General features: G+C 71.2%; 52 protein-coding genes and 1 tRNA gene (2 of these 53 running past the window's edge). 23 read left to right on the top strand and 30 right to left on the bottom strand.

Annotated elements, in window-relative coordinates:
• Positions 1–649 carry the 5' portion of a 30S ribosomal protein S1 gene (gene rpsA / locus ACH4E8_RS24355; protein ID WP_398451488.1) on the bottom strand. The gene continues 842 nt to the left of window position 1, outside the view, so 649 of the gene's 1,491 nt are visible here — the first part of the coding sequence; its start codon is at positions 647–649; its stop codon lies off the left edge, out of view.
• A 382-nt stretch (positions 650–1,031) separates the two neighbouring features.
• Here rpsA and ACH4E8_RS24350 point away from each other — a divergent pair, with 382 nt between their 5' ends.
• Both ACH4E8_RS24350 and hrpB read left to right on the top strand, forming a co-directional pair.
• Entirely contained in the window at positions 1,032–1,889 is an 858-nt protein-coding gene (locus ACH4E8_RS24350; RefSeq protein WP_398451486.1) for a class I SAM-dependent methyltransferase, read from the top strand.
• Positions 1,890–2,051: 162 nt separating this feature from the next.
• Positions 2,052–4,646 (top strand): ATP-dependent helicase HrpB, encoded by a 2,595-nt coding sequence (hrpB, locus tag ACH4E8_RS24345; RefSeq protein ID WP_398451484.1) that lies wholly within the window; start codon positions 2,052–2,054, stop codon positions 4,644–4,646.
• Between the two features lie 52 nt (positions 4,647–4,698).
• Here hrpB and ACH4E8_RS24340 read toward each other — a convergent pair whose 3' ends face one another.
• The 4 genes from ACH4E8_RS24340 to polA all read right to left on the bottom strand — a co-directional run bounded on the left by ACH4E8_RS24340 (position 4,699) and on the right by polA (position 10,669).
• Positions 4,699–5,688 (bottom strand): DUF3068 domain-containing protein, encoded by a 990-nt coding sequence (locus tag ACH4E8_RS24340; RefSeq protein ID WP_398451482.1) that lies wholly within the window; start codon positions 5,686–5,688, stop codon positions 4,699–4,701.
• 8 nt (positions 5,689–5,696) lie between these two features.
• Positions 5,697–5,834 (bottom strand): SPW_0924 family protein, encoded by a 138-nt coding sequence (locus ACH4E8_RS24335; RefSeq protein ID WP_398451480.1) that lies wholly within the window; start codon positions 5,832–5,834, stop codon positions 5,697–5,699.
• Positions 5,835–5,978: 144 nt separating this feature from the next.
• Complete coding sequence (locus ACH4E8_RS24330; protein ID WP_398451478.1) at positions 5,979–7,712, bottom strand: lytic murein transglycosylase; 1,734 nt, start codon at positions 7,710–7,712, stop codon at positions 5,979–5,981.
• Positions 7,713–7,930: 218 nt separating this feature from the next.
• Positions 7,931–10,669 carry a DNA polymerase I gene (gene polA, locus ACH4E8_RS24325; protein ID WP_398451476.1) on the bottom strand — a complete coding sequence of 913 codons (2,739 nt, stop codon included), beginning with the start codon at positions 10,667–10,669 and terminating at the stop codon, positions 7,931–7,933.
• Positions 10,670–10,889: 220 nt separating this feature from the next.
• On the opposite strand from polA, the gene ACH4E8_RS24320 reads away from it, so the two are divergent.
• From ACH4E8_RS24320 to ACH4E8_RS24290, 7 genes are all read left to right on the top strand, one after another.
• Positions 10,890–13,166, top strand: a complete 2,277-nt coding sequence (locus ACH4E8_RS24320; protein ID WP_398451897.1) for an FdhF/YdeP family oxidoreductase — start codon at positions 10,890–10,892, stop codon at positions 13,164–13,166.
• Between the two features lie 224 nt (positions 13,167–13,390).
• Complete coding sequence (locus tag ACH4E8_RS24315) at positions 13,391–13,909, top strand: PaaI family thioesterase (RefSeq protein WP_398451474.1); 519 nt, start codon at positions 13,391–13,393, stop codon at positions 13,907–13,909.
• 1,021 nt (positions 13,910–14,930) lie between these two features.
• Positions 14,931–16,163: a branched-chain amino acid ABC transporter substrate-binding protein gene (locus ACH4E8_RS24310; protein WP_398451472.1), complete on the top strand. Its 1,233-nt coding sequence runs from the start codon at positions 14,931–14,933 to the stop codon at positions 16,161–16,163.
• Positions 16,164–16,267: 104 nt separating this feature from the next.
• Positions 16,268–17,200 (top strand): branched-chain amino acid ABC transporter permease, encoded by a 933-nt coding sequence (locus ACH4E8_RS24305; protein ID WP_398451470.1) that lies wholly within the window; start codon positions 16,268–16,270, stop codon positions 17,198–17,200.
• Positions 17,201–17,205: 5 nt separating this feature from the next.
• The gene (locus tag ACH4E8_RS24300; protein ID WP_398451468.1) at positions 17,206–18,948 is read left to right on the top strand and encodes a branched-chain amino acid ABC transporter permease; all 1,743 of its coding nucleotides are present in this window, start codon (positions 17,206–17,208) and stop codon (positions 18,946–18,948) included.
• Between the two features lie 5 nt (positions 18,949–18,953).
• On the top strand, positions 18,954–19,898 hold the full coding sequence (locus ACH4E8_RS24295) for an ABC transporter ATP-binding protein (RefSeq protein ID WP_398451894.1): 945 nt from the start codon (positions 18,954–18,956) through the stop codon (positions 19,896–19,898).
• Positions 19,895–20,611 carry an ABC transporter ATP-binding protein gene (locus tag ACH4E8_RS24290; protein ID WP_398451466.1) on the top strand — a complete coding sequence of 239 codons (717 nt, stop codon included), beginning with the start codon at positions 19,895–19,897 and terminating at the stop codon, positions 20,609–20,611. The genes ACH4E8_RS24295 and ACH4E8_RS24290 overlap by 4 nt, the downstream gene beginning before the upstream one ends.
• 70 nt (positions 20,612–20,681) lie before the next feature.
• Here the strand turns inward: ACH4E8_RS24290 and ACH4E8_RS24285 are convergent, their stop codons facing one another.
• Positions 20,682–21,335: an ANTAR domain-containing response regulator gene (locus tag ACH4E8_RS24285; RefSeq protein ID WP_398451464.1), complete on the bottom strand. Its 654-nt coding sequence runs from the start codon at positions 21,333–21,335 to the stop codon at positions 20,682–20,684.
• Positions 21,336–21,434: 99 nt separating this feature from the next.
• Here ACH4E8_RS24285 and ACH4E8_RS24280 point away from each other — a divergent pair.
• Positions 21,435–21,507, top strand: a tRNA-Leu gene (locus tag ACH4E8_RS24280).
• 69 nt (positions 21,508–21,576) lie between these two features.
• Here the strand turns inward: ACH4E8_RS24280 and pyk are convergent.
• The 9 genes from pyk to ACH4E8_RS24235 all read right to left on the bottom strand — a co-directional run bounded on the left by pyk (position 21,577) and on the right by ACH4E8_RS24235 (position 35,296).
• Positions 21,577–23,010, bottom strand: coding sequence for a pyruvate kinase (gene pyk, locus ACH4E8_RS24275; protein WP_398451462.1), 1,434 nt, complete (start codon positions 23,008–23,010; stop codon positions 21,577–21,579).
• Positions 23,011–23,130: 120 nt separating this feature from the next.
• Entirely contained in the window at positions 23,131–23,859 is a 729-nt protein-coding gene (locus ACH4E8_RS24270) for an SIMPL domain-containing protein (RefSeq protein WP_398451461.1), read from the bottom strand.
• Between the two features lie 218 nt (positions 23,860–24,077).
• Positions 24,078–25,679: a lysine N(6)-hydroxylase/L-ornithine N(5)-oxygenase family protein gene (locus ACH4E8_RS24265; protein ID WP_398451459.1), complete on the bottom strand. Its 1,602-nt coding sequence runs from the start codon at positions 25,677–25,679 to the stop codon at positions 24,078–24,080.
• Positions 25,676–27,100, bottom strand: coding sequence for a pyridoxal phosphate-dependent decarboxylase family protein (locus tag ACH4E8_RS24260; RefSeq protein WP_398451457.1), 1,425 nt, complete (start codon positions 27,098–27,100; stop codon positions 25,676–25,678). The genes ACH4E8_RS24265 and ACH4E8_RS24260 overlap by 4 nt, the downstream gene beginning before the upstream one ends.
• A gap of 195 nt (positions 27,101–27,295) precedes the next feature.
• Positions 27,296–29,866, bottom strand: coding sequence for an aminopeptidase N (gene pepN, locus ACH4E8_RS24255; RefSeq protein WP_398451455.1), 2,571 nt, complete (start codon positions 29,864–29,866; stop codon positions 27,296–27,298).
• Between the two features lie 141 nt (positions 29,867–30,007).
• On the bottom strand, positions 30,008–30,598 hold the full coding sequence (locus ACH4E8_RS24250; protein WP_398451453.1) for a hypothetical protein: 591 nt from the start codon (positions 30,596–30,598) through the stop codon (positions 30,008–30,010).
• 130 nt (positions 30,599–30,728) lie between these two features.
• Positions 30,729–31,082, bottom strand: coding sequence for a chorismate mutase (locus ACH4E8_RS24245; RefSeq protein WP_398451451.1), 354 nt, complete (start codon positions 31,080–31,082; stop codon positions 30,729–30,731).
• Positions 31,083–31,146: 64 nt separating this feature from the next.
• A complete protein-coding gene (locus tag ACH4E8_RS24240) occupies positions 31,147–34,332 on the bottom strand; it encodes an endo-alpha-N-acetylgalactosaminidase family protein (protein WP_398451449.1) in 3,186 nt (1,061 codons plus the stop codon).
• 211 nt (positions 34,333–34,543) lie between these two features.
• Positions 34,544–35,296, bottom strand: coding sequence for a S1 family peptidase (locus ACH4E8_RS24235; protein WP_398451447.1), 753 nt, complete (start codon positions 35,294–35,296; stop codon positions 34,544–34,546).
• Between the two features lie 517 nt (positions 35,297–35,813).
• On the opposite strand from ACH4E8_RS24235, the gene ACH4E8_RS24230 reads away from it, so the two are divergent.
• Together ACH4E8_RS24230 and ACH4E8_RS24225 are read left to right on the top strand one after the other, a co-directional pair.
• On the top strand, positions 35,814–36,734 hold the full coding sequence (locus ACH4E8_RS24230; protein ID WP_398451891.1) for a hypothetical protein: 921 nt from the start codon (positions 35,814–35,816) through the stop codon (positions 36,732–36,734).
• Between the two features lie 23 nt (positions 36,735–36,757).
• On the top strand, positions 36,758–38,269 hold the full coding sequence (locus ACH4E8_RS24225) for an ankyrin repeat domain-containing protein (RefSeq protein WP_398451445.1): 1,512 nt from the start codon (positions 36,758–36,760) through the stop codon (positions 38,267–38,269).
• Between the two features lie 10 nt (positions 38,270–38,279).
• Here ACH4E8_RS24225 and ACH4E8_RS24220 read toward each other — a convergent pair whose 3' ends face one another.
• A complete protein-coding gene (locus tag ACH4E8_RS24220) occupies positions 38,280–38,669 on the bottom strand; it encodes a barstar family protein (RefSeq protein ID WP_398451443.1) in 390 nt (129 codons plus the stop codon).
• A gap of 34 nt (positions 38,670–38,703) precedes the next feature.
• Complete coding sequence (locus ACH4E8_RS24215) at positions 38,704–39,111, bottom strand: ribonuclease domain-containing protein (protein ID WP_398451441.1); 408 nt, start codon at positions 39,109–39,111, stop codon at positions 38,704–38,706.
• Positions 39,112–39,242: 131 nt separating this feature from the next.
• Here ACH4E8_RS24215 and ACH4E8_RS24210 point away from each other — a divergent pair, with 131 nt between their 5' ends.
• Positions 39,243–39,797: a GNAT family N-acetyltransferase gene (locus ACH4E8_RS24210; RefSeq protein WP_398451888.1), complete on the top strand. Its 555-nt coding sequence runs from the start codon at positions 39,243–39,245 to the stop codon at positions 39,795–39,797.
• A 184-nt stretch (positions 39,798–39,981) separates the two neighbouring features.
• Positions 39,982–40,368 carry a VOC family protein gene (locus ACH4E8_RS24205; protein ID WP_398451439.1) on the top strand — a complete coding sequence of 129 codons (387 nt, stop codon included), beginning with the start codon at positions 39,982–39,984 and terminating at the stop codon, positions 40,366–40,368.
• A 360-nt stretch (positions 40,369–40,728) separates the two neighbouring features.
• On the opposite strand, the gene ACH4E8_RS24200 is transcribed toward ACH4E8_RS24205, so the two are convergent.
• Together ACH4E8_RS24200 and ACH4E8_RS24195 are read right to left on the bottom strand one after the other, a co-directional pair.
• A complete protein-coding gene (locus ACH4E8_RS24200) occupies positions 40,729–41,610 on the bottom strand; it encodes an SDR family oxidoreductase (protein ID WP_398451437.1) in 882 nt (293 codons plus the stop codon).
• 1 nt (position 41,611) lies between these two features.
• Positions 41,612–42,370 carry an SDR family oxidoreductase gene (locus tag ACH4E8_RS24195; protein ID WP_398451435.1) on the bottom strand — a complete coding sequence of 253 codons (759 nt, stop codon included), beginning with the start codon at positions 42,368–42,370 and terminating at the stop codon, positions 41,612–41,614.
• A gap of 56 nt (positions 42,371–42,426) precedes the next feature.
• On the opposite strand from ACH4E8_RS24195, the gene ACH4E8_RS24190 reads away from it, so the two are divergent.
• The 4 genes from ACH4E8_RS24190 to ACH4E8_RS24175 are packed head-to-tail and all read left to right on the top strand — an operon-like array spanning position 42,427 to position 45,936.
• Positions 42,427–43,308 (top strand): enoyl-CoA hydratase family protein, encoded by an 882-nt coding sequence (locus ACH4E8_RS24190; RefSeq protein ID WP_398451433.1) that lies wholly within the window; start codon positions 42,427–42,429, stop codon positions 43,306–43,308.
• Entirely contained in the window at positions 43,308–44,147 is an 840-nt protein-coding gene (locus tag ACH4E8_RS24185) for a CoA transferase subunit A (protein ID WP_398451431.1), read from the top strand. Before ACH4E8_RS24190 ends, ACH4E8_RS24185 begins: the two co-directional genes overlap by 1 nt.
• Positions 44,144–44,890 carry a CoA-transferase subunit beta gene (locus ACH4E8_RS24180; protein ID WP_398451430.1) on the top strand — a complete coding sequence of 249 codons (747 nt, stop codon included), beginning with the start codon at positions 44,144–44,146 and terminating at the stop codon, positions 44,888–44,890. The genes ACH4E8_RS24185 and ACH4E8_RS24180 overlap by 4 nt, the downstream gene beginning before the upstream one ends.
• Positions 44,890–45,936: an NAD(P)H-dependent flavin oxidoreductase gene (locus ACH4E8_RS24175; protein WP_398451429.1), complete on the top strand. Its 1,047-nt coding sequence runs from the start codon at positions 44,890–44,892 to the stop codon at positions 45,934–45,936. The genes ACH4E8_RS24180 and ACH4E8_RS24175 overlap by 1 nt, the downstream gene beginning before the upstream one ends.
• Before the next feature lie 53 nt (positions 45,937–45,989).
• Here ACH4E8_RS24175 and ACH4E8_RS24170 read toward each other — a convergent pair whose 3' ends face one another.
• Genes ACH4E8_RS24170 through ACH4E8_RS24160 form a run of 3 tightly spaced genes read right to left on the bottom strand, consistent with a single transcriptional unit; the run spans position 45,990 to position 47,250 of the window.
• Positions 45,990–46,196, bottom strand: a complete 207-nt coding sequence (locus tag ACH4E8_RS24170) for a DUF397 domain-containing protein (protein WP_398451428.1) — start codon at positions 46,194–46,196, stop codon at positions 45,990–45,992.
• Positions 46,197–46,216: 20 nt separating this feature from the next.
• A complete protein-coding gene (locus tag ACH4E8_RS24165; protein ID WP_398451427.1) occupies positions 46,217–46,417 on the bottom strand; it encodes a DUF397 domain-containing protein in 201 nt (66 codons plus the stop codon).
• Positions 46,414–47,250: a Scr1 family TA system antitoxin-like transcriptional regulator gene (locus tag ACH4E8_RS24160; protein WP_398451425.1), complete on the bottom strand. Its 837-nt coding sequence runs from the start codon at positions 47,248–47,250 to the stop codon at positions 46,414–46,416. The genes ACH4E8_RS24165 and ACH4E8_RS24160 overlap by 4 nt, the downstream gene beginning before the upstream one ends.
• Positions 47,251–47,347: 97 nt before the next feature.
• On the opposite strand from ACH4E8_RS24160, the gene ACH4E8_RS24155 reads away from it, so the two are divergent.
• The gene (locus tag ACH4E8_RS24155) at positions 47,348–47,575 is read left to right on the top strand and encodes a hypothetical protein (RefSeq protein WP_398451423.1); all 228 of its coding nucleotides are present in this window, start codon (positions 47,348–47,350) and stop codon (positions 47,573–47,575) included.
• Between the two features lies 1 nt (position 47,576).
• Positions 47,577–47,969 carry a hypothetical protein gene (locus ACH4E8_RS24150; RefSeq protein WP_398451421.1) on the top strand — a complete coding sequence of 131 codons (393 nt, stop codon included), beginning with the start codon at positions 47,577–47,579 and terminating at the stop codon, positions 47,967–47,969.
• 175 nt (positions 47,970–48,144) lie between these two features.
• On the opposite strand, the gene ACH4E8_RS24145 is transcribed toward ACH4E8_RS24150, so the two are convergent.
• The 3 genes from ACH4E8_RS24145 to ACH4E8_RS24135 form a co-directional block, all read right to left on the bottom strand.
• On the bottom strand, positions 48,145–49,527 hold the full coding sequence (locus ACH4E8_RS24145) for an erythromycin esterase family protein (RefSeq protein WP_398451419.1): 1,383 nt from the start codon (positions 49,525–49,527) through the stop codon (positions 48,145–48,147).
• Between the two features lie 341 nt (positions 49,528–49,868).
• The gene (locus ACH4E8_RS24140; RefSeq protein ID WP_398451417.1) at positions 49,869–50,321 is read right to left on the bottom strand and encodes a hypothetical protein; all 453 of its coding nucleotides are present in this window, start codon (positions 50,319–50,321) and stop codon (positions 49,869–49,871) included.
• A gap of 180 nt (positions 50,322–50,501) precedes the next feature.
• A complete protein-coding gene (locus ACH4E8_RS24135; RefSeq protein ID WP_398451415.1) occupies positions 50,502–50,954 on the bottom strand; it encodes a hypothetical protein in 453 nt (150 codons plus the stop codon).
• Between the two features lie 229 nt (positions 50,955–51,183).
• Between ACH4E8_RS24135 and ACH4E8_RS24130 the strand changes: the two genes are divergently transcribed.
• Complete coding sequence (locus ACH4E8_RS24130) at positions 51,184–51,498, top strand: type II toxin-antitoxin system prevent-host-death family antitoxin (RefSeq protein WP_398451413.1); 315 nt, start codon at positions 51,184–51,186, stop codon at positions 51,496–51,498.
• A 102-nt stretch (positions 51,499–51,600) separates the two neighbouring features.
• Here the strand turns inward: ACH4E8_RS24130 and ACH4E8_RS24125 are convergent, their stop codons facing one another.
• Entirely contained in the window at positions 51,601–52,008 is a 408-nt protein-coding gene (locus ACH4E8_RS24125; protein ID WP_398451411.1) for a MerR family transcriptional regulator, read from the bottom strand.
• Positions 52,009–52,058: 50 nt separating this feature from the next.
• Between ACH4E8_RS24125 and ACH4E8_RS24120 the strand changes: the two genes are divergently transcribed.
• Positions 52,059–52,943, top strand: coding sequence for an NAD(P)-dependent oxidoreductase (locus tag ACH4E8_RS24120; RefSeq protein ID WP_398451409.1), 885 nt, complete (start codon positions 52,059–52,061; stop codon positions 52,941–52,943).
• A gap of 132 nt (positions 52,944–53,075) precedes the next feature.
• On the opposite strand, the gene ACH4E8_RS24115 is transcribed toward ACH4E8_RS24120, so the two are convergent.
• The 4 genes from ACH4E8_RS24115 to ACH4E8_RS24100 form a co-directional block, all read right to left on the bottom strand.
• The gene (locus ACH4E8_RS24115) at positions 53,076–54,602 is read right to left on the bottom strand and encodes a glycosyl hydrolase family 18 protein (RefSeq protein WP_398451407.1); all 1,527 of its coding nucleotides are present in this window, start codon (positions 54,600–54,602) and stop codon (positions 53,076–53,078) included.
• A gap of 171 nt (positions 54,603–54,773) precedes the next feature.
• Entirely contained in the window at positions 54,774–55,241 is a 468-nt protein-coding gene (locus ACH4E8_RS24110) for an SHOCT-like domain-containing protein (protein WP_398451405.1), read from the bottom strand.
• 28 nt (positions 55,242–55,269) lie between these two features.
• Positions 55,270–55,527: a hypothetical protein gene (locus ACH4E8_RS24105; protein ID WP_398451403.1), complete on the bottom strand. Its 258-nt coding sequence runs from the start codon at positions 55,525–55,527 to the stop codon at positions 55,270–55,272.
• On the bottom strand, positions 55,527–55,895 hold the full coding sequence (locus tag ACH4E8_RS24100) for a DUF2089 domain-containing protein (protein WP_398451401.1): 369 nt from the start codon (positions 55,893–55,895) through the stop codon (positions 55,527–55,529). The genes ACH4E8_RS24105 and ACH4E8_RS24100 overlap by 1 nt, the downstream gene beginning before the upstream one ends.
• A 339-nt stretch (positions 55,896–56,234) precedes the next feature.
• Between ACH4E8_RS24100 and ACH4E8_RS24095 the strand changes: the two genes are divergently transcribed.
• On the top strand, positions 56,235–56,244 hold the 5' end (the start) of the coding sequence (locus ACH4E8_RS24095; RefSeq protein ID WP_398451399.1) for an AAA family ATPase. Its footprint extends 2,768 nt past the window's final position; the window shows 10 of its 2,778 coding nt (coding positions 1–10); it begins with the start codon at positions 56,235–56,237; the stop codon falls past the right edge of the window.

The following is a 56,244-nucleotide window of genomic DNA, read 5'->3' as shown; positions in this document are numbered from 1 at the left end:
CACCGGACCGCACCTGGCCCTTCTGGAGGGTGGTGAGGAAGGTCTGGCGGACCTCGGACTGGGTCTGCTCCAGCCAGGCACGGCGGGACAGGACCACGTTGTTGCGGTTCTTGTCCAGCTCGATGATCTTGGCCTCGAGCTCCTTGCCGACGTACGGCTGGAGGTCGCGGACACGGCGCATCTCGACCAGGGAGGCCGGGAGGAAGCCACGGAGGCCGATGTCGAGGATGAGACCACCCTTGACGACCTCGATGACGGTACCGGTGACGATGCCGTCCTCTTCCTTGATCTTCTCGATGGTGCCCCAGGCACGCTCGTACTGGGCGCGCTTCTTCGAGAGGATCAGTCGGCCTTCCTTGTCCTCCTTCTGAAGGACGAGGGCCTCGATCTCGTCGCCGACCTTGACGACCTCGTTCGGGTCGACGTCGTGCTTGATCGAGAGCTCGCGGCTCGGGATGACACCTTCGGTCTTGTAACCGATGTCGAGCAGGACCTCGTCCCGGTCGACCTTCACGATGACGCCGTCGACGATGTCGCCGTCGTTGAAGTACTTGATCGTCTCGTCGATCGCGGCGAGGAAGGCTTCCTCGTTACCGATGTCGTTGACCGCTACCTGCGGAGTGGCGGTGGTCTCGGTGCTGCTCGTCATGTGGGAAAGGGCTCCGGTACGGACATTGAAGTCGTAGGTACTGCTACGCCGAGAGCCCGTATCGCAGCTGCAAGAAGCCGGACAGCCATGGAAGCACCGACCGGTCGATCGTCCCGGGGCCTTGAGAGCTCCGGAAACGACTCCGACTGGAGGCGCCTCGTGAACCGAGGGGACATACATCACAGATGCGAGCGCGGCCTGCTCTGTCTGAGGCACGCAGGCCCGCAGCGCAACTTGTAGCATACGGGGGCAGCCGGAGGCGGTCAATGCGCGAAGGCGCACACCGAGGGCGGATCGCCCCATACCCGGCACAACTAAGGTTTGCGGAGGCCACAATGGGCGCCATTGGTCACGCTGGACGCAAACTACAACGACGGTGAACATGAGCCAAGACGCCAATCGCCCCACCCATTCCCCTGCGGCAACGCACCTCCAGGACCGACCCGCCCCCGAACCCGAGGCCACTCGGCGTGACACCTCGGATGCGGAGAGCAGTCGGGCGAGCCGGGTCTGGTGGGACGGGAACGCCGACGAGTACCAGGGCGAGCACGGCGCGTTTCTGGGGGATGACCGTTTCCTCTGGGGCCCCGAGGGGCTCGACGAGGCCGACGCCGCACTACTGGGGCCGCGGGAGTCGCTGAAGGACCTGGACGTCCTGGAGATCGGCGCCGGCGCAGCCCAGTGCTCCCGGTGGCTCGCGACCCAGGGCGCCCGCCCCGTTGCCCTCGACATCTCGCACCGCCAGCTCCAGCACGCATTGCGGATCGGCGGCGGCCTGTCGCTGGTGGAGGCGGATGCGGGGGCGCTGCCCTTCCGGTCCGGCTCCTTCGACCTGGCGTGCTCGGCGTACGGGGCCGTCCCCTTCGTGGCCGATCCGGTCAAGGTGTTCTCCGAGGTGCGCCGGGTGCTGCGGCCGGGCGGGCGCTGGGTCTTCTCGGTCACGCACCCGATTCGTTGGGCGTTTCCGGACGAGCCGGGCCCGGAGGGCCTGAGCGTTTGCGCCTCGTACTTCGACCGGACGCCTTACGTCGAGCAGGACGAGGAGGGGCGCGCCGTGTACGTGGAGCACCACCGAACCCTCGGCGACCGGGTGCGGGACGTGGTGACGAGCGGCTTCCGGCTGGTGGACCTGGTGGAACCGGAGTGGCCCGCGTGGAACAGCCAGGAGTGGGGCGGCTGGTCTCCGCTGCGGGGGAACTTGATCCCCGGCACGGCGATCTTCGTCTGCGTCCGGGACTGAAGTAGACGAAGAGACCGCGGAAGCGGACGGTGGGCCACGACCACGACCCCAGGCGACAGCATGTCGCGAGCCAGCAGCCCATTTAGTCGCATGAACGGATGAGTCCATGGGGGCTGTGGGTAACTCTGCGCACGGCTCGCAGGGACGGATGACACTGAGCGCATGATCAGAACCGACGCACTCGACAGCCTTCCGGTGCGGCACGTGCTGCCCGCGCTGCTGGCCGCGCTCGACGAGCGCGGCACTGCGGTGCTGCACGCGCCGCCGGGTACGGGGAAGACCACGCTGGTGCCGCTGGCGTTGGCCGGGCTGGTCGGCGGCGGACCCGCGCGCAGATTGGTCGTCGCCGAGCCGCGACGGATGGCGGTGCGCGCCGCCGCCCGCCGCATGGCCTGGCTGTTGGGCCAGGACGTGGGCGAGGCGGTCGGATACACGGTGCGCGGCGACCGCCGCGTGGGCGCGCGCACCCGTGTCGAGGTGGTCACGACCGGGGTGCTGCTCCAGCGCCTCCAGCGCGACGCCGAGCTTCCGGGTGTGGACGTGGTCCTGCTGGACGAGTGCCACGAGCGCCACCTCGATGCGGACACCGCGCTCGCCTTCCTCGTGGACGTACGGGCCGCGCTGCGACCGGAGTTGCAGTTGGTCGCGGCGTCGGCGACGAGCGACGCGGAGGCGTGGGCACGGCTGCTGACCTCCGTGGACGGTTCCGTGCCGGCGCCCGTGGTCGCCAGCAGCGGCGAGGGGTTCGAGTGCCGCGTCCACTACGCCCCTGCCCCTTCGGGAATCCGTCCCGCCCATGGGACCTGGGTCGACCCCGCGCTCTTGCGGCACGTCGCGGCGACCGTACGGCAGGCGCTCGGTCGGCACGAGGGCGATGTGCTGTGCTTCCTGCCGGGTACGGGCGAGATCGCGCGGACCGCGGGCATGCTCGACGGGGTCGACGCGGAGGTGCTGCAGCTCCACGGGCGGGCGCCGGCTGCGGTGCAGGACGCGGTGTTGCGGGGTGGTGGCGAGCGGCGTCGGGTGGTGCTGGCGACGTCGGTGGCGGAGTCCAGCCTGACCGTTCCGGGTGTGCGGGTGGTGGTCGATTCGGGGCTGGCGCGTGAGCCGCGGATGGATCATGCGCGGGGGCTCGGCTCGCTGACGACGGTTCCGGTGTCGGCTGCGGGTGCCACCCAGCGGCTCGGCCGGGCGGGCCGGGAAGCGCCTGGCACGGTGTACCGGTGCTGGGCGGAGGCCGACGACACCCGGCGCCCGCGGTTCCCGTCGCCGGAGATCCGCATTGCGGACCTGGCTTCCTTCGCCCTACGGGCCTCCTCGTGGGGCGACCCGACAGCTGCGGGGCTGGCTCTGTTGGATGCGCCGCCCGGTGGGGCGATGGCGGCGGCGGGGTCCGTACTGCGGGCGATCGGCGCGGTGGACGACGAGGGGCAGGCCACGGCGCGGGGGGTGGCGATGGTCCGGCTCGGCTTGCACCCCCGGCTGGCGAGGGCCCTGCTGGACGGGGCGTCGGAGGTCGGGGCACGCAGGGCGGCCGAGGTGGTGGCGCTGCTGAGCGAGGAGCCACCTCGGGAGTACGGGGATGATCTGGCCGCGGCTTGGCGGGCCGCGCGTCGGGGTGGCGACGGGTACGCGGCGCGCTGGCGCAGGGAGGCCGGAAGGCTGGAGGCGTCGCTCTCCGCCGATGGCGGCAGAGACACCGCTGGGACTGTCGTCCCCTCCGCGGCCTTGTCTGATGACGCAGTCGCCGGTTTGGTCACTGCGCTGGCCTTTCCGGAGCGGGTGGCGCGGGCCCGTGGGGAGGGTGCGTTCTTGATGGCGTCCGGCACGGGCGCGGAGGTCACGGGCGGATCCGCACTGCGGGGCGCCGGATGGCTCGCAGTGGCGGTGGCAGACCGGCCCGCTTCGTCCGCCTCGGCTCGGGTGCGGCTCGCTGCCGTCATCGACGAGGACACCGCCCGGGCGGGTGCCGGGCATCTCTTGGAGACCGTCGAGGAGGTGCGCTGGGAGGACGGAGACGTGACGGCCCGGCAGGTGCAACGGCTGGGCGCCGTGGAGCTCTCGGCTCGGACGCTCAAGCAGCCCCTACCGCGGGTGGTGCGGGAGGCGCTTTTGGACGGGCTCCGCCGCGAGGGCCTGGGGCTGTTGGGGTGGACGCGTGATGACGAGAGGTTGCGGGAGCGGTTGGCGTTCCTGCACCGGACGGTGGGCGAGCCGTGGCCCGACGTCTCGGACGCGGCGCTGTTGGGGCGTGTGGAGGACTGGTTGGAGCCGGAGTTGTCCCGGGCCCTGCGCCGGAGCGACCTGGGGCGGATGCGGGCGGGCGAGTGCATGCAGCGGTTGCTGCCGTGGGCGAGCGGTGAGGCCGCCCGGTTGGCGGAGTTGGCGCCCGAGCGCATCGAGGTCCCCAGCGGCTCGTGCATACGTGTGGAGTACGGCGGGGAACAGCCGGTGCTGGCGGTGAAGTTGCAGGAGTTGTTCGGGTTGCAGCAGACACCGAAGGTCGCCGGGGTGCCGGTGCTGGTGCATCTGCTCTCGCCCGCGGGTAGGCCGGCGGCGGTGACGGCTGACCTGGCTTCGTTCTGGCGGGACGGGTACCGCGCGGTGCGGGCGGAGTTGCGCGGCCGTTATCCGAAGCACCCCTGGCCGGAGGATCCGGCGTCGGCGGAGGCGACCCGGCACACCAAGGCACGGCATACCAAAACCCAGGAGACCAAGGCTCAGGAGACCAAAGGTCGGGACTCCAAGACCCGATAGGGCAGGGAAGGGGGGTGAGCCGACCAGGCGGAGGTTGTGGGCACGAGGAGGGTCAGGCGGGGAGCGGTTGCGGATCGGGTTCCGGCCCGTGGTCGCGGGAGCGACGGCTGCGGGCCTCCAGCGCGAGGGACAGCACCAGGAGCCCGCCGGCCAGGACAAGGAAGCCCCAGGGCAGATGGGAGGTCAGCAGAAGGACCAGGGTTCGTTGGGACTTGACCAGTTCGACGGTGTCGGCGACGTAGTCGGGGCGCATCTTCACATGGCCTGCGAAGGCGGTGACCTTGTCGCGGCCACCGAGGAGGGTGCCGCCGCGGAGTTCCTCGGTGTGGATCTCCTCGCCGTTCACGGGGGCGCCGGTGACGGGGTCCACCCAGAACATGCGCTTGGTGGTGTACCACCGCGTGGTGCCGGTCTGCTTCTCCAGCGTGGCCGCGTCGACGCCGGGGATGGGCATCTTCTTCGGGAAGGGGACCTTGGTCCAGGGGATGGTCTGTTCGAAGTAGTAGACGTCGAGGCCCCGGTAGCTGCGGGTGCCCTTGTAGTGGATGGGGGCGGAGGTGCGGGTCTGGGCGTCGAAGTACTCGTAGTCCCGCTTCTCGGTGAGGAAGGGCCACTTGTACTCGATGCCCTCGCGTCGGACGGGGTCGCCGTCGACGGATTCGCCGGTGGCGTGAACGGGGGCCTGGCTGTGGGCGTCGAAGATGTAGCGCTCGGGGATCTGGGAGACCATCTTGCCGTCGGGCCCCTGGATGTAGGAGAGGGCGTCCCAGACGACGACGTCGCGGCCGGCGCTGCGTTCGATCTTCTCGGACTCCTCGACGTTGCCCTTGAGGGTCTGGACGATGGTGACCTTCTCGACCTCCTTCGCCTGGAGGGTGCCGTAGTCCAGGAGGGTCGCGGGCCGGGCCTCCAACACCATTTCCTGATACTGGCTGGGCGGGACCTTCGCCAGTCGGGGGAAGGCGTACCAGCGCAGCAGCGGGGAGAGCGCGGCGAAGAAGACGGCGAGGGCGAGCAGCACGAGGCTCGCACGGCGGTGCACGGCTGCCCCTACTTCTTGGGGCCGGGGACGGTGGTCAGCAGCGGTTTGGGAGAGGTCTCCCCCGGTGGCGCGCCGATCGCGGTGGCGGTGAGGACGAGGGCGAAGGCGGCGGCCAGCCCGACGGCGGCGGCGGCGAGGGCGCGCATGCTGGGCCTCCCGGAGTTGGGACTTCTGACGTAGCGTCAGAGGAGGGGGCACCGTAGCAATCGGGCCGTGAGATGAGAACACGTCGCACCGCCCCCTGCGCCGGGTGGCGAAGGGGGCGGTGCGGTCGAGCGGTGAGCCTGGCGTCAGGCGGCCGGGGCGACGACCTTGAGTTCGATGGTCAGGGTCTTGCCGCCGGCGGCGGTCAGCCGGAGCAGGAAGGTGCCCGCCTGGTCGTCGGTGTGGATCTTCGGGAGCTTCAGCGCACCGTCGGCGTCGGTCGTGAGGTCGGAGAGGGTGCGGACCGGCTTGTCGTCGGCGCCCTTGAAGTAGGGGCCGCTCTCGCTCGGGGTCTCCTCGCCGTTGGCGCCGACCTCGAACAGTTCCGCCTTGACTGCGACGCCGGAGATCGAAGTGCCGCCGTGAGTGGCCTTGGCCTCCAGCAGGTGCTCGAAGTCGGCGCCGGGGGCGGCCGTCATCTCCTTGGCGTTCACCCAGTTGATCTTGTCCGCCTCGGGGGCGGTGACCTTGGCGGTGAAGTCGACGGGGGCCACCGTGCTGCCGACGACGCGGGCGCGGACCGTGAAGGTCCCCGTCTTGTCGCCGGGCTTCAGCACGGGGGCGGTGACCGAGCCGTTCAGTCCGGTGGGGCGGACGACGGACTTCGCGCCGTCCGCGAAGGCCGCGTCCGTCGGGCCGACGATCTCGAAGCGCACGTTCTGCCCGGCCATGGCGCGGCCGGCGTTGCTCATGACGCGCACGGTGACCCGCTCGGTGAAGTCGCGGCCGGCCATCGTGGCGAGTTCGCCCGTGCCCGCGTTCTCGATCGAGGCGACCTGGACGGGCTTGGCCGGCTGCTTCGGCGGGGTCGTGGGCGGCGACGGCTTGCTCGGGGGCGTCGACGGCTTGGTGGGCTCGGTCCCGGGCTCCTTCGCCGGGCCCTCCGGCTTGTCCCTGGGGCCGCTCGCCGGAGGCGGCGTCGCGCCGGCCGGGGGCGTGGGCGTGACCCCGGCCGGCGGGGTGGTGGCGGTGGAGTTCGAGCCGCTGTCGGGGGTGCTGGAGCCGGGCAGCACGCCGGAGCCGTCGGGCACGCTGTGGGTGCCGCGCTTGTAGTAGTCGAACCAGGAGAGCACCGTCGTCAGGTACTCGCGCGAGCGGTTGTAGCTGAGGATGGCCCGCTCCAGGTCCTGCGCCTGGGTCAGGTCGCGGTCGTTGGCGCAGAGGTAGCGGCCGGCGGCGAGGGCCGCGTCGTAGATGTTGTTGGGGTCCTTGCGCCCGTCCCCGTTGGCGTCCTGTCCCCAGGACGCCCAGGTCGAGGGGATGAACTGCATGGGCCCGACCGCGCGGTCGTGGGTGGTGTCCCCGTCGTACGCGCCGTTGTCGGTGTCCAGGATGTTGGCGAAGCCCACACCGTTGAGGACGGGGCCGAGGATGGGCGAGAGCGTGGTGCCGTTCGCGTCGACCCGACCGCCGCGCGCCTGGCCGGACTCCACCTTGCCGATGGCCGCGAGCAGTTGCCACGGGACCCGGCACCCGGGGTCGGAGGAGGCGATGGTCCGCTCCGCGCGCTTGTAGGCGTCGAGCACGGTGGCCGGTATGCCCGCCTCGGCGGCTCCCTTGGTGCCGCCGCTGGGTGAAGTGCCCTGCTTGTTCGGCGAGTCCAGGGGCGGGAGGTCCGTGTAATAAGGGGAGTCGCCCGTGGCCGGAGTGCCGGGAGGGGGTGTTGCGTCCGATGCCTCGTCCTGGCTGCCCTGACTGTCACCCGAGACTGCGTGTGTGACACCTGGGGCCTGTGAGGCCGAGAGTGCCGCCACGGCTGCTGCCGCCACGGCGGTGGTGGTCGCTCCCCTGCGCAGCCGACGGCCGAAGTGCGCTGCCATACGTCTGTTTCCCTCCCCGGGCGGTCAACCCACGCTCGCCATTGCGCCAACCCAGGCGACACTACGGCAACCGCGCCTTTCAGAACACCAGTGCGTGACCGGTTTTCACCGATTCGGCACTGCTCGTTAGCCCAGCGGACCCCCTCACTCCGCTACCGACTTCCCCGGCAACGGGGAACAGCGGCAAGCGGCGTGAGGGGGTCCGCCGGTCGTACGCGTCAGTGGGCTGCGGACTCCCAGTCCGAGCCGACGCCGACGGAGACGTCCAGGGGCGCGCTCAGCGAAGCAGCGGCCGACATCTCCCGGCGCACCAGCGCCTCGACGTCGGCGCGTTCGCCGGGGGCGATCTCCAGCACGATTTCGTCGTGCACCTGGAGGAGCAACCGCGAGGAGTGTCCGGCCTCTTGCATGGCGGCGTCCACCCGGAGCATCGCGATCTTGACGATGTCGGCGGCGGTGCCCTGGATCGGAGCGTTCAGCGCCATCCGCTCGGCGGCTTCCCGGCGCTGGCGGTTGTCGCTGTTCAGGTCGGGGAGGTAGCGGCGGCGGCCGAACATCGTCGCCGTGTAGCCGGTGGCGCGGGCTTCCTCCACCACGTGGTGGAGGTAGTCGCGGACGCCGCCGAAGCGCTCGAAGTAGGTGTCCATCAGGGCGCGGGCCTCGGCCGCCTCGATGTTCAGCTGCTGGGAGAGCCCGAAGGCGGACAGTCCGTACGCCAGGCCGTACGACATGGCCTTGATCTTGCGGCGCATCTCGGCGTCCACGGCGGACGTCTCGACTCCGAAGACCTGGGAGGCGACCGTGTTGTGCAGGTCCTCGCCCGAGGTGAACGCCTGGATCAGGCCCTCGTCCTGGGACAGGTGGGCCATGACGCGCAGTTCGATCTGGCTGTAGTCCGCCGTCATCAGGGACTCGAAGCCCTCGCCGACGACGAAGCCGCGTCGGATGGCCCGGCCCTCGTCGGTGCGCACGGGGACGTTCTGCAGGTTCGGGTCGGTGGAGGAGAGCCGGCCGGTGGCCGCGACGGTCTGGCTGAAGGTGGTGTGGATGCGTCCGTCGGCGGCGATCGTCTTGATCAGGCCCTCGACCGTGGAGCGCAGCCGGGCCTGCTCGCGGTGGCGCAGCATGATGACGGGCAGCTCGTGCTCGGTCTGGGTGGCGAGCCAGGCGAGCGCGTCGGCGTCGGTGGTGTACCCCGTCTTCGTCTTCTTCGTCTTGGGGAGGTTCAGCTCGCCGAAGAAGACCTCCTGGAGCTGCTTGGGCGAGCCGAGGTTGAACTCGTGGCCCACCGTCGCGTGCGCTTCCTTGACGGCCTGCTGGACGGCGCCGGCGAACAACTGCTCCATCGTCTCCAGATGGGCGCGGTCGGCGGCGATGCCGTGCCGCTCCATGCGGGCGAGGAGGAGGGAGACCGGCAGCTCCATGTCGTGGAGCAGATCGGCCGCGCCGACCTCGGTGAGCTTGGTCGTGAAGGCGTCGCCGAGGTCGAGGACGGCGCGGGCCTGCGCCATCAGTGCGTCCGCTTCGGCGTGCTCGTCGGTGCCGAAGGCGAGTTGGCCGTCGGCGGCGGCGGGGGTCAGCTCGCGGCCCAAGTACTCGATCGCGAGGGTGTCCAGGGCGAAGGAGCGGCGCCCCGGCTTGACCAGGTAGGCGGCGAGGGCGGTGTCCATGGTGACGCCGGCGAGCTGCCAGCCGTGCTCGGGGAAGACCCGGAGGGACTCCTTGGCGCTGTGCAGGACCTTGGGGCGGTCCGCGTCGGCGAGCCACTCGGTGAAGGCCCGCTCGTCGGCCTCGTCGAGCCGGGTCGGGTCGAACCAGGCCGCCTTGCCGTCGGCCGCGGCCAGGGCGACCTCGCTGACGTTGCCGACGCCGAGGGCCCAGCTGGCGACCGTGGCCACGCCGAGCGGCTGGGCGCCGTGCTCGGCGAGCCAGGGCGCCAGCTCGCCGGCGGCGAGGACGGTGCCGTCCAGCTCCACGCCGGCTTCGGGCGCCGGGGCCTCGTCCTCGGCGGCGCCGGGGTCAACGGCGAGCAGGCGCTCGCGCAGGCTCGGGTTCCGGATCTCCAGGACTTCCAGGAAGCCCTTCAGCGCGGCCCGGTCGTAGGGGGCGCGCTCCAGGTCGACGACGCCCTTGGGCAGTTCGACGTCGCGCACCAGCTCGGTGAGGTGGCGGTTGAGCTTGACGGCTTCCAGGTGGTCGCGGAGCGACTGGCCGACCTTGCCCTTGACCTCGTCGGCGCGGGCGACCAGCTCGGTGAAGGAACCGAACTGGTTGATCCACTTCGTGGCCGTCTTCTCGCCGACGCCGGGGATGCCGGGGAGGTTGTCCGACGGGTCGCCGCGCAGGGCGGCGAAGTCCGGGTACTGCTGCGGGGTCAGCCCGTACTTCTCCTCGACCTTAGCCGGGGTGAAGCGGGTCAGCTCCGAGACGCCCTTGGTGGGGTAGAGGACGGTGGTGTGCTCGCTGACGAGCTGGAACGAATCCCGGTCGCCGGTGACGATCAGGACCTCGAAGCCCTCGGCCTCGGCCGCGGTGGCGAGGGTCGCGATGATGTCGTCCGCCTCGAAGCCGTCCACGGCGAACCGCACCGCGTTCATCGTGTCGAGGAGCTCGCCGATCAGCTCGACCTGGCCCTTGAACTCGTCGGGCGTCGAGGAGCGATTGGCCTTGTACTCGGGGAAGTCCTTGGACCGCCAGGTCTTGCGGGACACGTCGAACGCCACGGCGAAGTGCGTGGGCGCCTCGTCGCGCAGGGTGTTCGCCAGCATCGACGCGAAGCCGTAGATGGCGTTGGTCGTCTGGCCGCTCGCGGTGGTGAAGTTCTCCGCGGGCAGCGCGAAGAACGCCCGGTACGCCAGGGAGTGCCCGTCCATGAGCAGCAGACGGGGGCGCGCCGCACCTCCGCCGCGGTGGTCGGTCTTCTCTTCACGGGTCTTCTTCGATGCTGTCTCAGCCACGGGGACGATCCTGCCACGTACCACTGACAACGACGCCATCGCCGCGTCCTCGCCCCGGCGCCGCACCGTCCGCCGCCGCGCCCTCGCCCGGCCGCCGGACGGTCCGCGCACCGGCCGCCCGACTGTTGTCAGTGGTCCGTGTCACCATGAAGGGCAGTAGGTGAAGCGGCGGTGGCACTGGGTGACCGGAGCCCTCGCCGGGGACATGGAAGGGGAGCAGATGGCCAGCAAGCCGCCCGCGGACGACCCGGTCCAGGACGCCCCGCGCATCACCGGGCCCGAGCGCGCCGCCGCGGGCATCCCGGCCATCGGGCACACCCTCAAGATCGCCCAGGAGCAAATGGGCCTGGGTCGCGCCACCAGGGCCCTGCTCAAGGTCAATCAGAAGGACGGCTTCGACTGCCCCGGTTGCGCCTGGCCCGAACCCGACAAGCGCCATCACGCCGAGTTCTGCGAGAACGGCGCGAAGGCGGTCGCCGAGGAGGCGACCCGGCGCCGGGTGACCCCCGAGTTCTTCGCGGCGCACCCCGTCGCCGACCTCGCCGCCCGCAGCGGTTACTGGCTGGGCCAGCAGGGCCGCATCACCGAGCCCGTGTACCTCTCCGAGGGCGCCGACCGGTACGCGCCGGTGAGCTGGGAGCGCGCCTTCGCGATCATCGCGGAGGAGCTGACCGCGCTCGCCTCCCCCGACGAGGCCCTCTTCTACACCTCGGGCCGTACGAGCAACGAGGCCGCGTTCCTCCTCCAGCTCTTCGCGCGGGAGTTCGGCACGAACAACCTCCCCGACTGCTCGAACATGTGCCACGAGTCGTCCGGCTCGGCCCTGTCGGAGACGCTCGGGGTGGGCAAGGGGAGCGTGTCCCTGGAGGACGTGCACCAGGCCGACCTGATCATCGTCGCCGGGCAGAACCCGGGGACGAACCACCCGCGGATGCTCTCGGCCCTGGAGAAGGCGAAGGCGTCGGGCGCCCGGATCATCTCGGTGAACCCGCTGCCCGAAGCCGGTCTCGAACGGTTCAAGAACCCCCAGACGCCGCGCGGTCTGCTGAAGGGCACCGCGCTGAACGACCTGTTCCTCCAGATCCGCATCGGCGGCGACCAGGCGCTGTTCCGGCTGTTGAACAAGCTCGTGTTGGAGACGGACGGCGCCGTGGACGAGGAGTTCGTCCGCGACCACACCCACGGGTTCGAGGAGTTCGCCGCGACCGCCCGGGCCGCCGACTGGGACGAGACGCTGGCGGCCACCGGGCTGGACCGGGAGGTCATCGAGCAAGCGCTGGCGATGGTGCTGGCGTCCCGACGGACCATCGTGTGCTGGGCGATGGGTCTGACCCAGCACAAGCACTCGGTGGCCACGATCCGCGAGGTGGTGAACTTCCTCCTGCTCCGCGGGAACATCGGCCGTCCCGGGGCCGGCGTCTGCCCCGTGCGCGGCCATTCGAACGTGCAGGGCGACCGCACCATGGGCATCTTCGAGCGCCCCGCGCCCGCCTTCCTCGACGCACTGGAGAAGGAGTTCGGCTTCGCTCCCCCGCGCCACCACGGCCTGGACGTCGTCCGGTCCATCCGGGCGCTGCGCGACGGCGACGCCAAGGTGTTCTTCGCCATGGGCGGGAACTTCGTCGCAGCCACCCCGGACACCGAAGTCACCGAAGCGGCGGTGCGACGGGCGCGGCTGACCGTGCACGTGTCGACCAAGCTGAACCGCTCCCACGCCGTGACGGGCACGCGGGCGCTCATCCTGCCGACGCTCGGCCGCTCCGACCGGGACGTCCAGGCGGCCGGCCGGCAGTTCGTGACCGTCGAGGACTCGATGGGCATGGTGCACTCCTCGCGCGGCAACCTCCCGCCCGCGAGCCCGCACCTGCTCTCGGAGCCGGCGATCGTGGCGCGGCTCGCGCGCGGTGTGCTGGGCCCCGGTTCGGCGACGCCCTGGGAGGAGTTCGAGCAGGACTACGGCACGATCCGCGACCGCATCGCACGCGTGGTGCCCGGCTTCGAGGACTTCAACGAGAAGGTCGCGCGCCCCGGCGGCTTCGCGCTCCCGCACGCGCCGCGGGACCTGCGCCGCTTCCCGACGGCCACGGGCAAGGCGAACTTCACGGCCGCGCCCGTGGAGTACCCCCGGGTGCCCGAGGGGCGGCTGCTGCTCCAGACCCTGCGCTCGCACGACCAGTACAACACCACGGTGTACGGACTCGACGACCGCTACCGGGGCATTCGGGACGGTCGCCGCGTGGTCCTGGTGAACCCGCTCGACGCCGAGGAGTTGGGAATGGCGGACGGGGCGTACGCGGACTTGGTCGGCGAGTGGCGGGACGGCGTGGAGCGGCGGGCCCCCGGCTTCCGGGTGGTGCACTATCCGACGGCCCGCGGGTGCGCCGCGGCGTACTACCCGGAGACGAACGTCCTGGTGCCGCTGGATGCGACGGCGGACACCAGCAACACCCCCGCGAGCAAGTCGGTGGTGATCCGGCTGGAGCCGGCACGCCTTTAAAGGCCCACGGTGAAGCCTCCAGAAGAAGCACACCCGGCTGCACGCCGGCAAAGCCCGTCGGAAGCCCGGCCTTGGGGTCAACGGCGGCAGCGCGCTGGCAACGGCGGGGATGCGCCGGGGTGGGCAGGAAAGCACCCCGGCGACTAAGCGTTCGCTCAGGCATCTGATAAGACGGTGCACGGAGCACTCATCCGCACTGGACGACCGAGATCGGAGCCGGGCCCATGGGCGAGCAGCGCACGACCAAGTTCCCGCAGGACATCATCGACGAGTTCGCCGCGCTGGGGGTGGACCTGCCGGCGCTGTTCTCCGCGGGACACCTGGGCCAGCGGATGGGCGTGGAGGTCCTGGAGGCGTCGGCGGAGCGGGTCGTCGGCACGATGCCGGTCGAGGGGAACACCCAGCCGTACGGACTGCTGCACGGCGGTGCGTCCGCCGTGCTCGCGGAGACCTTGGGGTCGATCGGCTCGATGCTGCACGGGCGCAGCACCAAGATCGCCGTGGGCGTGGACCTCAACTGCACGCACCACCGCGGGGTGCGCTCCGGGCTGGTCACGGGCGTGGCGACGCCGGTGCACCGCGGGCGGTCGACGGCGACGTACGAGATCGTGATCACCGACGAGCAGGACAAGCGGGTGTGCACGGCCCGGTTGACCTGTCTGCTGCGGGACGCCAAGCCGGGCGATGCGAGCCAGGCGCCGGGGGCCGCGCACGGTTCCGGGGCCCGCGCCGAAGGCGCCTGACGGCGCCCGCACCTCGATTCGACGGGCGGCCGACCGGGCGCGCCCGCAGCGCCGCGGCGGGGTACTACCTCGCCGCGGCGCCGTCGTTGGAGCCGACGGCGCCCCGCCTGACATCCGACCCGGCCCGACCCGGCGACGGCGTCCAACCCCGAGGCCCAGCCCGACCCGTCAGCGTTCAACTCGACGCCCGGATCCAGCCGACGGCGTCCAAGCCGACACCCGACCCGCACCCGCCCCCTCAGCGCTCACCCCGTCCGCGCCGTTGGCCTTCACACCCTCAACACACAATCGTGGCCGCGCCGGCACTCTCCGTGATCCGTTAGCCGCACGACTGCACGACGCCGCAACTGCTTCCGGAACCACACGCACCACCGGCACCACGGGGCGCCACCACGGGGGGCAAGACTTCACTCGTACGGGTGAGTTCGCCGACTTCACCACCGGTCCGACGCCCCGATTCGCTGGTCACGGTCCAGACCACTCGTCCGGCACCCCCCGCGGACCTCGGTCGACGCGTGAGCCGACCGCCCCCGCACCGTTTCGAGCGGCACTGGACGATCACGTTCCACATAGCCGGCCGACCGCACCCAGCCATGGCACGTGATATGTCACAGCCCGCCGAATACCTCACTCTGAGTGATCAATTCCGGGTTGCGAAACAAGGTGGGAACACCTCGCCGGACACCACCGATGATCATGAGAAGGCGAAAGGTGTGGTAGATGCCCTGACAGCAGCAAGATCAGCTCAAGGGCCTTAGCGGAACTGGGCGTTCTCAGCATGTGAGCCGGGGCGTCGGCGGAGGATTGCCCGATCTGCCCATACTCAGAACGTCGATATCCGGCCCGGGCATAACAAGAGCGTCACATCCTGACTCCACTAGTGCCTCGCTCAACCACCTCCCCTTAGAGTCACCGCCAGTCACCGCGCCGCCGGGCGCATGAGGAGCACGGCGCACATTTGGCGGCCCGGCGACTTGACGGCACCTCTAGGGGGAGGGCCGTGCCAGGGAGAGGACACATCGTGCGAAACCGTTCCTTGCTCATACTCACCGCCGTGGTCACCACGGGGGCGCTCACCCTCACAGCTTGCGGCTCGCGCGACGACGACAAGAAGAGCGACAGCGGCGGCGGCAAGACCACCGTGGTCATCGGCATCGACGCCCCGCTGACCGGTTCGCTGTCCGCGCTGGGACAGGGCATCAAGAACTCGGTGGACCTCGCGGCCAAGACCGCGACCAAGGAGAACGTCGTCCCCGGCGTGGAGTTCAAGGTCGAGTCCTTCGACGACCAGGCGCTGCCCGCTTCCGGCCAGACGAACGCCACCAAACTGGTGGGCAACAAGGACGTCCTCGGCGTCGTGGGCCCGCTGAACTCCGGTGTCGCCCAGTCCATGCAGGGCGTCTTCGAGCGGGCCGATCTGACCCTGGTCTCGCCGGCCAACACCAACCCCGCGCTCTCCCAGGGCGACGACTGGGGCTCCGGCACCAAGAAGCGGCCCTTCAAGACGTACTTCCGCACCGCCACCACCGACGTGATCCAGGGCAAGTTCGCCGCCCAGTACCTCTTCAACGAGGCCAAGAAGAAGAAGGTCTTCGTCGTCGACGACAAGCAGACCTACGGCGCCGGCCTCGCGTCGATCTTCGCGGACGAGTTCAAGAGGCTGGGCGGCGCCATCGCCGGCGAGGACAAGGTCACGGTGAAGACCACCGACTTCGCAGCCACCGCCGACAAGGTGAAGGAGTCCGGGGCCGACTCGGTCTTCTTCGGCGGCCAGTACCCCGAGGGCGGACTCCTGTCCGACCAGGTCAAGAAGGCCGGCGCGAACATCCCCACCATGGGCGGCGACGCGCTCTACGACCCCGCCTTCATCAAGGCGTCCGGCCAGTCGAACGACGGTGACCTCGCCACCTCCGTCGGCTACCCGATCGAGCAGCTTCCGACCGCGAAGAAGTTCATCGACGGCTACAAGGCCGGCGGCTACAAGGACCCGTACGCGGCGTACGGCGGCTACGCCTACGACGCCGCCTGGGCCATCGTCCAGGCCGTGAAGTCCGTCGTCGAGGCGAACGACGGCAAGGTCCCGAGCGACGCCCGTGCCAAGGTCACCGAGGCGATGTCCAAGGTCTCCTTCGACGGCGTGACCGGAAAGGTGTCCTTCGACGAGTTCGGCGACACCACGAACAAGCAGCTCACGGTCTACACCGTGGAGAACGGCGCCTGGAAGTCGATCAAGAACGCCACCTTCGAGGACTGACCCCGTCCCCTCCCCAGGCCCCGCAGCACCTGAACCAGCCGCGCGAGGGCGCAACCGCGCCCTCGCGCGGACTCATATCCGACACGCTCATCGGAGGCTCTGCGGTGAACGAACTGCCGCAACAGCTGGCGAACGGCCTTTCCCTGGGTGCCCTCTACGGTCTCATCGCCATCGGGTACACCATGGTTTACGGCATCGTCCAGCTCATCAACTTCGCCCACGGCGAGATCTTCATGATCGGGGGCTTCGGCGCGCTCACCGCCTACATCGCGCTCCCCGACGGGACCTCGCTGATCGTGGTGATACCGATCATGATCATAGGCGGGGCCATCGCCGCGGTCGCCGTCGCAGCCGCGGCGGAACGTTTCGCGTACCGGCCCCTGCGCGGCGCTCCCCGGCTGGCTCCGCTGATCACCGCCATCGGTCTGTCCATCACCCTCCAGCAGGTGGTCTGGGCCTGGTACCCGGATGCCAAGAAGGCCCGGAGCTTCCCCGAGTTCTCCGGCGGCTCCTTCCAGCTCATGGACAACCTGGCGATCCAGCGCGCGGACGCCTTCGTCCTGATCGTCGCACCCCTGTGCATGCTGGCCCTCGGCCTCTTCGTCTCGAAGAGCCGCAGCGGACGCGCCATGCAGGCGACGGCGCAGGACCCCGACACCGCCAAGCTCATGGGCGTCAACACCGACCGCATCATCGTGATGGCCTTCGCCATCGGCGCCGCCTTCGCCGCGGTCGCCGCGGTCGGGTACGGCCTCGACAAGGGGCAGATCCACTTCGAGATGGGCTTCATCCTCGGGCTCAAGGCCTTCACGGCCGCGGTGCTCGGCGGCATCGGCAACATCTACGGAGCCATGGTCGGCGGAGTCGTCCTCGGGGTCGCGGAGGCGCTGTCGATCGCGTACATCGAGGAGATCCCCGGCATGCAGCAGCTGGGCGGTGGCGCCTGGTCCGACGTCTGGGCCTTCGTCCTACTCATCCTTGTGCTCCTGGTGCGGCCTCAGGGCCTGCTCGGCGAGCGCGTCGCGGATCGGGCGTGATAGCGATGACCACCGAGAACCAAGCAACTTCCCAGACCGCCGACGCCACCCCCGAAGCCGGCGCATCGCGAACCGCCCTGCTGCGTTGGCTCGTTGCGGCCGGTGGCCTCGCGACCTTCGCGAGCACCTTCCTGGCCTGGACGTACACCGACGAGTTCCCCGGTGACCTGACCGTCTACGGGTACCCGGGCGGCCTCCAGGTGCTGAGCCTGATCGGCGGAGTGCTGGTCACCGTGTTCGCGCTGGCCTCCATCGGCGTCAAGGGCCTCGGCTGGCTGGTGCCCGCCGGCTCGTCGCGGGCCCTGCAGTTCTTCGCCCTCGGCGCCTTCGGCACCACCGGTTACACCGTGGTCGCCATCGCCGTCGACCTCGGCGGCCTGGTCAACTTGGAGCCGGGCGGCTTCGTGGCGCTGGTCGCCTCGGCCCTGCCGCTCGCCGCCTTCCTGCTGCCGGACGACACCCGCAAGGCCGGCCGCCCCCGCGAACTGCCCTCCTGGGCCGAGATCCTGATCATCATCGGGGTGTTCGCGCTCGGCCTGTACGTGGTGACGTACGGCATCGACACCGAGTACGCCGAACTCTTCACCGGCTACCTCGTCACGGTCGGGTTCGCCGTCGCGGCGCTCGGCAAGGCCGGGCTGATCGCCCGGGTGTCGGCACTCACCGCCAAGTACCGCCAGGTGACCGTGGTCGCCGCGTTCGCCGCTGCGGCGGTCTTCCCGTTCACCCAGAACACCGACACGTACACCCTGATCGCGGTCCAGATCCTGATCTTCGCGACCGTGGCGCTGGGGCTGAACATCGTCGTCGGCCTCGCCGGGCTGCTCGACCTCGGCTACGTCGCCTTCCTCGGCGTCGGCGCGTACACCGCGGCGCTGGTCTCCGGCTCCACGGCCTCCGTGCTGGACGTGCAGTTCCCGTTCTGGGCCGCGGCCCTGACCGGTGCCGCGGTCTCGCTGGTCTTCGGCGTGATCATCGGTGCGCCCACGCTGCGACTGCGCGGGGACTACCTCGCCATCGTGACCCTGGGCTTCGGCGAGATCTTCCGGATCGTCATGCAGAACCTGGACGGCGAGTCCGGCCCCCAGGTCACCAACGGTCCGAACGGCATCCCCAACATCCCCGACCTGGAGTTCTTCGGCTTCGACTTCGGGCAGTCGCACGACGTCTTCGGCATCGAACTCGGCAGCTACGCCAACTACTACCTGCTGATGCTGCTGGTGACGATCATCGTCGTGCTGGTCTTCAACCGGGCGGGCGACTCCCGGATCGGCCGCGCCTGGGTCGCGATCCGCGAGGACGAGACCGCGGCGACGGCCATGGGCATCAACGGCTTTAGGGTGAAGCTGATCGCCTTCGCCCTCGGCGCCTGCCTCGCCGGGCTCGCCGGCACCGTGCAGGCGCACGTCCAGCACACCGTGGTCCCGGAGATGTACCAGTTCGCCGGGCCGGTGCCGCCCAACTCCGCGTTCCTGCTGGCCGCGGTGATCCTCGGCGGCATGGGCACGGTCAGCGGCCCGCTGATCGGCGCGGCGCTGCTGTACATGATCCCCTCCAAGCTCCAGTTCCTCCAGGACTACCAGCTCCTCGGCTTCGGCCTCGCGCTGATCCTGCTGATGCGCTTCCGCCCGGAGGGCCTGGTCGCCGACCGGCGGGCGCGGTTGGAGTACCACGAGAGCGAGCAGACCGACGGGCCGGACAAGGGACTTCCGGAGTCCGGGGCCGGCCTCACCAAGGCGGGGGCGTGAACGCCATGACGACCACCACCACGACCGCGAGCCCGGTGTCGGCCCAGACCGTGCTGGACGCCAGCGGGGTGACGATGCGCTTCGGCGGCCTCACCGCCGTGCGTTCGGTCGACCTGACGGTCGGCGCGGGCGAGATCGTCGGTCTGATCGGCCCGAACGGCGCCGGGAAGACGACGTTCTTCAACTGCCTCACCGGGCTGTACATCCCGACCGAGGGCCGGGTCCACTACAAGGGCGCAGTGCTGCCGCCCAAGCCGCACCTGGTCACCCAGGCCGGCGTGGCCCGTACGTTCCAGAACATCCGACTCTTCGGCAACATGACGGTCCTGGAGAACGTCCTGGTAGGACGGCACACCAGGACCAAGGAGGGCCTGTGGTCGGCGCTGCTGCGCGGCCCCGGCTTCCGCAAGGCCGAGGCCGAATCGCGCGAGCGGGCCATGGAGTTGCTGCGGTTCACCGGGCTTGAGGCGAAGGCGGAGCACCTGGCCCGCAACCTGCCCTACGGCGAGCAGCGCAAGTTGGAGATCGCCCGGGCGCTGGCGAGCGACCCGGGGCTGCTGCTGCTCGACGAGCCGACCGCGGGCATGAACCCGCAGGAGACCCGGGCGGCGGAGGTCCTGATCAACGCCATCCGGGACCAGGGCATCGCGGTGCTCGTCATCGAGCACGACATGCGCTTCATCTTCAACCTCTGCGACCGGGTGGCCTGTCTGGTGCAGGGCGAGAAGCTCGTGGAGGGCACCCCGGAGGTCGTCCAGGGCGACGAGCGGGTCGTCGCCGCCTACCTGGGCACGCCCTTCGAGGGCGCGCCCGGCGCCGAGGAGGTCGCGGAGGTGGAGGCGGCGGAGGCGGTCGCGTCGACCGCGGACCTCGCCGACGGACCCGGGGACGCCCGTCCGCGGGACAGCGACACCGGTACCGCCAACCGGCCGGAAGGGGAGACCCCGTGACCGCACTGCTAGAGGTCGAGGACCTCCGGGTCGCCTACGGCAAGATCGAGGCCGTGAAGGGCATCTCCTTCAGCGTCGAGGCCGGTCAGGTCGTGACCCTGATCGGGACCAACGGCGCGGGCAAGACGACGACGCTGCGCACCCTGTCCGGGCTGTTGAAGCCCACTTCTGGGCGGATCGTCTTCGACGGCAAGCCGCTGAACGGCGTGCCCGCGCACAAGATCGTCGCGCTGGGGTTGGCCCACTCCCCCGAGGGCCGGCACATCTTCCCCCGGCTGTCGATCGTCGAGAACCTCCAACTCGGCGCCTTCCTGCGGAAGGACAAGGCGGGGATCGAGAAGGACATCCAACGCGCCTACGAGCTCTTCCCGATCCTGGGCGAGCGCAGCAAGCAGGCCGCGGGCACCCTGTCCGGCGGTGAGCAGCAGATGCTCGCCATGGGGCGGGCGCTGATGTCCCAGCCGATGCTGCTGATGCTCGACGAGCCCTCGATGGGCCTTTCGCCGATCATGATGCAGAAGATCATGTCGACGATCTCCGAGCTGAAGGCGCAGGGGACGACGATCCTGCTGGTCGAGCAGAACGCGCAGGCCGCGCTCTCGCTCGCGGACCAGGGGCATGTGATGGAGGTGGGTCGGGTGGTGCTGTCGGGCAGCGGTGACGAGCTGCTGCACGACGAGTCCGTCCGCAAGGCGTACCTCGGCGAGGACTGAGCAACGGCGTCACGCACGAGGGCCCGCACCCGGACCGGGTGCGGGCCCTCGTGCGCAGGGGCTGCGGCGGCTACTGGCCCTTCGCCGCCTTCTTCTCCGCCGAGTCCTGGATGACCGCCTCGGCGACCTGCCGCATGGAGAGCCGGCGGTCCATGGACGTCTTCTGGATCCAGCGGAAGGCGGCCGGCTCGCTCAGTCCGTACTCCGTCTGGAGCACGCTCTTGGCGCGGTCGACGAGCTTGCGGGTCTCCAGCCGCTGGGAGAGGTCGGCGACCTCCTGTTCCAGGGCCCGCAGCTCCGCGAAGCGGGAGACGGCCATCTCGATGGCGGGCACCACGTCGCTCTTGCTGAACGGCTTGACCAGGTACGCCATCGCCCCGGCGTCCCGGGCCCGCTCGACCAGGTCGCGCTGGGAGAACGCGGTCAGCATCAGGACGGGGGCGATGGACTCCCCGGCGATCTTCTCGGCGGCGGAGATGCCGTCCAGGATCGGCATCTTCACATCGAGGATGACCAGGTCGGGCCGGTGTTCCCGGGCGAGTTCGACGGCCTTCTGACCGTCTCCGGCCTCACCGACGACCGTGTACCCCTCTTCTTCCAGCATCTCCTTGAGGTCGAGCCGGATCAGGGCCTCGTCCTCGGCGATCACGACGCGCGTGGTCAGCGGCGGAACGTGTGCGGTGTCGTCGTCCGGGACGGGATGTGGCTGGTCGGGGGCGGTCACGGGACTCCTCATTCCAAGGCAGGGTGCTCTCCAAGAGATTACCCAGCTCCTGTATGGTTAGGACACGAAGGGTGCTCTTGACCCTTCGTTTCTAAGGATGCCCCGGTAGCCCAGCGGTAGAGGCAATGGTCTCAAACACCATATAGCGTGGGTTCGAATCCCACCCGGGGTACTTTCCCTTAATTTCCAAGGTCTAGCGTGTGAGGCCCCTCCGTGGAGTTCCGGAGGGGCCTTTCCGCGCTCAGGCCCCGGGGTCGGCGTCGCCGATGTGGTGCACCCGCACCAAGTTGGTGGAACCGGACACTCCGGGCGGCGAGCCCGCGGTGATCACCACGACGTCCCCGCGCTCGCAGCGACCGATCTTCAACAGCTCCTCGTCGACCTGCGCCACCATCGCGTCGGTGGAGTCGACGTGCGGGCCGAGGAACGTCTCCACGCCCCAGGTCAGATTGAGCTGGGAACAGGTCGCCGGGTCCGGGGTGAAGGCCAGCAGCGGGATCGGCGAGCGGTAGCGCGACAGCCGGCGGACGGTGTCCCCGGACTGGGTGAAGGCCACCAGGAACTTGGCGCCCAGGAAGTCGCCCATCTCGGCCGCCGCCCGCGCGACCGCACCGCCCTGGGTGCGCGGCTTGCTCCGCTCGGTCAGCGGGGGCAGGCCCTTGGCGAGGACGTCCTCCTCGGCCGCAGTGACGATCCGGCTCATCGTCCGGACCGTCTCGACGGCGTACTTGCCGACGCTGGTCTCCCCGGAGAGCATCACCGCGTCCGTGCCGTCGATGACCGCGTTGGCCACGTCGGACGCCTCCGCGCGGGTGGGCCGGGAGTTCTCGATCATCGAGTCCAGCATCTGGGTGGCGACGATGACCGGCTTGGCGTTGCGCTTCGCCAGCTTGATCGCGCGCTTCTGGACGATCGGCACCTGCTCCAGCGGCATTTCCACGCCGAGGTCACCGCGGGCGACCATGATGCCGTCGAACGCGGCCACGATCTCCTCGATGTTCTCCACGGCCTGCGGCTTCTCGACCTTGGCGATCACCGGGAGGCGGCGGCCCTCCTCGTCCATCACGCGGTGAACGTCCTCGATGTCGCGCCCGCTGCGGACGAACGACAGCGCGATGACGTCGGCCCCGGTGCGCAGCGCCCAGCGCAGGTCCTCGATGTCCTTGTCCGAGAGCGCGGGCACGGAGACCGCGACGCCGGGGAGGTTCAGCCCCTTGTTGTCGGAGACCATGCCGCCTTCGACGACCGCGGTGCGCACCCGGGGCCCGTCGACCGCGAGCACTTCGAGGGCCACCTTGCCGTCGTCCACGAGGATGCGCTCGCCGGGGGTGACGTCGGCGGCGAGGCCGGCGTACGTCGTGCCGCAGAGGTGGCGGTCGCCGTCCGCGGGTTCGACGGTGATGGTGAACTCGTCGCCGCGTTCGAGGAGGACCGGGCCCTCGCGGAAGCGGCCGAGCCGGATCTTCGGACCCTGGAGGTCGACGAGGATCCCGACGCTGCGCCCGCTCTCCTCGGACGCCTTGCGCACGCGCTGGTAGCGCTCGTCGTGTTCGGCGTAGGAGCCGTGGCTGAGATTGAGGCGGGCCACGTCCATTCCGGCCTCGACCAGAGCCTTGATCTGGTCGTAGGAATCGGTGGCAGGGCCCAACGTACAAACGATTTTTGCTCGGCGCATGGTTTGAGCCTATGCCGTACCGATGGGTAGCGAAGGAGCTCCACGTGACGACTCAACAACCTTTGCGTTAAAGGGTATTGACAATTCGCGAACTGTGCACAGGGGTGCTCCTATGAGCGTTCACAACTGGGGTGGGGTGATCGTGAAGCGGGCGTTCACCTGGGCGTAAACCGTCTGTCGGCGAGGTTCCAGATCGAGTGCGGGAGCGGCCTCGACACTCGCGCCGCCGTACGCCCTCGTCACACCGGAGGGGGCGGGCGGCGCGAACGTCATGGGGGCCTCCGCGCCGAGGTCGGCCAGCTCCACCAGGGCGGCCAATTGCGCGCCCAGCGCACCCGCGTACTCCCGGGCGCGCTGGACCGCTTCGAGGACCGCCTCCCGGCGGGCCTCGCCGTGCGCGGGCGAGTCGGGGCGCAGGCCCCACCAGGGGCCGTCGACGCTGGTCAGTTCGAGGTCGGCGAGGCGGGTCGTCAGCTCGCCGAGGGCGGTGAAGTCGACGAGCACTGCCGTGAGATGGACCCGGCCGTGATACGTCCGCACGCGCTCGCCCCTGCCGTGCCGGGACAGCTCGGGGGTGATGGAGAAGGCACCCGTCTCCAACTTCTCCACCGCCTCCCCGTACGACCTGATCAGCTCCAGGGCGGCGAGGTTGCGGCGGGTCAGGTCCTCCAGGGCGCTGCGCCGGTCGCTGCCGCGGGCCTTGACCGTGATCGCGATCCGGGCGATCTCCGGATCGACCTCCAAGCTGGCCTCGCCGCGCACGGCGACCCGGGGCGCATCGGGCGTACCGAAAGGGCTGGCGGAAGCGGCGGGGTGGGCTGCGGAGTGGGGCGGGACTTCGGTGCTCATGGCGGACTCCCTCGTACGGACTGCGGCGGCGCCGCTGCTGACGTACTGACACTCTCGCATCTGCCGCCGACACCCCGCTGCCCCTGTGGATAACCTCCCAGCCCACCGCGTCCACCCAGGTCAACACCGCCAGCACCACCGTCGCGCCACGCCGCCAGCACCATCGTCGCCGGCCCCGCCGCACCACCCCCCTCAGCAGGGCCCGAAGCCGCCGGCGCCTACCACCCCTGCACCAGCGGCGTCAGCCGCTTCCCCTGCCCCGGGATCTTCGGCCCCCCGCTCCCCTCGCTCCGCTCAAGCCCGAAGGTAGTGAAGGAGGTGCGGCGCGGCAGCGGATACGGCTCGCGCCCCGTCAGCGAGTTCAAGATGCCCGCGCTGCGCCAGGCCGCGAGCCCGAGGTCGGGCGCGCCGACGCCGTGCGTGTGCGTCTCCGCGTTCTGCACGTACACCGAACCCGTCACCGAAGGGTCCAGGACCAACCGGTGCTCCTCGTCGATGCGCGGCCGGTTCGCCGAGTCGTGGCGCACGTACGGGTCGAGTCCGGCGAGCATCGGGCCGACCTGGCGCTGGCGGTAGCCGGTGGCGAGCACGACCGCCTCCGTGGTCAGCCGCGACCGGGTGCCCTGCTGGACGTGTTCCAGGTGCAGTTCCACCCGGGTGGTCGCGACCCGTCCCGCCGTGCGCACCTGCACCCCGGGCGTGAGGACGGCGTCCGGCCAACCGCCGTGCAGCGAGCGGCGGTACAGCTCGTCGTGGATCGCGGCGATCGTGTCGGCGTCGATGCCCTTGTGCAGTTGCCACTGGCGCGGGACGAGCCCGTCGCGGGTCTCCTGCGGCAGGGCGTGGAAGTAGCGGACGTAGTCCGGGGTGAAGTGTTCGAGGCCGAGCTTGGAGTACTCCATCGGCGCGAACGCCTCGGTGCGCGCCAGCCAGTGGATCCGCTCGCGGCCCGCCGGGCGCGCCCTGAGCAGGTCGAGGAAGACCTCCGCACCGGACTGTCCGGAGCCGATGACCGTGACGTGGTCGGCGGCGAGGATCCGCTCGCGGTGGTCGAGGTAGTCGGCGGAGTGGAAGACCGGGGCTGCCGGCGCGTCCACGAGCGGCCGGAGCGGATCGGGGACGTACGGCTCGGTGCCGACGCCCAGCACCACGTTCCGAGCGTGGGTGCGCCCCAGCGCCTCCACCTCACCGTCGGCGCCCACCTGGGTGAAGTCGACCTCGAACAGGGCCCGTTCCGGATTCCACCGCACCGCGTCGACCTGGTGGCCGAAGTGCAGGTCGGGCAGGTGCTCGCTGACCCAGCGGCAGTACGCGTCGTACTCGGCGCGGTGGATGTGGAAGCGCTCGGCGAAGTAGAAGGGGAACAGTCGCTCGCACGAGCGCAGGTAGTTGAGGAAGCTCCAGGGGCTGGCGGGGTCGACGAGGCTCACGAGGTCGGCGAGGAAGGGCACTTGGAGGGTGGCGCCCTCGATGAGGAGCCCGGGGTGCCAACTGAAGCGCGGGCGCTGCTCGTAGAAGGCGACCTCGACGCCCCTGGCCGCCTCGGCACCCCCGCCCGCCTCGACGCCCCCGCCCGCCTCGACGCCCCCGCCCGCCTCGACGCCCCCGCCCGCCTCGGCACCCCCGCCCGTCTCAACGCCCCCGGCCGGATGGACTCCCCCGGTCCCCGCAGCACGTTCGACGCCGGCCCCCCGTCGGTTCAGCCCGTCGGCCAGCGCCGCGAGGGAGAGGTTGGCCGGCCCGATGCCGACGCCCACGAGGTCCAGGGGTCGTTCCGCGGGTCGCGTCCGGTCGGTTGGCGGTGCGGGCGTGTCGTTCATCGTCGGGTGCTGCCTTCCACGAGGGCGATCAGGTCGTTCAGGTCGCTGACGGTGGTACGGGGGTTCAGCAGGGTCGCCTTCAGCCAGAGCCGGCCGTCCGCGCGGGCCCGCCCGAGCACGGCCGCCCCCTCCCCCAGCAGGGCGCGCCGGGCGGCGGCGACCTCGCCGTCCGTGGCCCCGGCCGGCCTGAAGAGCACCGTGGTGAGCGTCGGCGGCTCCCACAGCTCCAGCCCCGGCCGCCCCGCCACCAGGCGCGCGAACTGCTCCGCGAGGTCCACCGTGCGGTCCACGAGCGCGGCGAGCCCGGTGCGGCCGAGGGCCCGGAGGGTGACGGCGACCTTCAGCACGTCCGGGCGGCGCGTGGTGCGCAGGGAGCGGCCCAGGAGGTCGGGGAAGCCGGCCTCCGTGTCGTCGTCCGCGTTGAGGTAGTCGGCGGTGGTGGCCAGCGGTGCGAGCCGGGCCCGGTCCCGTACGGCGAACAGGCCGGCGGCGACCGGCTGCCAGCCCAGCTTGTGCAGGTCGAAGGCGACCGAGTCGGCCCGGTCCAGGCCGGTGAGCCGGGCCCGGTGCCGCGGGCTGAACAGCAGCGGCCCGCCGTACGCGGCGTCCACGTGCAGCTCCGTGCCGTGCCGCGCGCACACGTCGGCGATCTGCGGCAGCGGGTCGATGCGCCCGGTGTCCGTGGTGCCGGCGGTGGCGACGACGAGGTGCGGCGGCGGCACGTCCGTCAGCGCGCCGTCCAGCGCGGCCGGGTCGAGCACGTCCCCCGGGCCGGGTACGGCGACGGGCTCGGGCAGTCCCAGCAGCCAGGCCGCGCGCCGTACGGAGTGGTGCGCGGCGGCGCCGCAGACGACCTGGACCGCGCCGTGCCGCTCCCGGGCCAGCAGCAGGCCGAGGAGGTTGGACTCGGTGCCGCCGGTGGTGACCAGGGCGTCGGGGTGCGGCGCTCCCGACGCTCCCTTCACGCCGCCCGGTGCGCCCTGCACGCCCGGGTAGACCTCGGCGGCGAGGGCCGCGGTGATCGCGGCCTCCAGTTCGGCGGCGGCGGGCGCCTGGTCCCACGAGTCCATCGACGGGTTCAGCGCGCTGGCCGCGAGGTCCGCGGCGACCGCGACCGCGAGCGGGGAGGTGTGCAGGTGTGCGGCGCACAGCGGGTGCGCGGGGTCGGCGGCGCCGTGCGCCGTCACCCGCACCAGGCTGCGCAGCGCCTCCTCGGCGCCCGCGCCCCGCTGGGGGAAGGGGTCACCGAGCGCGTGCCGCACCTCGGAACCGACCTTCTGGGGTCCGCCGGCCGGGAACGGCCCGTCACGGGTGACGGCGCCTTCGTGCAGCGCCGCCAGGACGACGTCGACGAGGGGCCGCAGCGCGCCGGGGCCGTCGGCCCCGCCGGCCGCGGCGGCGTTCGAAGAGGGCACGGCCATCGCGCGGCGCTCCTTCGCGGGTCGTGGGCATCGAAGTGCCCGGAACCCGGGACACCACGATGCACAACGACGCGGAGGCCGCGGGGTGTTGGGCGCACCGCGGGATGGCGCGGCGCACCCGTGCGAAAAGGCCGCGGCCCGTACGACGAAGGCACGTCGTACGGGCCGCGGTGCGAAGCGCCGTTCAGCGGGCCCTCAGGGCGTGGGCTGGGCCCGCACCGCCAGCGCGCGGCGCAGGTCCGAGAGCTGGTCGACGAGCTGGCGCCGCAGCGCCGGCACCAACGCCGGCTCTTCGAGGGTCCGTTCGCCCTGCTCCAGCACCTCGTGGTCCACCGCGTGCAGCGGGAACGCCCAGCGCCCGGCCGCGGTGGCGATCGCGGGCCCGCGGCGTGCGGCGAGCTCGACGGCGTCGGTGAAGTAGCGCGTCAGGTACGGGTGCACCAGCTCGGCCTGCTCGGCCTGCCAGAAGCCCTGCGCGGTGGCGTTGAACAGGTAGTTCGAGAGGTCGTCGGAGGCGAACAGGGCCGCCCAGGCCGCCTCCTTCGCCGCCGGGTCGGGCAGTGCGGCGCGACAGCGGGCCGCGCCCTCCTGCCCGGTGGCGCTGGGGTCTCGGTCGAGTTCGGCGGCGATCACCGCTTCGTCGACGGCGCCGAGCACCGCGAGCCGGTACAGGATGCGCCAGCGCAGTTCGGGGTCGAGTTCGGGGCCGCCCGTCACGCTGCCGTCGTTCAGCCACTCCTGGATGGTCTCCGGCTGGGACGTCGCGTCGATCGCCTGGCGGACCGCGATCAGGCGCAGGCTGCTGTCGCTGCCGTCCTCGGTGCGGCGCAGGATGTCGCGGCAGACCGCGCGGATCGTGCCGAGCGCGGCGGACCGTTCCTCCGCGGGCAGATAGCGCTGGGCGATCTGGTGGGTGGCGAAGGTCAGGACGCCCTGGACGACCGCGAGGTCGGATTCGCGCGGCAGGTGGGCGCGGGCGAGTTCGAGGTACGCGGTGGGGGCCAGCTCCCCGTCGCGGACCATGTCACGCGCCGCGTTCCACACCACGGCGCGGGTCAGCGGGTCGGGCACGCAGGACAGGGACCGTACGACCGTCTCCCAGGAGACGGGGTCGAAGCGGACCTTGGCGTACGTGGTGTCGTTCTCGTTGAGGACGACGAGGGAGGGGCGCCGGCCCGGCTGGGGGTCGGCGGCGCCGGTCGACGGCACGTCGACCTCGAACCGGCCGCGCGGCACCAGCCGGTCCGGGTCCACCGGGTCGGTGTCGTACGCGGCGACGGAGATCCGGTGCGGCCGGCCGCCCTGCCGCGCGACCTCCAGCGACCAGCTCCCGCCGCCGTCGGTGATGGCCGGGCGCAGGGTGTCCACGCCGTCCGTGCCCAGCCAGGACTCGGCCCAGGCGTGCACGTCGCGGTCGGTGGCCTGGGCCAGGGAGTCGATGAAGTCGGCGAGGGTGGCGTTGCCGAACTTGTGCCGGGCGAAGTGGATGTTGATGCCGGCGAGGAAGTCCTTCTCGCCGAGCCAGGTCACGAGCTGGCGCAGCGCGGAGGCGCCCTTGGCGTACGAGATGCCGTCGAAGTTCAGCAGTGCGGAAGCGGTGTCGGGGACGGCGTCGGTGGCGGGGGCCACCGGGTGCGTGGAGGGGCGCTGGTCAGCGTCGTAGCCCCAGCTCTTGCGGTTGGCGGCGAAGTCGACCCAGGTGTCGGTGAAGCGGGTGGCCTCGGACAGGGTCTGGTAGCCCATGTACTCGGCGAAGGACTCGTTCAGCCAGATGTCGTCCCACCAGGCGAGGGTGACCAGGTCGCCGAACCACATGTGCGCCATCTCGTGCGAGACGACCATGGCGCGGGTCTGGCGCTCGGTCTCGGTGACGGCGGAGCGGAAGACGAACTCGTCGCGGAAGACCACCAGTCCGGGGTTCTCCATCGCGCCCGCGTTGAACTCCGGCACGAACGCCTGGTCGTACGAGTCGAAGGGGTACGGCTCCTCGAACTTCTCGTGGTAGCGGTCGAAGCACTGCCGGGTGATCTCGAAGAGTTCGTCGGCGTCCTCGTCGAGGTGGTGCGCGAGGGAGCGCCGGCAGTGCAGCCCGAAGGGCAGTCCGGCGTGCTCGGTGCGCACCGAGTGGAAGGGGCCGGCGGCCACGGCGACGAAGTAGGTGGCGAGCGGCGGGGTGGGGGCGCAGGTCCAGGTCCCGTCGCCGTTGTCGGTGGCGACGCCGTTGCCGAGCACGGTCCAGCCCCGGGGCGCGGCGACGGTGACCTCGAAGACGGCCTTGAGGTCGGGCTGGTTGAAGGAGGCGAAGACCCGCTCGACGTCGTCCAGGAAGAGCTGGGTGTAGACGTACGTCTCGCCGTCCACGGGGTCCGTGAAGCGGTGCACGCCCTCGCCGGTGCGGGAGTACCGCATGCGTGCTTCGACGACCAGCTCGTGCTCCCCGGCGGTGAGCCCGGGGAGCGGATAGCGGTTGCCGTCGAGCGCGGCGGGGTCGAGCGGGGCGCCGTCGAGGGTGATCGACAGCAGCTCGGCCGGATTCACTTCGACGAAGGTGTCCCCGGCGGCGCGGGCGGTGAAGTGTATGACGGCCCGCGAGCCGAACGTCTCGGCTCCCGACGTCTGCGCCGCCCCCGGCCCGGTGTCCGCGGCGGCAGCTCCGGTGCCTTCGGCTCCTTCGGTCCCCGAGGTGAGGTCGAGGCCGATCGTGTAGCGGTGGACGTGGAGGAGCTGGGCTCGGGTCTGCGCTTCGTCACGCGTGAGTACGGGCATGGGGGCCATGCTGCCTGATGGGGCCGGGATCGCACACCGGGTGGGGGTTGCGCTCTGAGCGCACGGGGTCCCGCGGGTGACGGCGGGCACACGGAGCGTGCGCCTGGAGGCGCGGTGGTCTTCCGGTTCGGCCCGGCGCCTTCACTCGTCGGCGCTCAGCATCCGCTCCCGGCGCTGCCTCATCCAGGCGGGCTCCACGGGAGGGCGCTGCTCCTGGAGCGCACGAAGTCGCCCGCGGATGCGCCGGCGCCGTACCCATCCCCAGGGCGTCAGCTCGTTGCGCATCGCGAGCAGGCACGCTTCCAGCTCGGGCTGGTGCTCGTACGGGAAGTAGGCGGCGGCCGGCATCTCCGCGTCCGAGGAGACCGGAGCCGTGTTCCACGCTTCCCGTCGATGCGGTCCGCCGTACCGACGGGCGCGGGCGAAGAGCACGGCGTACGCCTCGCCGACCACCGGCGAGTCCATGGTCAGCAGCGTCTGGTGGTAGTTGAGTCGGGCGAAGACGTCACTGATCTTCTCCGCGAGCGCGGCCCGCACCTCGGCGTCGGAGCCCTGTCGGTGCCGGATGGCGTACGGAAGCTCTTCGTAGTGGTGGATGACTTGGAGCGCCTCGGTGTACATCTGCATCTTGGCTTCGCGACGGTTGATGCGCTGGTTGATCCAGTACCCGATGAGGGCCACTGCCGCGGTGACGATGCCAACGGCGAGGGTTATGCGGCTTCCGGCATCCATGGGGACACCTTCTCACCGCGCCGGAGCGCGTCGGGGAAGTCGATCGCCCCCAGTTGGGCTCCGGGCGCGCGACGGCGAATCCGGGATGCGGGAGCGCCGGGAAGTTGCTCCCCGGATCTCCCCCGAGAATCTACGAGTCCGCCTCGGATCCGTCCCGAGCGGCCTCTTCGCCCGCCACCGGGTCGCTCGCGAGTTGCTCGTGGTGGCGGATGACCTCGGCGATGATGAAGTTCAGCAGCTTCTCGGCGAACGCGGGGTCGAGCTTCGCGCTCTCGGCGAGTTCGCGCAGGCGGGCGATCTGGCGGGCCTCGCGTGCCGGGTCCGCGGGCGGCAGTTGGTGCTGGGCCTTGAGGCGGCCGACCTGCTGGGTGCACTTGAAGCGTTCGGCGAGCATGTGGACGACGGCGGCGTCGATGTTGTCGATGCTGCCGCGGAGGCGGTCCAGCTCCGCGGTGACGCTTTCGTCGATGTCCCTGGTGGTCATGGTCACCGAGCTTACGTCGGGGACTTCGGGCGGAGCGGGGACGGCTCAGGTTGTGGGACACGGCTCAGTCCGCCTCGCGCACCTCGAAGCCGTCGAGGACGAACTCCGCCTTGCCGTCCGCGCCCGTCTTGCGCAGCCCCACCCACGTCTCGGCGCCGTCGCCGCCCGCCGGGGCGGTGAAGTCGTACGCGTACGTCGTCGGTGCCGTCGCCACCGGCAGCGGGACCCGGGTCAGCTCGCGTTCGTCGACGCCGGTCACCCAGGCGTACTGCCCGGCCTTCTCGTTCTCGTAGCGGAACGAGACCCGGTAGCGGCGGCCCGGGACGAAGCGGACGGTGTGCTGCACGGTCCGGTAGACCAGGCCCTGGTTCTCGCCGCGGGACTTCAGGGACTCGGTGCCGCCGCCGACGTCGAGGACGTCGTCGATGGCCTTGCCGTTCCAGCCGCGCTGGGTGTACGGGGCGTGACGCTGGGCGATGTGGGTGCGGGGGTCGGTGGCGCCGCCGGCGTCGCCCTTGACGAAGACGCCCCAGCCCTGGGGGACGTGCTCGAAGTCCTCGTAGGCCACCGCACCGGGGCGCGGAGTGGCGGGGGCGGCGGCGACGACCCGGACGTTGTCGAAGCGGACGCGCGCCGCGCCGGCGTCGGCGCGCAGGGTGAGGGTGACGGGGCCGCCGCCCTCGGGGACGGTGAAGCGGGTGAACATCCGTTGGAAGCGGGTGCCGTGCTTGCGGTCGGCGGCGACGTGGTTCGTCGCGGTGGAGACGTCCGTCCAGTTCGCGGCGGTGACGCCGTCGGCGGTACGGACCTCCAGGCTCGCCCGGCGCCGCTGGCCGGCCCGCTCGCCCACCTCGACCTGGACGGACGCCGCGTACGTGCCCGGCGCGAGCCGCGTCAGCCGCTGGGCGACCGCGGCGGCGGGGCCGGCCGGCAGGACGAGTTCGCGGTCGCCTCGTGCGGTGACGGCGACGGCCGCGGCCCCGGTGACGGCCCACGCGTCGAGCGTGCCGGAGTGGAAGCCGGGGTCCTTGACCGCGGTGCCCTGGCCGAAGCGCGGCGGGCGCGGGGCCGGCACCCGGGTGCGGTGGACGACGTACGGCTGTCCGGGCTCGGCGTCGATCGACACCTCTCCCCCGGCCCGTACCCGCAGGTCGCGCACGTGCACCCGGCCCTGGTCGGTGAGGCGGTACAGCGCCGGCCGGCCACGGCCGGCCCAGCCGCGCGGCAGCCGCCAAGTCGTCGCCCCGCCGACCGGGTTGTAGTGGTACAGCTTCGCCGGGTCGGTGGCGTCCCGCGGCTCCCACGGCAGCAGATAGGTGCCGCCGTCGTACACGGTGCGGCCGTCGGTCACGATCCGGCGGGTCCCGTCGGCGTCGGACACGACGGTCGCCTCGGGGCCGAAGAAGGTGATCTCGTGGTCCGTCCAGCGCTTGATCGGGCGGGCCTGGAGGTACTTCGCGGGGAGCGAGTCGGTCCAGATCAGCCGGTGGAAGACGGTCCAGTCGACCTTGCCGACCCACCCCTCGTAGTTCCCGGTGCGCGGGATGCCGAGCAGGGTGGGCCACTTGTCCGCGAAGACGTCCTTCTGGTGGTTGCGGACGAAGCGGATCAGCTTCGAGTTGATGCCGCGGGAGGTGTCGGGTCCGTAGTCGGTCTCGGTCGCCCAGTGCGCCCACAGCGCGGAGCGCTCCAGGCCGTGGCCCCACTCCGTGGTGATCAGCCAGCCCTGGTCGCGCAGGGCGCGCTGGAGCCGGTCCGAGGTCCAGCCGGACTCCCGGAAGACGTCGATGTACAGCATGTTCAGCGCGGGGTCGGTCTCGGCGCGCAGGTCGGCGAAGCGGCGGACGACGTCCCCGGAGGTCAGGTCGCGGCGCTGGTCGATCCGGTACGACTGGTCCAGCCAGTCCCACTGCTCGTTCGTCTTGTCGACCAGGGTCTCGGAGAAGGCGTTGGCGACGGGGTACGACTCGGTGACGTTGACGTGCACGCCGAAGTCGCTGCCCCAGGCGCGGCCTTCGCGCACCAGCGCGTTGAGGTCGGCGAGACCCCCGGCGCGCTTGTTGTGGTTGCCCGCGTAGTCGGGGTGGGCCGAGTCGTGGCCCTCGGACTGGTAGCCCTTCAGCAGGGTGTACTGGCGCAGCCCGTCGGTCGCCAGCGAGATCCGCTTGACCTCGTCGAGGGTGGCGAGGAAGGGATTGGTGGCCTGGGAGGCGAAGTTGAAGGGGATGTGCGGTACGACCCGGAGGTGCTGCTCGTCCGCCCCGAGCGGTTCGACCATCACGTCCCGGAACGCGATCGCCGCGTCCTGCCAGTCCACGACGCCGTCGCCGTTGCGGTCGCGGGTGACGATCACCGTGGCGTACGGGAGGGGTTCGACGGCGGTCGGATCGTCGACGGGGGCGCCGGCCGCGCGGTGCGTCCACTGGCCAGGGCCGAGCCGGGCGGTGCGGTGGCCGTCGCGCTCCACGGTCTGCCGCCACAGCCGGCCGTTCTCCCAGGTCGTGCCGGCGGCGGAGGTCGGCTTGTCGTAGACGGCGTTCGTCTCGACGGCGCCGCCGAGCCGGTCGTGGGCGACGACGGCGTACGCGCAGCCCGTCGGGGCCGGCTCCGCGGGGGTCTCGGGGGTGAGGGTGACGAGGGTGTCGCCGCTGCCCGCCTTGTCGAGGTGGATGCGCGCGGCGTACAGGGCGGCGCCGGGCTGGTCGCTGCGGACGGCGAGCAACGGGTGCGCCTGGAGGGTGCCGACGCGCAGCGCGGGGGAGTCGGCGAGGCGCGTCACGCGCCAGTGGACCCGCCAGCCCTCGACCCGTATCTCCACGTCGATCTCGGTCGGCCCGAAGACCAGGGTGTACGCGATCCGGTCGGCGCCGGCCCGGGCGGTGACCGAACCGGGGGTGCGGGCCGCGGAGTCGATCGTCAGGGACGTGACGGGCTCGTCCAAGCCGTGCAGGACGGCGCCGGTGCCGCGGTCGGTGTACGACACGATCCGCGGGAAGCGGCTGTCGACGAGCACTTCCAGCTCGCGCGAGCGCAGCACGGTGGTGTTGGCGGTACGGGAGTACGGGGCGGCCTGGGCGCTGCCGGTGGCGGCGGTGCCGAGTCCGGCGGCGCCGGCGGCGGCGAGCGCGGCCGAGGCGACGACGGTACGGCGCCGGGGGCGGCCTGCGGCAGGGGCCGGGACGGCGGTCGGAACGGCGTCCGTCGCGCTGTCCGGGGTGGCGTTCGTGCCGGCGGTCGGATCGTGGTGCACGCAGGTTCTCCTCGAACTCGCCGCCGACTGCGGGGCGCCGGGGACGTACCGAATTTCCAAGGCTTTCAGAGTTGCAACACCTGCAAGGCTTTCGGTGCTTGCAAGGCTTTCAAGACGCATGCGACGTGCGGCGCTTGCAGCGAGGGGCAGGCGCATGGACCGGAAAGTCCACGCGCCTGCCCGCAGGGGTTCGCGTCGCTGCTCCAGGGAGCTACAGGCTGGCCGCGGCCGACTTGATCTGTGCGGCGAAGTGGGAGACCTCGGCGTACACGCCCGGGTAGTTGGGACGGGCGCAGCCCTGGCCCCAGCTCACTATGCCGACCTGGATCCAGGCGTTGTTGTTGTCCCGACGGAACATGGGGCCGCCGGAGTCGCCCTGGCAGGTGTCGACGCCGCCCTGCGGCAGACCGGCGCAGATCTCCTCGTTGTTGACCAGGCTCGGGTACGCCTGCCGGCAGGTGGCGTCGGAGACGAAGGGCACGTTGGCCTTCAGCAGGTAGCGCTGCTGCGCCCCGCCCTCGCGGGCCGCGCCCCAGCCGGCGACGGTGAAGTTGCCGCTGTTGAACTCCGCGGTCTCGGCGATCTTCAGCGTCGGCAGGTTGATCGGCTGGGCGAGCTTGATCAGCGCCCAGTCCTTGCCGGTGCCGTTGTAGCCGGGGGCCTGGAGGACCTTGGTCGAGCGGACCTTGATGGCGCTGGCGCTCTGGAGGTCCACGACGCCCGCGGTGGCGGTGATGCTGGTGTTGTTCCCGGAGCCGCTGACGCAGTGCGCGGCGGTCAGCACGATCTGCTGGGTCAGCAGGGAGCCGCCACAGCCCATCGACAGCCGCACCATGAAGGGGAACTCGCCCTGCGCGGCGCGGGTGCCGCCGACGACCGGCGGCGGCGCGGCGAAGGCGGCCGTGGGCTGGAGGCTGACGGCGGCGAGCACGACGGCGCCTGCGGCGGCGACTCTCTTGAACATGCTGAGGAGCTTCAAGGCTCTGCCCTTCGTGGGGGGTCGGTGTGTGACTGTCGTGCACATGACAGAGAAGGGGTGATGAAACTGTCATGGGCCCGACAAGACGTGATCCGGATTATGGAGAGTCCGCAGCGGGCGCCACAAGGCGCGGTTTCCAGCCATGGCTAGGAGCGGTGCCCGGTCGGGGGCCACGGCTCGACGTGCCGATGGGCGGCGTCGCCGTACAGTGGATTGCGGGCCGACCGTCGTACAGGGGGTACGGAACGTGGTGGCGAACGACAGGGGGACCGCCGGGCGCGGGAGCGCCGCCGCCGCGGCGGGAGCCGTCGGTACGGCCGGGGTGGCAGGTACGGCCGAAACGGTTCGCACCGTGGCCGGGGCGAACACCGCCGAAGCAGGGAGCGCGTCCGAAGCCGTACGCACCTCCGCACCGGCGAGCACACCCAAGGCCATCGGCACGGCAACCGCGCCCCACACCACGGGCACTGCGAGCACCGCAGACACCACAGACACCACGAGCATCGCCAACGTCGCCGGCACCACCGGCCCCACCGGCGCCGTCGCGCACGGCTTCCCCAACCTCCGCACCGTCCGCGCCGCCATCACCGCCCTGCACCGCACGCTCCCGCCCGACGAGCTCCAGGCGTACGCGCTCAGCGTCCTCCCCGCCGACGTCGCCTTCTCCGACGTCGACGACCTGCACCTCGGCGCCCAGCGGGTCGCCCGCGCCCTCGTGCGCCACCTCCGCCTGCCCGACGCCCGGATGATCGTCGGCTTCCGCCCCATGGAGCACGCGGCGAGCGTCGAACTGACCGACGGCCCCGAGTACTTCATCGAGCTGAACGACCGCTTCCGCACCCACCGCAGGGACATCGGCGCCGCCCTCGCCCACGAGGTCACCCACGTCCTGCTGCACCGCCTCGGCCTGTCCTTCCCCGACACCGGCGCGAACGAGATCCTCACCGACACCGTGACCACCTACCTCGGCGCCGGCTGGCTGCTGCTCGACGCCTTCCGCGAAGACGCGCTCTCCAGCCAGAAGCTCGGCTACCTCACCCCGGAGGAGTTCGGTTACGTCCTCGCCAAGCGCGCCCTCGCCTTCGACGAGGACCCGTCGCCGTGGTTCACCTCGCCCCAGGGCTACACGGCGTACCGCAAGGGCCGCGCGCACGCGCTGCGCGACGCCCAGCAGCCGCCGCTGACCACGGCCGGCTGGACCGGCCGCCACCGCTACGCCAAGGACCGACGCCACGCGCGGGAGAGCCCGCAGACGGCGTGCGCCACCGAAGGCGCCGCGGAGTACGCCTTCGAACACGCCCCCGACGGCCTGCGCGTCTCGTTCCCCTGCCCCACCTGTCACCAGCGCATTCGGGTCCCGGTCCGCGGCCGGGTGCGGGCCCGCTGCGGGCTGTGCCGGACCATTCTCGAATGCGACACGTGAACGATCTTCCGTACGCTCGGGCCATGCGAGAGGGAGAGAGCGTGGGCGTGGGACCGGACGCGCTGTTCGAGGCGGTCCACGGAGGCGACGCCGACGCTGTGGTGCGCGCGCTGCGGTCCGGCGTGCCGGCCGACGCCACCGACGACGAGGGCCAGACCGCGCTGTACGTGGCCGCCCTCCACAACGACCTCGGCGTCGTACGGCTGTTGCTGGCGGCCGGCGCCGACCCGGAGCGCCCCAGCGGCGACGACGGCGGCGACCTCCCGCTGTGCGGTGCGGCCGTCGGCGGCCACGCGCAGGTCGTCCGGGCGCTGCTGTCCGCGGGCGCCCGCCCCGACACCGCCGAGTCGATGGGCTTCCGCGCGCTGACCTGGGCGGTCCAGCAGGGTTACGCGACGACCACGCGGGTCCTCCTGGAGGCCGGCGCGGACCCCGAACTGCCGGGCCCCAACGGCGAACCGCCCCTCGTGGTGGCCGCGCGCCGCGGCTCGCCCCGGACCGTGCGCGCCCTGCTCGACCACGGCGCGACGGCCCACCGGGCGACCCTCTCGGCCGCCCTCGCGGAGGCCCGGCCGTGGCTGGAACGCGACGTCGCCCAGGAGGTGCGCACCGCGCTCCTCGACACCTGGGAGGACGTGACCGGGACGGTCACCCGCCGGATATCCGAGGAGGGCGGGGTCACCGTCGTCGTCGAAGTGCTGCGGGACGGGCGGACGGTCGGCGGTCGCGAGTCCCAGACCGGGCACGCGGCGGTCGTGACGCTGCTGGAGTCCGCGCTCGGGATACGCACGCCCTACGCGCAGTTGGCGGACCGCGCCCTGCGCTGCGGCCACCGCGCCCAGGACAACTGGACCGAGCAGGTGTCGGCGCTGTGGGCGCGCGGCGACGAGGAGACGTTCCAGGCGGCGCAGGCGTGGTGCGCGAGCACCGACCCCCTGCGGCGGGCCTTCGGCGCGGACGTCCTGGCCCGGTTGGACGGCCCCGGCGGCGCGCTCTCGGGGCGCGCGGTGCAGGTGTTGCGTGCGGTGACGCGGGAGGCGACGGCGCCCGTACTGATCGAGGCGGCGGTCGCGGCGCTGGGCGTACGGGCCGACGCGTCGTCGCTCCCGGACGTCCTGCGGCACGCGCCCCACCCGTCCCCCGCCGTCCGCCGCCAGGTCGCCCGTTCCCTCGCGAGCCTGGTCACCGACGCCGACGGCGAGGGCATCGCCGCGCTGGTCGGCTTGAGCGCGGACCCGAACGCCGGCGTACGGGACCGGGCCACGGCGTCACTCGCGAAGTCCCCCGCCGACACCCCGGAGATCCGCGAGGCCCTGGCCGCCCGCCTCGACGACCCGGACCCGGCCACGGCCGCGGAAGCCGCCGGCGGCCTCGCCCGCCGCCAGGACCCGCGCGCCGTCCCGGCCCTGGTCCGCCTCCTGGCCGACGGCACCCCGGACGGCCCGGCCTACGAAACGGCCCTCGCCGCGGTCGACGCCATCACGGACGAAACGACCCGCCGCCGCCTGGAGTCGACGGTGCCGCGCTGTCGTTAGCCGGCTTCCGTCAGCGCAGGCGCACCCCGCCCGGGTAGCGGCGCTCGATCGCCGCCACCAGCAGGTCGAAGAGCGTGGGGCCCGCCCCGGCCTCGGCGCGCGCCAGCTCCGCTCGGATCGCGGGGTGGTTGGAGGGATGGGCCCGGCGCAGCTTCTGCGCCAGGTAACGGGCGGTCTCCGGGTGGCCCAGGGCGGTGCGGGAGCGTTCGTGGGCGCGCCATTCGAAGACGACGTCGTCGTCATCGTCGGGGGTGCCGTAGCCGCCGCCGAGGCAGTCGGCGAGGGCGTCGAAGTTGCTGCCGAAGTAGCCGCCGGGCCCGTTGACGGCCTCGCCGATCGCCCGCCAGAAGTCGGGCAGACCGGCGATGGTCGAGCCGTCGATCACGTACGTGGTCGTCATGCTCCTTGTTTACCGCGGTGACCGGCAGCGGTGGCTAACAGCCGTGGTCGACCAGGTCGAACGACGCGTAGTGGTCCCGGGTGTAGTAGTCCTCCTGGTGCTGCTCCCCGGTGACGATGCGCCGGGTCCCGCGGTTGCTCGCGCCCGGCGTCTTGACGGTGTACTCGTGGTAGTACGAGGCGGACTGCTGGGGCAGCAGCCCCTCCCGGTTCTGGAACACTCCCCCGTCCTGCGGGTACGGGAAGGGTCCACCGGAGTCGATGAGCCGGAGCGTGGTGTGGGCTTCGGACGGCAGGGCGGAGTAGCAGATCTCACCGAAGCCGGCGGCGGATGCCGCGGCCGCGGGGGTCGCGGTGGGGGTCGCGGTGGTGACGAGGAGGGCGGCGGCGAGGGTCGCGCCGAGGGCGGCGACGCGTCGATGAATGCGGTGGGGGATGCGCATGCGCCCATGATGGCCCGCATGAGCATGCACGCATCAAGCCCATGAGCGGCGTGTTCGCCGGACGTTCACCCGAAGGCCGGACCCCGACCCGCGCCTTGATCGCCGTCGAGCGGGCTGATTGGCTGACCGGCATGACCGACCTCGGCGCCTCCGCCCCCTGGCCGCCCGCCCCGATCACGACGGACCGCCTCGTGCTGCGCGAGTCGCAGGCACGGGACCGGGCGGCGTTCGTCGACCTGTTCTCCTCGCCGGAGGTGAACACCTATCTCGGCGGCGCGCAGCCGCGCGAGGCACTGGAGCGCGACGTGCCCCCGGTGCCGGGCCGCCGCCCCGGCCTGTTCGTGGTCGCCCTCGCCGGAACGATGATCGGCCAGGTCATCCTCACCCGAAACTCGGGCCACCTCCCCCAGGCGGAGGGCCGGGTGGAGTTGGGCTATCTGTTCCTGGCGTCGGCGTGGGGCCGGGGTTACGCCACGGAGGCATGCGAGGCGGCCCTCGCCTGGTTCGACTCCACCCACCCGGACGAACCGCTGGTCCTCGCGACGCAGACGGCGAACGCGCCTTCGATGCGGCTGGCGGCGAAGCTGGGCTTCGAGGAGGCGGAGCGCTTCGTGGCGTACGACGCGGAACAGTGCTTCGCCGTCCGCCCGCCACCGACCTCCCAGGCAGCCTGCCGCACCACCTGACGCCCGCGCCGTGCCCCCGCGGGCACCTGCCCCAGCGTCGCGGTGGGTGCGGTCCGCGGAGACCGACACGTCCCTCCGGAGGGTGGGACGGCTGTCGCTGAGACCCCAGGGGCCACACGGCAAGCAATACTCATCACCTGTGGATCGGCTCACCTCGCCAGCGGCCGTTCCTGAAGGGAGTCCCGTGGCATCCATCAAGGACATCGTCTTCGACAGTCCTCATCCGGCGTCGGCCGCCCGGTTCTGGGCACAGGCCCTGGATGACTACGACATCGCGCCCTATGACGAGGAGGAGTTGGCCCGGCTGCGTTCCTTGGGCGTCGACGACCCGGAGGACGACCCCACTGTCCTGCTCGTCGGCAGGGACGACAGACTGCCTCGCATCTTCTTCCAGCGGGTGCCGGAGGACAAGCGGGCCAAGAACCGGGTCCATCTCGACCTCAGCACGACCGATGCAGCCGCAGAGGTCAAGCGGCTGTGTGCGCTGGGAGCGACGGTCCAGGCCGAGCGCGACGACTGGATCACGATGCAGGACCCCGACGGCAACGAATTCTGCGTCATGCGCTCGTGATCGAGGGGGAGGGTCCTCGGACCGCCTTCGACCTCGTCGAGGCGCCACCGCCCTCCGTCGACGCAGGGTCGGGCTCCGGTGCACGGGAGGACGGTGGGTGGGGCGCGGCGGCTCTGCCATGCCCGCCGGAGCAATGGGCGCTGTAGGGGTCTCTGCGGACCGTGGGCGGTTGTTCGCGCGGTTCCCCCGCGCCGCAGGCGCATGACGGGGGAAGCGCATCAGGGGCGCTGGGGGCACCTCCCGCGCCCCTTGGGCGCACGGGGGCGAGGCTGCGCGCGCAGACCGTCGCCTGGCCGCGGAGACCGACGCAACCCGCAGCGGGACCGTCCAGGCGGCGCCTGGGATCGCGCGGCGCGGGCCTCAGCCCGCCCCGTACACCCGCCCCGGTTCCTCCGACGCCGACAGCAGCTTCCGTACCACCTCCCCCGTCTCCGACGGGGTGCGGCGGGCGGGCGCCGTGTCCGTCGGGCCGGGGCGCCAGCCCTCCATGACCGTCAAGCGGGGGCCCTCCGACTCGAAGACGCGGCCCGTGACGCCGTCGCTCGCGGCCGATCCCAACCACACCACCAGCGGGGAGACGTCGTCCGGGAGCGCGGCGAGGTCCGTGAAGACGCCTTCGGTCATGCGGGTCCGCGCCGCAGGGGCGATCGCGTTCACCCGTACCCCGTAACGCGCCAACTCCGCCGCCGCGACGAGCGTCAGGGCCACGACGCCCGCCTTCGCCGCCGCGTAGTTCGACTGGCCGACGCTGCCCAGCAGGCCCGCGCCCGAGGTCGTGTTGACCACGCGGGCCGACACCGACCGACCCGCCTTCGCCTCGGCCCGCCAGTGGGCCGCCGCGTGTTTCAGGGGCAGGAAGTGGCCCTTGAGGTGGACGCGGACGACGGCGTCCCAGTCGTCCTCCGTCAAGTTCACGAGCATCCGGTCCCGGACGAAGCCCGCGTTGTTGACGAGGGTGTCGAGCCGGCCGTACGCGTCCAGGGCCGTTGCCACGAGTGACGACGCGCCCTCGTTCGTCGCGACGTCGCCGCCGTGCGGCACCGCGTCGCCTCCCGCCGCGCGGATCTCCGCGACCACCTCGGCCGCGGGGCCGCGGGACGTGCCCGCGCCGTCGAGCGCGGCGCCGAGGTCGTTGACGACGACCCGGGCGCCCTCGGCCGCGAAGGCGAGCGCGTGCGCCCGCCCGAGCCCCCGCCCCGCGCCGGTGATCACCACGACCCGGCCCTCGCACAGTCCCGTCATCTCAAGCCTCCCCGGAGTCAGTTGTGGCCGCGGCGGCGAGGAACGCCGGGCGTTCGCCGCCGCCGTGGACGTGCAGCGACGCCCCGCTGACGTACGCCGCCCGCGCCGATGCGAGGAAGACCGCCGCTTCCCCGACGTCGGAAGGCTCGGCGAGCCGCCCCAACGGCACGGTCGCGCCGACCGCGGCGACGCCCGCCGCGTCGCCGTAGTGCAGGTGGGCCAGTTCGGTGCGGACCATCCCCGGCACGACCGTGTTCACCCGCACCTCGGGCGCCCACTCGACCGCCATGGACCGCGCCAGGTTCGCCAGCCCCGCCTTCGCCGCGCCGTACGCCGCCGAGCCCGGCGAGGCCCGGTCGGCGCTGACGCTGCCGATCATCACGATGGAGCCGCGGGCGGCCCGCAGGTGTTCGTACGCGGCGAGGGACGCGGTCAGCGGCGCGGTGAGGTTGAGTTCCAGCACCCGTACGTGCCGGGCGGCCGGTGCATCCGCAAGGGCCCGGTGCGGCGTCCCGCCCGCGTTGTTGACGAGCACGTCGAGCCGCCCGTACCGCGCCGCGACGTCCGCGAAGAAGCTCTCGACGGCGCCCACGTCCCGCAGGTCGAGCGGTACGAACTCGGCGCCGTCGACGGCGACTTCGGGCGGACGGCGGGCGCAGACCACCACCCGCGCCCCGGCCCGCAGCAGGCAACGCGCGATGCCCGCGCCGACGCCCCGCGTACCGCCCGTGACGACCGCGACCCTCCCGTCCAACTCCATCCGCTGCTACCTTCCTCACCTAACAAATGTTTGGTGGAAAGGTAGCTGATCCTGTCATGGGTGTCTCCACCACGAACACCGACTCCGCCACGAACACCGGCTCGACGACGCGCACCGGCTCGACGACGAGTACCGGCTCGACGACGCGCACCGGCTCGACGACGAACGCCAACTCGCCCACGGGCGCCGTCTCCACCACGGACACCGCGCCGGGCGTGCGCACGGTCACGGTCGACCGCCCGCCCGTCAACGCGCTGCCCGCCCGCGGCTGGTACGACCTCGCCGACGCGGTCCGCGCCGCCGGCCGGGACCCGGACGTGCGCTGCGTCGTCCTCACCGCCGCGGGCCGCGGCTTCAACGCCGGCGTGGACCTCAAGGAGCTCCAACGCGCCGAAGACAACACCGCGCTGATCGACGTCAACCGCGGCTGCGCGGAGGCGTTCGCCGCGGTGTACGAGTGCGAGGTCCCGGTCGTCGCCGCGGTCGCCGGCCACTGCCTCGGCGGCGGCGTCGGCCTCGTCGGCAACGCGGACGCGATCGTCGCCGCGGACGACGCGACCTTCGGCCTGCCGGAGTTGGACCGGGGCGCGCTGGGCGCGGCGACGCACCTGTCCCGGCTGGTGCCCCAACACCTCATGCGCACGCTGTACTTCACTTCCCGCACGGTCAGCGCGCACGAGTTGCACGGCCACGGCTCGGTGTGGCGGGTGGTGCCGCGCTCGGAACTCGACGCGGCGGCACTGGAGTTGGCGCAGGAGATCGCCCGCAAGGACGGCACACTGCTGCGGCTCGCGAAGGCGGCGCTCAACGGCATCGACCCGGTGGACGTGCGCCGCAGCTACCGCTTCGAGCAGGGCTTCACCTTCGAGGCGGGCCTCAGCGGAGTGGCCGACCGGGTCCGCGCCGCCTTCGGACGCCCAGAAGGGGGCGAGGGGTGATGAGCGACAAGGTCATGTCGCTGGACGACGTCGTCGGGCGGCTGCGCAGCGGAATGACCATCGGCATCGGCGGCTGGGGCTCGCGCCGCAAGCCCATGGCGTTGGTGAGAGCAGTGCTCCGGTCCGAGATCACCGATCTCACCGTGGTGTCGTACGGCGGCCCGGACGTCGGCCTCCTCGCCGCCGCCGGTCGGATCCGCCGCCTGGTCACCGCCTTCGTGACGCTCGACTCCATCCCCCTCGAACCGCACTACCGCGCCGCCCGTCAGGCCGGCGGCTTCCCCGTCACCGAGATCGACGAGGCGATGTTCATGTGGGGCCTGCACGCCGCCGCGAACCGGCTGCCGTTCCTGCCGGTGCGCGCCGGCATCGGCTCGGACGTGCTGCGGCTCAATCCGGAGCTGCGGACGGTGACCTCGCCGTACGAGGACGGGGAGGAGTTCGTCGCCGTGCCCGCGCTGCGCATGGACGCCGCCTTCGTCCACCTCAACCGCGCCGACCGGCTCGGCAACGCCTGCTACCTGGGCCCCGACCCGTACTTCGACGACCTGTTCTGCGAGGCCGCGGACACGGCGTACGTCTGCTGCGAAGCGCTGGTTGACACGTTCGGGGACGTGCCGCCGCAGTCCCTGCTGGTCTCCCGCCATTCGGTCACGGGTGTGGTGGAGACCCCGAACGGCGCGCACTTCACCTCCTGCGCCCCCGACTACGGGCGCGACGAGGCGTTCCAGCAGGCGTACGCGTCCACGCCCTGGGAGGAGTTCGCCGCGCGCTTCCTCGACGGTGACGAGAAGGCGTACCAAGCCGCCGTCGCCCGCTGGCAGGAGGATGCCCGATGAGCATCAAGACCACGGCGACCCGCGCCGAGTACTGTGTCGTCGCCTGCGCCGATGCGTGGCGGGGCGACGGAGAAGTGCTGGCCAGCCCCATGGGCCTGATCCCGTCCGTCGGCGCCCGGCTCGCGAAGCGCACCTTCTCCCCCGATCTGCTCCTCACGGACGGCGAGGCGATGCTGGTGGGGCTCGACGGGTCGGTGGAGGGCTGGCTGCCGTACCGCCGTCACCTCGCGATGGTCACCGGTGGGCGCCGGCACGTGATGATGGGCGCGAGCCAGCTCGACCGCCACGGCAACCAGAACATCTCCGCCATCGGTCCGGACTTCACCCGCCCCGCCCGCCAACTCCTCGGAATGCGCGGCGCGCCCGTCAACACCCTCAACAACCCGGTGAGTTACTGGATCCCCAGGCACTCGCCGCGCGTCTTCGTCCCGGAGGTGGACGTGGTCTGCGGGGTGGGTTACGACCGCGCCGCCGCGGCCGGCCCGAGCGCCACCCGCTTCCACCGCATCCCCCGCGTCGTCACCGACCTCGGCGTCTTCGACTTCGCGACGCCTGATCGCGCGATGCGGCTGGTGTCCGTGCACCCGGGCGTGACGGTGGCGGACGTGCGGGCCGCCACCGGTTTCGAGCTCGTCGCGGACGACGTGGTGCCGACCCGGGAGCCGACCGCCGAAGAGCTACGGCTGATCCGCGAGGTGATCGACCCGGACGGCCTGCGCGAGCGCGAGGTGAGGACCGGGTGATGGAGACCGCACTGACCCGGCTCACCGGCGTGCGCCATCCGATCGTGCAGACCGGCATGGGCTGGGTCGCCGGCCCCCGCCTGGTCTCCGCGACGGCGAACGCGGGCGCCCTCGGCATCCTCGCCTCCGCGACGATGACCGTGGACGAGCTGCGGCACGCGGTGCGCGAGGTGGCCGCCCGCACGGACGCCCCCTTCGGCGTCAACCTGCGCGCCGACGCCGCCGACGCCCGCGAACGGGTACGGATCATCGTCGACGAGGGCGTACGCGTCACTTCGTTCGCCCTCGCGCCGTCCCGCGACCTGATCGCCGAACTCAAGGACGCGGGCGTGGTGGTGATCCCATCGGTGGGTGCCCGTCGCCACGCGGAGAAGGTCGCGGCATGGGGCGCGGACGCGGTGCTGGTGCAGGGCGGCGAGGGCGGCGGCCATACGGGGGCGGTCGCCACGACCGTGCTGGTCCCGCAGGTCGTGGACGCAGTAGACATCCCCGTCGTCGCGGCCGGCGGCTTCCACGACGGCCGCGGTCTGGTGGCCGCGCTGGCGCTGGGCGCGGCGGGCGTCGCGATGGGCACCCGCTTCCTGCTGACCTCCGACTCCACCGTCCCGGCCGCGGTGAAGGCGCGCTATCTGGCGGCGACGGTGAACGACGTGACGGTCACGCGGGCGGTGGACGGCCTCCCGCACCGGATGCTGCGTACGGACCTGGTCGCGGCGCTGGAACGGCACGGCCGCGCCCGCTCCCTGGCGCTGGCGGTACGCCACGCTGCGGCGTTCCGGAAGTTGTCCGGTCTGACGTGGCGTTCGATGGTCCGCGACGGCCTCGCGATGAAGCACGGCAAGGAACTGACCTGGGGCCAGGTCCTGTTGGCCGCGAACACCCCGATGCTGCTGCGCGCGGCGATGGTCGACGGCCGGACAGATGTGGGTGTGATGGCGTCGGGCCAGGTCGCGGGCGTGCTGGACGACCTGCCGAGCTGCGCGGAGCTGGTGGAGCGGGTGGTACGGGAAGCGGACGCGGTGCTGCGGGAGCTGGGCACGCACTGAGCCCCGTACGACGGGTGCCGTACGGGGCTCAGGGAGTGCGGTGGAGCTACGGACTACAGCTCGGCCCCTCGCGCGAGAGCCACCAGCCCGGCGAACGCGCCAGCGGACACCAGCAGCGCGGGCCCTTCGGGACGCTTGCTGTCGCGGACGGGCACGGTGCCGTGCGTGGCCGCGTGTGCGGGGGCCCATTCGAGGCAGTCGCCGCCGTTGTTGCTGTAGGAGGACTTGGTCCATTGAGCTGTGGAGAGTTCAAGGCTCATCGTGCAGCTCCTTCGAGGACTTACAGGTCGGCGCCCCGCGCAAGCGAGACAAGCCCGGCGAACGCGCCAGCAGACACGATCAGGACCGGCCCACCCGGCTGCTTGCTGTCCCGGACGGGCACGACCCCGGTGGCAACGACGTTCACGGCGACCTCCACGCAGTTGCCACCGTTGCTGCTGTAGGAGGACTTGACCCAACGAAGTTCGGTCGCGGTCGTCATGGGGTGCCCTTCCGGATCTGATTGATCATGTCCACGCTCGCTGCCGACGACAGCGATACGGCCTGCAACTGATGGTAGGCCGTCAACAGGGGCAGAATGACGGGGATTTCGCGCTCCATGTGCCCCTGCATCTGGGACTCAGCGTACGCGACCATGGAGAGGTCCGGCAGGGTCAGCAGGTTCAACGGGAGGTTGAACGGCCTGCGCTCTCCTATGGCATACGGCGCGATGTGCAGCATGGCGTTGGGCTGCTCGGCGAACGCCAACAGTCGATCGAGCTGGGCGTCCATCACCTCACGGCTGCCGACCTGTCGGCGGATGCAGCTCTCGTCCATGACGACGAACATCATGGGTGACCGGTCGCGCACCAGCGCAGCCTGCCGCTGCATGAGCACGCGTACTCGCTCCTCAGCCTGGTCGGCCGAGATCGAGCCTCGCTGAACTTCGCCACTTTCAAGGGCGGTTGCGTACTCAGACGTCTGGAGCAGCCCCGGCATGATCCCGATCTCGTACAGCCGGAGCTCGACGGCCCGCCCCTCGTACCCCAGGTACTCCGGGAAGCCTTGCAGCAGTGCGCCGTGCCGGATCTCTCTAAACGCGCGTTCGAACGTGTCAGCGGCACCTTCGAGTTCGAAGATCCTGTCGGCACTCAGCGAGAATTGGCGCGTTGGCGTTCTGCGGCCGGTTTCGACGGCTGAAATGTGTCGCCCCGAGTAGCCCATGAGGGATGCGAGTTCGTCCTGAGTCAATCCCCGCCCATCTCGCAGGCTGCGTAAGCGCGCTCCGTACGCCGCCTGAGCAGATGCTTCGGGATTCAACTCCTTGCGGTTCACCAACGTGCTCTCCTCGCCCAGTCGCGTTGAGGGGAGTACCAACCCTAGGCCAACCTGACTGCGCCCGGTAGCGGTTTGGCTACAGAGAGGAGCAATCATGTGCGGCGAACTCGACGAACTCAGAGTCGGTGAACTCGCTTACGACACAGAGTCCCAGACCATCGGCGTGGTCATGGAGGTGTTCAGGAACTACTACGCCCTCCGCCCGCCCCGCGGCGGCATCGAGTGGGACGCCCTGCGCGACCTCACCCGTAGGGCGACGAACCACGACCGGCTAGCGCCGGCCCTGAGCGAGCGCAACGCCAACAGCAGTCAGCGGGCCTGACATGGGCTCCCCCCACATCCCCGAGCCATCCCCCGCCCCCGAGCCGCCGCGCACCTGCCGGGCCCCCGCCGTACTGCCACCGGAACTGGTGCTGGACGCCCGCGACGCCGAGGGCCACGCACCCGAGACCCTGATGGCGATCCAGACGCGTCTCACGTGCGAACTGGAAGCGCACCAGGACACCCCGCACGCCGCCCTCGTCCGCCTCCTACCGGCTCCGCACGGCGAGAACCTGTGGACCCACTGGACGGACGGCCTCGCCCCGGAGCAGATCACCGCCCTCCCCGACTGCACCGAGACCAACGGCGCTCCGTCAGGCCGCGACGACGTCTGCTTCCTCTACCGCGACCACCCGGGACGCTGCTCCTTCGCCATCGACGCCCCTGGCCCATAAGCCCCGCACACCCACCCCTCCCCCCAATCGCCCGCCGGCCATCGCCCCGGCCGCGCGGGCCGGCCCGCCCCCGAGGTCTCTGCCCCAGACCTCCGGGGGGCGGGCCACCAAGCCGCCCGTCCGGCCCACCTGGGCAAGGGTCAGGGCCGGACGGGCCCACCGAGAACCGACCCGGTTACGGCTTGCGCCGGTCGGCCTCCCGTACGTCGTGCAGGTGGATCAGGACGTCGAAGGAGCGGCCGAGCGCCAGGTCGTACAGGGGGTAGTTGGCGTCGAAGCCCGTGCCGATGGTGCGGGTGGGACGCGCGGTGTCCAGCCAGCGGCGCGCGTCGGGCGCGGCGGCGCGCAGGTCGGCGTAGTAGTCCTGGTGCCGGACCCGGTCGAGGGTGTGCTCGTTGGTGCCGGGAGCGGCGGCGCCGACGGTGAACTTCTTCCAGTCGCCGCCGATGCCGGTGTCCTGGGCGAGGAAGGAGCCCCGGTCGAAGGTCATGCCGACGGGCAGGTAGTTCCGGCCCAGCGCGTCGCGGAGGAGGGACCCCTGGGTCTTGGGGTACATCGAGGCGGTGCCGGCGATGAGACCGAGGTGGTCGTTGTGCGCGGAGACCAGCATCTTGTGCCCGGTGCGCTTCTGCCACCACAGGACGTTGTCGGCCATGGCCTTGTCACGGATGCGCTGGAAGTCGGGCATCTTCGAGGGGTCGGTGGGGTCGGCGGTCAGGAACCTGGTGGTGTCGGCGACCGAGCGGGCGTTCTGCACGGCCCACGCGTGGGCGTTCCGGTCCTTGCCGCCCGCCGCGCTGATCAGGTCGAGGGCGCGCTGGGCCCGGTCGGCGAAAGCTTGGCGCTCGGCGAGCGGCTTCTTGAGGTAGGCGAAGGCGTCGTCGAGGGGACGCAGCCCCGCGTAGAGCTCGTTGAGACGGGGCTCCAGCGTCGGGTGGTGCTGCCGGGCGTAGTCGGTGATCCGGGCGAAGAAGTCGTCCGTGATGGCGGGGCCGCCGAGGTCGTTGCCGACGAAGTGGACGGTGCGGGTGGGATTGCGGCGGTTGTGGTCGCGCATCCACTCGATGAGGTGGACGAACTCCTCGCGGTCCCAGGGGGTGCCGCCGAGGGTTTCCTTGACGACCTGCCGGGCGTCGCCCTTGCCGGTCTGGAGGTAGTCGTTGATCTGGAGTCCGGCGGGCCAACTGAACTCCAGGGAGAAGGCCCGGAATCCCTTCTCCTGGACGAGGTAGCGGAAGAGTCGCTCCTTCATGGTGAAGAACTCGTGGGAGCCGTGGGTGGCCTCGCCCACGCCGACGACCTTGGCACCGCCGATCATCGCGCCGAGCGCCCGCAGGTCGTGGTTCTTCCCGCCGGGCTCGGTGGAGCGCAGCGGGTGGGCGATCCGGTCCAGCGCGCGGACCACGGGGTCCTGGGCCTGCTCCCGGGCGGCGGCGCGCGGCGCCCCGTCCCCGACCGGGGCCGCGTACGCCGCCCCGGCGACGAGGGCCGCCCCCATGACGCCCGCCGTCGTGGCGAGCAGTGCCCTGCGGCCGATGCGCTGGTGGTACCTGGTCATGCTGGTGAGCTCCTTCTGTTTGTCGCCGAAGAACTGAAGGAATCCTCACCCGCGAAGAGCAGGCGGCACACGGGAGCAGCCTCCTATTTATCCCGGGAGAAATATCCCCCCTGAGTACCAGGTGGGCGGGCCCGATTACTGCGCCCGCGCTCGGCAGTCGCGGAGTTCGGCCCATGGAAGTCGTGCGGCAACACGAATCCGCAGCCGTACGGCGGCACGATTCAACGAACGAAGGCAGGGCCCCCGGCCCCGCCCGGAGCGATTCGCACCCGAGCGGGCCGTGAGGCCCTGCTTCACGCATCTTCCGCCCGCTCGTTCAACGGACCGGAAGGAATGCCGCGCTACGAGATCCCGTTGCAGTAGGCGGTGCTCCCACCCGGCGTTCCAACAGACGTGTAAACCTTGCGCCCTTCAGGGATGTTGAACGTGTGCGTTTGAGAGCCACCGGTCCCGAGGTTGTACTCCCAGGTCTTCTCAATGCGGTTACCAGCCGCGTTCGCCCACTGAATCTTGAATCGCATCATGGCACCGGACCAGTTCCTGATGGTCAGGGTCTCGCCGGCGGCATGGAAGGACGAAATGGCGCCCTTGTTCGGGTCGCCGGTCTTGTAGATCATGGCGATCATGTCGTGGGCGCCTGGGTCGCCGGTCGCCGGCGTCTTGTCACAGTCCACGGTCCAGTAGGCGGCCTCCGCCGCGTGCGCCTGGCCCGGCATCGTCAGGACGCCGGCCGCGAGGGCCGCCGCCATCAGGCCGACGACTCCGGTGAGGTTCTTCCTCCTGAGAATCTGCATGACCGATCCCTTCTTCTCTCCAACCGCGTGGTCCCTACAGCAATAGAGAATTCCGCAAGGGAGGCCATCGATCAAGCGATCACTGCGTGATTATCCATTTAATGGGCGTCCGCCCATCCATTTGCGAACAAAGAAAAGCCAGGACCTGCCGGCCCTGGCTTCACCCGACGAACGAGGCTCTTACGACCTGCCCGAGCAGCGGGCGACGGTCCCGTCGCCGACGGAGATGGACGTATAGACGGTGCGACCATCAGGAATGTCGAACACCATGTGTCTGGCCGTGCCGGACGTCACGCCGTACGACCAAGTCCGCTCGATGGCGGTACCGCTCGCGTTCGTCCACTGGATGGTGTACTGCATCGCGGTTCCCGACACGTTGCGCACCGACAGCCTGTCGTCCGCCGGCCTGAAGATCGACTCGGCGATCTTGCTGGGATCGTCCGCCTTCCAGACCGAGGCTCGCTGGTCATAGACGCCGGGCGCTCCCACCACGGGCGTCTTCGCGCACTGCGCCGCCCAGCCGGCGGCCTCCGCCGCGTGCGCCTGGCCCGGCATCGCCAGGACGCCGACCGCGACCGCCGCCGCCATCAGACCGCCGGCACCGGTGAGGTTCTTCCTCCGCAGCAGCTGCACGACTAACCCCTCCCTCTCGCGCTTCAGGGACTCCTACCGCAGCACAGGGTTCCCCAGGAGAGGTCGCCGATCAAGAAATCACCGCGCGATCGCATTAAATGGGCACGCGCCCATAAATTTGCTGGCAGATAATCAAGGAGCCCTACAGGCGACCTCCACTCTGGCCCGCGCTCACGGCTGAGCGCGACGGCCAGCGCCACACACTCGCACCCCGAAGCGGTGTACACGCATGCGTGTACATTCGACGTCATCCGACCGACTGGGCATCAGAGAGACCCGCGCCCAGCTCTCCGACGTCCTCAACAAGGCAGCCGCGGGAGAGGCCACGATCGTGACGCGCAACGGCGAAGCCGTCGCGGCCGTGATCCCCATGGACGGGTACCACGCCCTTGAGGACGCCGACATCAAGAGGCTCGCCGGACACGACGACCTGTACCGGTTGCGGGTCGGGGACGACCGGCTCGCCTACGCCGTCTGCGATGGCGAACTGGTCGTACTCGTCGTCAAGGTCGGCCACCGTCGGGACGTCTGCCGCGCCCAGTGAGTCGGGGCACGCCGTGCCCGGGCCGGCGCGTCGGCGGTGCTTGCGCGGGTCGGGAGGGTGCCGCCGGTCGGAACGGTCCGCGAACCGGGCTGCCCCGACGGCTCAGGCGGAGACGGGCTCCAAGTCGGCACCGTCAAAGGGTGGGTAGCTCTCACCACCCATGCGCTCGGCCGCATCGATGTAGCGGGCAAGGGCGTCGCGGGATTGAGCGAGGTCGTTCATCTGCTCGTCCAGTCGCTGAAGCCGTGACCGCATCGCGGCGACCAGTTCGGGGCACCCGGGTAGCTGCGGATCCTCGCCGACCGCGCAGGGCAGCACGTACGCGATGTCCTCGGAGGACAGACCGGCACCCAGCAGGTGACGGATCTGCCGGACCCGCAGCACGGCGTCCTCGTCGAACTCGCGGTAGCCGTTCGTACCGCGGTCCGCCTCCAGCAGGCCCTGGGCCTCGTAGTAGCGCAACTGGTGGGTGTTGACGCCCGTCCGGCGCCCCAGTTCCCCGATCCGCATCGAAAACCTCGCTTGACCTTCACACCGGTATGAACGTTGACGATGCTGCCATGGACAACACGACCGAAACACCTGTGACGATCATCGGCCTCGGACGGATGGGCCAGGCGCTGGCCAGCGCGTTCCTCAAAGCCGGGCACCCCACCACCGTGTGGAACCGTACGGCCGCCAAGGCCGACCAGTTGGTGGCCGAGGGCGCCGAGCTGGCGCCGACGGTGGCCGACGCGCTCAAGGCGGGCCCCCTGACGATCGTCTGCGTCACCGACTACCAGGCCGTGCACGGCCTGCTCGGGGCGGACGACGTCGAACTGGACGGCGTGACGCTGGTGAACCTGACCTCGGGCGACTCGACCCAGGCGCGGGAGGCCGCCCGATGGGCCGAGCAGCGCGGCGCCCGCTACCTGGACGGCGCCGTCATGGCGATCCCGCCGGCCATCGGAACCGCTGACGCGGTGATCCTGCACAGCGGACCGCAGGCGGACTTCGATGCGCACAAGACGACGCTCGACGCGCTCGGCACCGTTAGCCACCTCGGTGCGGATCACGGGCTGGCGTCGCTGTACGACGTGGCGGGTCTGGCGATGATGTGGAGCGTCCTGAACGCTTGGCTCCAAGGCACGGCCCTGCTCAAGACGGCCGGTGTGGACGCCGCGACGTTCGCGCCGTTCGCACAGCAGATGGCCACCGGAGTGGCCGCATGGCTGCCGGGCGAAGCCGAGCAGATCGACAGCGGCTCCTTCCCTGCCGAGGTGGCGTCCCTGGAGACCCATGTCGGGTCGATGGCACATCTGATCGAGGAGAGCGAGGCGGTGGGCGTCAACGCCGAACTGCCGAAGTTGATCAAGGCGATGGCCGACCGGGCGGTCGCCGCCGGACACGGCGGGGAGCAGTACGCCGTGCTGATCGAAGAGTTCAGCAAGCCCCGCGTCGAGTGACCGGACCCGACACCGGGATCTCCCCTCGGGCCTCAGGGCACGCCGCTCCCGGGACGGACGCCCGGGAGCGGCGCGGTGCGCGCCCTTGAGGGACACAGGGTTCGCAGGGGTTCGGAGCGGGCCCTCAGTGCCTCAGGGCTTGAAGGCGTTGGTCAGGGCGGTGAGGAGTTCGCCGCGTGAGGTGTCGCCGCGGAGGTTGGAGAGGAAGCCGCCGCCGAGCCCGTACCTCTTCATGTACGCGGCCTTCCCGGCGACCGTGGCCGGGGTGTCGTAGGTCCACATCTGGCTGCCGCAGACCGCGAAGGCCGTCTTCCCCAACTCGCCGGTCGGGGCGCAGCGGGCGCTGACCGCCCGGTAGTCGTCCAGTCCGCGCTGGGAGGGACCGTCCACCGGGCCGTCGGCGTAGTAGTCCCCCGGAGCCCCGGTCGCGTTGCGAATGCCCTGCCAGCCCCAGGCGTGGGTGGGGAGACCCATCACGACCTTGTTCGGGTGGACGCCCCTCGCGGTCAGGTTGCGGAGTTCGAAGTTGGCGTCCCGGCCGTACTCCAAGTTGTTCCAGGACGAGTCGAGCGGGGCGGCGGGAGCGGTCCGCCGGGCCCAGTTCGGTTCCAGCGGGGTGTAGTAGTCGTACGTCTTCACGTTGTACCAGTCGACCAGGGGCGCTGCCCCGGCGAAGTCGGTCCGCCCGTAGAGGTGGTCGCCGCCGCCGCGGGAACCGACGGTCACCGTCAGGATGCGGCCCTTGCCCAGCACGTCGCGGAACCCCTTCGCCAGGTACTTCAGCCAGGCCGCGCCGCCGAGGTCGCAGGGGGCGAGGCGGCAGGGCGGGTACTCCATCATCAGGTCGATCCCGTCGAAGAGACCGGCCCAGCGCGGGTCGTCGAGCAGCCGCATGCAGGAGCTGATCACGAGCCACGGGCGCTCCCTGATGTCGGCCCAGTCGCCCGCGCGCTCCGGCCCGCCGAAGGACCACAGGAGCTTGAGGTCCGGATGACGGGCCTTCAGCTCGCGGAGCTGGTTGAAGTGTCCGCGCAGGGGCTGGTCCCAGGTGTCGGCCCGGCCGGACACGCTCTGGTCGGCGGAGAAGGTCCGCTCCAGGGCCGCGTGCTGGTCCCCGATGCCGCACTGGCCGCCGCTGACCGTGCCGTGCCCGTACGTCAGATGGGTGAGCCGGGCCGCCGAGCCGCCGGTGTGCAACTCCTTGAGGTGGAAGCCCCGCTCGTAGCTGCCCTCCTCGGTGAAGACGCCCATGGCGACCGGCTTCGCGGGCATCGGCGGCACCGTGCCCGTCGTCCGGACGGGCATGTGACGGCTCGACCAGCCCGACCCGCCGCGGGCGAACGCGACCACGCCGAAGTGGTACTCCGTGTCGACGTTGAGGTGCGTGGCCGTGAAGGTGGTGCCGGTCGTGATCCCGACTTCAGTGCCGAAGTCCTGTTCGATCTGGTAGTACAGCACCTCTTCGGGGCGGGGCGGCGGGTCCCACTTGAACGTGACGGTGGTGTCCGTGACCGCCGTGAAGACGGGGGCGCCGGGGTGGTTGGCCTCCTGGGCCCGGGCCCGGTCCGAAAAGCCCGTGAACAGTCCCAGCACCGTCGCCAGCGCTGCCAGCACGGCGACGATCCGGGTTCTCGGACCGGATAAGAGACGCGTTTCCATCGCTCCTCCAGACATGAACGCGACGGACACCTGGCCGCTCCCGGGACGTTGCGGAGCGCCGCCTTCCGTCGCGAGTCGAGGACACGGTAGGAGGGACGGGGGGCCCGGTGGTGAAGATGAGACGACTCCCATGGAGATGAGGCCACTTCTCGCCACTCGGGCCCGGTGGCGTCACTCGCAGAAGACCTGGACCGTGGAGTCGGGGTCGTCCACGTTGACGTGGATGTCGTCGAGGTGCTCGACGAGTTCCTCAAGGTGTTGCGGCTTGAGTTCGGCGAGGTCGATCGGGACGCCGCTCCGGTGCAGTTGCTCGTTGACCTTGGTGAGCGCCTGCGGCGGGATCAGGCTCGCGAGCCGCACTCCGGCGCGCAGCAGTTGCAGCGGGATGCGGACGTTGATCCGGCTGGGGCCGTCGCCGCCGGGCTCGTCCGAGTGGACCACCACGCGCAGGTACTTGGGGCGGCGGTCCTTCGGGGCGGACGGGGCGCCCTGCGGCGGCGTCGGCTGCTGGCGCTCCAGCGCGTCGATCAGCCGCCCCGCCTCGTCCGCGGTGATCTTGCCGTCGGCCAGCATCTCCAGGACCTGGCGACGCTGCTCGTTCGCTGCCGTACCCGTGCTCGTGCCCGTACTCGTACTCATGTCGTACTCCCCCTCTGCCTCAACTGTTTCAACTGACCTTGATCAGCACGGCCGTTCGGCCCTGCTGCATCTCGAACCGGGCTCCGGGCAGCGCGCACAACAGCCGCCCGACCCCGCCCAGCGCGCCCCCCGGGCGGATGCCGAAGACGCGGCAGGCGATCAGCCCGCCCACCACGGCGAGCAGCACCAACGGCGCGAGCACGAGCAGGACCGGGACGACCGGGACGTACAGCCGTCGCGTACGCCCGTCGGCACGGCAATAGCGCGCCGTCACCAACTGCGGCATCACCCCGTCCCCTCCAACTCCGCAAGCGCCTCCTGCACATTGATCTCGCCGCGCTGGAGGCGGTCCAGGGTGTCGGCGCTCGCGCCGGCGGGCGCCGGGTCGACGTCGACGAAGTCGAGGCGCTGCGCGATCCGGTTCAGCCGGGACTTGACCGTCGGGTAGCTCACCCCGAAGACCCGCTCCATCTCCTTGATGGAGCCGTGCGCCCGGACGAACGCGGCGACGAAGACCTGATCTTCGACGTCGAGTTGAGCCAACTGCGGCGGCTCGAACTCCCCCTCGACCGCGACCCCGTTGTCCGCGAGCCGCACCCGCTCGACGACGAACGGCCGCCCCTGCGTCAGGTCGGTCAGCTCTTGCCAGTCCACCCGTGGACTCCCTCGAAACTCGGCGACGCGCACTCGGCGCGCCGGACGGTGCGCCTGCCCCTCATTTATAGCTTGAGTTTTTCAAGGGAGCAACGAGAGAATCTTAATTTTCTTAACTCACCCCTGAGGAAAGATGAGGTCGATAGCCTCCCGCTTCAACGATCGCCAGGTTCGAGGCACGGGAGGAGCACGCGGCGGTGACGGCCGCCCACCCGCTCTGCCGACAATCGGCCAAGAGGGACCGGGCCGGCATATGCACGGGTGTCGGACGGGGAGAGGGTCACCGGCGGGAGGCCAGTCCGGCCGACCGTCTGCCGTCACCCCGGGGAGAGCCAAGAGATGCTTGTGG

The organism is Streptomyces sp. NPDC017979 (assembly GCF_044328175.1).
Taxonomy (GTDB): domain Bacteria; phylum Actinomycetota; class Actinomycetes; order Streptomycetales; family Streptomycetaceae; genus Streptomyces.
This window is presented reverse-complemented; position numbering and strand designations above follow the sequence as displayed.

Coding starts and splice junctions, on each gene's coding strand:
- ACH4E8_RS24350 (WP_398451486.1), top strand. CDS start 1,032: ATGAGCCAAGACGCCAATCGCCCCACCCATTCCCCTGCGGCAACGCAC.
- hrpB (WP_398451484.1), top strand. CDS start 2,052: ATGATCAGAACCGACGCACTCGACAGCCTTCCGGTGCGGCACGTGCTG.
- ACH4E8_RS24335 (WP_398451480.1), bottom strand. CDS start 5,834: ATGCGCGCCCTCGCCGCCGCCGCCGTCGGGCTGGCCGCCGCCTTCGCC.
- ACH4E8_RS24330 (WP_398451478.1), bottom strand. CDS start 7,712: ATGGCAGCGCACTTCGGCCGTCGGCTGCGCAGGGGAGCGACCACCACC.
- ACH4E8_RS24320 (WP_398451897.1), top strand. CDS start 10,890: ATGGCCAGCAAGCCGCCCGCGGACGACCCGGTCCAGGACGCCCCGCGC.
- ACH4E8_RS24315 (WP_398451474.1), top strand. CDS start 13,391: ATGGGCGAGCAGCGCACGACCAAGTTCCCGCAGGACATCATCGACGAG.
- ACH4E8_RS24300 (WP_398451468.1), top strand. CDS start 17,206: ATGACCACCGAGAACCAAGCAACTTCCCAGACCGCCGACGCCACCCCC.
- ACH4E8_RS24295 (WP_398451894.1), top strand. CDS start 18,954: ATGACGACCACCACCACGACCGCGAGCCCGGTGTCGGCCCAGACCGTG.
- pyk (WP_398451462.1), bottom strand. CDS start 23,010: ATGCGCCGAGCAAAAATCGTTTGTACGTTGGGCCCTGCCACCGATTCC.
- ACH4E8_RS24270 (WP_398451461.1), bottom strand. CDS start 23,859: ATGAGCACCGAAGTCCCGCCCCACTCCGCAGCCCACCCCGCCGCTTCC.
- ACH4E8_RS24265 (WP_398451459.1), bottom strand. CDS start 25,679: ATGAACGACACGCCCGCACCGCCAACCGACCGGACGCGACCCGCGGAA.
- ACH4E8_RS24260 (WP_398451457.1), bottom strand. CDS start 27,100: ATGGCCGTGCCCTCTTCGAACGCCGCCGCGGCCGGCGGGGCCGACGGC.
- pepN (WP_398451455.1), bottom strand. CDS start 29,866: ATGCCCGTACTCACGCGTGACGAAGCGCAGACCCGAGCCCAGCTCCTC.
- ACH4E8_RS24250 (WP_398451453.1), bottom strand. CDS start 30,598: ATGGATGCCGGAAGCCGCATAACCCTCGCCGTTGGCATCGTCACCGCG.
- ACH4E8_RS24245 (WP_398451451.1), bottom strand. CDS start 31,082: ATGACCACCAGGGACATCGACGAAAGCGTCACCGCGGAGCTGGACCGC.
- ACH4E8_RS24235 (WP_398451447.1), bottom strand. CDS start 35,296: ATGTTCAAGAGAGTCGCCGCCGCAGGCGCCGTCGTGCTCGCCGCCGTC.
- ACH4E8_RS24225 (WP_398451445.1), top strand. CDS start 36,758: ATGCGAGAGGGAGAGAGCGTGGGCGTGGGACCGGACGCGCTGTTCGAG.
- ACH4E8_RS24220 (WP_398451443.1), bottom strand. CDS start 38,669: ATGACGACCACGTACGTGATCGACGGCTCGACCATCGCCGGTCTGCCC.
- ACH4E8_RS24215 (WP_398451441.1), bottom strand. CDS start 39,111: ATGCGCATCCCCCACCGCATTCATCGACGCGTCGCCGCCCTCGGCGCG.
- ACH4E8_RS24210 (WP_398451888.1), top strand. CDS start 39,243: ATGACCGACCTCGGCGCCTCCGCCCCCTGGCCGCCCGCCCCGATCACG.
- ACH4E8_RS24200 (WP_398451437.1), bottom strand. CDS start 41,610: ATGACGGGACTGTGCGAGGGCCGGGTCGTGGTGATCACCGGCGCGGGG.
- ACH4E8_RS24195 (WP_398451435.1), bottom strand. CDS start 42,370: ATGGAGTTGGACGGGAGGGTCGCGGTCGTCACGGGCGGTACGCGGGGC.
- ACH4E8_RS24190 (WP_398451433.1), top strand. CDS start 42,427: ATGGGTGTCTCCACCACGAACACCGACTCCGCCACGAACACCGGCTCG.
- ACH4E8_RS24185 (WP_398451431.1), top strand. CDS start 43,308: ATGAGCGACAAGGTCATGTCGCTGGACGACGTCGTCGGGCGGCTGCGC.
- ACH4E8_RS24180 (WP_398451430.1), top strand. CDS start 44,144: ATGAGCATCAAGACCACGGCGACCCGCGCCGAGTACTGTGTCGTCGCC.
- ACH4E8_RS24175 (WP_398451429.1), top strand. CDS start 44,890: ATGGAGACCGCACTGACCCGGCTCACCGGCGTGCGCCATCCGATCGTG.
- ACH4E8_RS24170 (WP_398451428.1), bottom strand. CDS start 46,196: ATGAGCCTTGAACTCTCCACAGCTCAATGGACCAAGTCCTCCTACAGC.
- ACH4E8_RS24165 (WP_398451427.1), bottom strand. CDS start 46,417: ATGACGACCGCGACCGAACTTCGTTGGGTCAAGTCCTCCTACAGCAGC.
- ACH4E8_RS24155 (WP_398451423.1), top strand. CDS start 47,348: ATGTGCGGCGAACTCGACGAACTCAGAGTCGGTGAACTCGCTTACGAC.
- ACH4E8_RS24150 (WP_398451421.1), top strand. CDS start 47,577: ATGGGCTCCCCCCACATCCCCGAGCCATCCCCCGCCCCCGAGCCGCCG.
- ACH4E8_RS24145 (WP_398451419.1), bottom strand. CDS start 49,527: ATGACCAGGTACCACCAGCGCATCGGCCGCAGGGCACTGCTCGCCACG.
- ACH4E8_RS24140 (WP_398451417.1), bottom strand. CDS start 50,321: ATGCAGATTCTCAGGAGGAAGAACCTCACCGGAGTCGTCGGCCTGATG.
- ACH4E8_RS24130 (WP_398451413.1), top strand. CDS start 51,184: ATGCGTGTACATTCGACGTCATCCGACCGACTGGGCATCAGAGAGACC.
- ACH4E8_RS24125 (WP_398451411.1), bottom strand. CDS start 52,008: ATGCGGATCGGGGAACTGGGGCGCCGGACGGGCGTCAACACCCACCAG.
- ACH4E8_RS24120 (WP_398451409.1), top strand. CDS start 52,059: ATGGACAACACGACCGAAACACCTGTGACGATCATCGGCCTCGGACGG.
- ACH4E8_RS24115 (WP_398451407.1), bottom strand. CDS start 54,602: ATGGAAACGCGTCTCTTATCCGGTCCGAGAACCCGGATCGTCGCCGTG.
- ACH4E8_RS24110 (WP_398451405.1), bottom strand. CDS start 55,241: ATGAGTACGAGTACGGGCACGAGCACGGGTACGGCAGCGAACGAGCAG.
- ACH4E8_RS24105 (WP_398451403.1), bottom strand. CDS start 55,527: ATGCCGCAGTTGGTGACGGCGCGCTATTGCCGTGCCGACGGGCGTACG.